At 37.7% G+C, this 57,671-nt stretch carries 51 protein-coding genes (1 of these 51 running past the window's edge); 1 reads left to right on the plus strand and 50 read right to left on the minus strand.

The window, feature by feature from the left end; all coding sequences use genetic code 11:
- Positions 1-100: 100 nt before the first annotated feature.
- Together AB1349_03090 and AB1349_03095 are read right to left on the minus strand one after the other, a co-directional pair.
- On the minus strand, positions 101-628 hold the full coding sequence (locus AB1349_03090) for a sigma-70 family RNA polymerase sigma factor (GenBank protein MEW6556319.1): 528 nt from the start codon (positions 626-628) through the stop codon (positions 101-103).
- 386 nt (positions 629-1,014) lie between these two features.
- Positions 1,015-1,488, minus strand: coding sequence for a flavodoxin (locus AB1349_03095; GenBank protein MEW6556320.1), 474 nt, complete (start codon positions 1,486-1,488; stop codon positions 1,015-1,017).
- 56 nt (positions 1,489-1,544) lie between these two features.
- Here AB1349_03095 and AB1349_03100 point away from each other — a divergent pair, with 56 nt between their 5' ends.
- Positions 1,545-1,808, plus strand: a complete 264-nt coding sequence (locus AB1349_03100; protein ID MEW6556321.1) for a hypothetical protein — start codon at positions 1,545-1,547, stop codon at positions 1,806-1,808.
- 32 nt (positions 1,809-1,840) lie between these two features.
- Here the strand turns inward: AB1349_03100 and AB1349_03105 are convergent, their stop codons facing one another.
- The 48 genes from AB1349_03105 to AB1349_03340 all read right to left on the minus strand — a co-directional run.
- The gene (locus AB1349_03105; GenBank protein MEW6556322.1) at positions 1,841-1,906 is read right to left on the minus strand and encodes a hypothetical protein; all 66 of its coding nucleotides are present in this window, start codon (positions 1,904-1,906) and stop codon (positions 1,841-1,843) included.
- On the minus strand, positions 1,906-2,109 hold the full coding sequence (locus tag AB1349_03110) for a hypothetical protein (GenBank protein ID MEW6556323.1): 204 nt from the start codon (positions 2,107-2,109) through the stop codon (positions 1,906-1,908). The genes AB1349_03105 and AB1349_03110 overlap by 1 nt, the downstream gene beginning before the upstream one ends.
- Positions 2,110-2,215: 106 nt before the next feature.
- Complete coding sequence (locus tag AB1349_03115) at positions 2,216-5,287, minus strand: efflux RND transporter permease subunit (GenBank protein MEW6556324.1); 3,072 nt, start codon at positions 5,285-5,287, stop codon at positions 2,216-2,218.
- A gap of 102 nt (positions 5,288-5,389) precedes the next feature.
- Complete coding sequence (locus tag AB1349_03120) at positions 5,390-6,292, minus strand: efflux RND transporter periplasmic adaptor subunit (GenBank protein ID MEW6556325.1); 903 nt, start codon at positions 6,290-6,292, stop codon at positions 5,390-5,392.
- A gap of 13 nt (positions 6,293-6,305) precedes the next feature.
- Positions 6,306-7,541, minus strand: a complete 1,236-nt coding sequence (locus tag AB1349_03125) for a TolC family protein (GenBank protein MEW6556326.1) — start codon at positions 7,539-7,541, stop codon at positions 6,306-6,308.
- 111 nt (positions 7,542-7,652) lie between these two features.
- Complete coding sequence (locus AB1349_03130) at positions 7,653-8,255, minus strand: TetR/AcrR family transcriptional regulator (protein ID MEW6556327.1); 603 nt, start codon at positions 8,253-8,255, stop codon at positions 7,653-7,655.
- 187 nt (positions 8,256-8,442) lie between these two features.
- The gene (locus tag AB1349_03135; protein ID MEW6556328.1) at positions 8,443-10,311 is read right to left on the minus strand and encodes an aldehyde ferredoxin oxidoreductase family protein; all 1,869 of its coding nucleotides are present in this window, start codon (positions 10,309-10,311) and stop codon (positions 8,443-8,445) included.
- A gap of 141 nt (positions 10,312-10,452) precedes the next feature.
- On the minus strand, positions 10,453-11,619 hold the full coding sequence (locus AB1349_03140; GenBank protein MEW6556329.1) for a four helix bundle protein: 1,167 nt from the start codon (positions 11,617-11,619) through the stop codon (positions 10,453-10,455).
- A gap of 26 nt (positions 11,620-11,645) precedes the next feature.
- Positions 11,646-12,416 (minus strand): OmpA family protein, encoded by a 771-nt coding sequence (locus tag AB1349_03145; protein ID MEW6556330.1) that lies wholly within the window; start codon positions 12,414-12,416, stop codon positions 11,646-11,648.
- Positions 12,417-12,525: 109 nt separating this feature from the next.
- Positions 12,526-13,182: a flagellar motor protein MotB gene (locus AB1349_03150; protein MEW6556331.1), complete on the minus strand. Its 657-nt coding sequence runs from the start codon at positions 13,180-13,182 to the stop codon at positions 12,526-12,528.
- A gap of 83 nt (positions 13,183-13,265) precedes the next feature.
- Complete coding sequence (locus AB1349_03155) at positions 13,266-14,039, minus strand: MotA/TolQ/ExbB proton channel family protein (GenBank protein MEW6556332.1); 774 nt, start codon at positions 14,037-14,039, stop codon at positions 13,266-13,268.
- 122 nt (positions 14,040-14,161) lie between these two features.
- Positions 14,162-15,610 carry a FliG C-terminal domain-containing protein gene (locus AB1349_03160; GenBank protein ID MEW6556333.1) on the minus strand — a complete coding sequence of 483 codons (1,449 nt, stop codon included), beginning with the start codon at positions 15,608-15,610 and terminating at the stop codon, positions 14,162-14,164.
- Positions 15,611-15,675: 65 nt separating this feature from the next.
- Positions 15,676-17,652, minus strand: coding sequence for a hypothetical protein (locus AB1349_03165; protein ID MEW6556334.1), 1,977 nt, complete (start codon positions 17,650-17,652; stop codon positions 15,676-15,678).
- 2 nt (positions 17,653-17,654) lie between these two features.
- Positions 17,655-17,966 carry a SpoVG family protein gene (locus AB1349_03170; protein ID MEW6556335.1) on the minus strand — a complete coding sequence of 104 codons (312 nt, stop codon included), beginning with the start codon at positions 17,964-17,966 and terminating at the stop codon, positions 17,655-17,657.
- An 85-nt stretch (positions 17,967-18,051) separates the two neighbouring features.
- Entirely contained in the window at positions 18,052-18,909 is an 858-nt protein-coding gene (gene ispE / locus AB1349_03175; GenBank protein ID MEW6556336.1) for a 4-(cytidine 5'-diphospho)-2-C-methyl-D-erythritol kinase, read from the minus strand.
- Between the two features lie 4 nt (positions 18,910-18,913).
- Positions 18,914-20,488 (minus strand): L-aspartate oxidase, encoded by a 1,575-nt coding sequence (nadB, locus tag AB1349_03180; protein MEW6556337.1) that lies wholly within the window; start codon positions 20,486-20,488, stop codon positions 18,914-18,916.
- Between the two features lie 128 nt (positions 20,489-20,616).
- Positions 20,617-22,479, minus strand: coding sequence for a translation elongation factor 4 (gene lepA, locus AB1349_03185; protein MEW6556338.1), 1,863 nt, complete (start codon positions 22,477-22,479; stop codon positions 20,617-20,619).
- Positions 22,479-24,218, minus strand: coding sequence for a phosphoenolpyruvate--protein phosphotransferase (gene ptsP / locus AB1349_03190; GenBank protein MEW6556339.1), 1,740 nt, complete (start codon positions 24,216-24,218; stop codon positions 22,479-22,481). The genes lepA and ptsP overlap by 1 nt, the downstream gene beginning before the upstream one ends.
- Positions 24,219-24,346: 128 nt before the next feature.
- On the minus strand, positions 24,347-24,613 hold the full coding sequence (locus AB1349_03195; protein MEW6556340.1) for an HPr family phosphocarrier protein: 267 nt from the start codon (positions 24,611-24,613) through the stop codon (positions 24,347-24,349).
- On the minus strand, positions 24,610-25,374 hold the full coding sequence (locus tag AB1349_03200) for a PTS system mannose/fructose/sorbose family transporter subunit IID (protein MEW6556341.1): 765 nt from the start codon (positions 25,372-25,374) through the stop codon (positions 24,610-24,612). Before AB1349_03200 ends, AB1349_03195 begins: the two co-directional genes overlap by 4 nt.
- A complete protein-coding gene (locus AB1349_03205; GenBank protein MEW6556342.1) occupies positions 25,371-25,985 on the minus strand; it encodes a PTS sugar transporter subunit IIC in 615 nt (204 codons plus the stop codon). Before AB1349_03205 ends, AB1349_03200 begins: the two co-directional genes overlap by 4 nt.
- Before the next feature lie 28 nt (positions 25,986-26,013).
- Positions 26,014-28,146: an alpha-amylase/4-alpha-glucanotransferase domain-containing protein gene (locus AB1349_03210; protein ID MEW6556343.1), complete on the minus strand. Its 2,133-nt coding sequence runs from the start codon at positions 28,144-28,146 to the stop codon at positions 26,014-26,016.
- 60 nt (positions 28,147-28,206) lie between these two features.
- Positions 28,207-29,922: a 1,4-alpha-glucan branching protein domain-containing protein gene (locus AB1349_03215; GenBank protein MEW6556344.1), complete on the minus strand. Its 1,716-nt coding sequence runs from the start codon at positions 29,920-29,922 to the stop codon at positions 28,207-28,209.
- Complete coding sequence (locus AB1349_03220) at positions 29,923-30,417, minus strand: PTS sugar transporter subunit IIB (GenBank protein ID MEW6556345.1); 495 nt, start codon at positions 30,415-30,417, stop codon at positions 29,923-29,925.
- A gap of 81 nt (positions 30,418-30,498) precedes the next feature.
- Complete coding sequence (locus AB1349_03225; protein MEW6556346.1) at positions 30,499-30,927, minus strand: hypothetical protein; 429 nt, start codon at positions 30,925-30,927, stop codon at positions 30,499-30,501.
- Between the two features lie 88 nt (positions 30,928-31,015).
- A complete protein-coding gene (locus AB1349_03230; GenBank protein MEW6556347.1) occupies positions 31,016-32,608 on the minus strand; it encodes a 1,4-alpha-glucan branching protein domain-containing protein in 1,593 nt (530 codons plus the stop codon).
- A gap of 81 nt (positions 32,609-32,689) precedes the next feature.
- The gene (locus AB1349_03235; GenBank protein MEW6556348.1) at positions 32,690-33,547 is read right to left on the minus strand and encodes a DUF4912 domain-containing protein; all 858 of its coding nucleotides are present in this window, start codon (positions 33,545-33,547) and stop codon (positions 32,690-32,692) included.
- 102 nt (positions 33,548-33,649) lie between these two features.
- Positions 33,650-34,501 (minus strand): RNase adapter RapZ, encoded by an 852-nt coding sequence (gene rapZ / locus AB1349_03240; GenBank protein MEW6556349.1) that lies wholly within the window; start codon positions 34,499-34,501, stop codon positions 33,650-33,652.
- A 107-nt stretch (positions 34,502-34,608) separates the two neighbouring features.
- Positions 34,609-35,547, minus strand: coding sequence for an HPr(Ser) kinase/phosphatase (hprK, locus tag AB1349_03245; GenBank protein ID MEW6556350.1), 939 nt, complete (start codon positions 35,545-35,547; stop codon positions 34,609-34,611).
- Between the two features lie 84 nt (positions 35,548-35,631).
- Complete coding sequence (locus tag AB1349_03250; GenBank protein ID MEW6556351.1) at positions 35,632-36,090, minus strand: PTS sugar transporter subunit IIA; 459 nt, start codon at positions 36,088-36,090, stop codon at positions 35,632-35,634.
- 5 nt (positions 36,091-36,095) lie between these two features.
- The gene (gene raiA / locus AB1349_03255; GenBank protein ID MEW6556352.1) at positions 36,096-36,620 is read right to left on the minus strand and encodes a ribosome-associated translation inhibitor RaiA; all 525 of its coding nucleotides are present in this window, start codon (positions 36,618-36,620) and stop codon (positions 36,096-36,098) included.
- Between the two features lie 14 nt (positions 36,621-36,634).
- A complete protein-coding gene (gene lptB / locus AB1349_03260) occupies positions 36,635-37,354 on the minus strand; it encodes an LPS export ABC transporter ATP-binding protein (protein ID MEW6556353.1) in 720 nt (239 codons plus the stop codon).
- Between the two features lie 376 nt (positions 37,355-37,730).
- Positions 37,731-38,090 carry an alcohol dehydrogenase catalytic domain-containing protein gene (locus AB1349_03265; protein MEW6556354.1) on the minus strand — a complete coding sequence of 120 codons (360 nt, stop codon included), beginning with the start codon at positions 38,088-38,090 and terminating at the stop codon, positions 37,731-37,733.
- A 171-nt stretch (positions 38,091-38,261) separates the two neighbouring features.
- Positions 38,262-38,768 carry a hypothetical protein gene (locus tag AB1349_03270; protein MEW6556355.1) on the minus strand — a complete coding sequence of 169 codons (507 nt, stop codon included), beginning with the start codon at positions 38,766-38,768 and terminating at the stop codon, positions 38,262-38,264.
- 9 nt (positions 38,769-38,777) lie between these two features.
- A complete protein-coding gene (clpB, locus tag AB1349_03275; GenBank protein ID MEW6556356.1) occupies positions 38,778-41,372 on the minus strand; it encodes an ATP-dependent chaperone ClpB in 2,595 nt (864 codons plus the stop codon).
- An 8-nt stretch (positions 41,373-41,380) separates the two neighbouring features.
- Positions 41,381-44,284 (minus strand): ComEC/Rec2 family competence protein, encoded by a 2,904-nt coding sequence (locus AB1349_03280; protein MEW6556357.1) that lies wholly within the window; start codon positions 44,282-44,284, stop codon positions 41,381-41,383.
- Positions 44,281-44,472, minus strand: coding sequence for a hypothetical protein (locus AB1349_03285; GenBank protein MEW6556358.1), 192 nt, complete (start codon positions 44,470-44,472; stop codon positions 44,281-44,283). Before AB1349_03285 ends, AB1349_03280 begins: the two co-directional genes overlap by 4 nt.
- A gap of 87 nt (positions 44,473-44,559) precedes the next feature.
- Positions 44,560-45,654: a PorV/PorQ family protein gene (locus AB1349_03290; GenBank protein MEW6556359.1), complete on the minus strand. Its 1,095-nt coding sequence runs from the start codon at positions 45,652-45,654 to the stop codon at positions 44,560-44,562.
- Complete coding sequence (locus tag AB1349_03295) at positions 45,651-47,390, minus strand: S8 family serine peptidase (protein MEW6556360.1); 1,740 nt, start codon at positions 47,388-47,390, stop codon at positions 45,651-45,653. The genes AB1349_03290 and AB1349_03295 overlap by 4 nt, the downstream gene beginning before the upstream one ends.
- Complete coding sequence (locus AB1349_03300; protein ID MEW6556361.1) at positions 47,384-48,601, minus strand: hypothetical protein; 1,218 nt, start codon at positions 48,599-48,601, stop codon at positions 47,384-47,386. Before AB1349_03300 ends, AB1349_03295 begins: the two co-directional genes overlap by 7 nt.
- A complete protein-coding gene (locus AB1349_03305) occupies positions 48,595-49,866 on the minus strand; it encodes a hypothetical protein (GenBank protein MEW6556362.1) in 1,272 nt (423 codons plus the stop codon). Before AB1349_03305 ends, AB1349_03300 begins: the two co-directional genes overlap by 7 nt.
- On the minus strand, positions 49,860-51,419 hold the full coding sequence (locus AB1349_03310) for a four helix bundle protein (GenBank protein ID MEW6556363.1): 1,560 nt from the start codon (positions 51,417-51,419) through the stop codon (positions 49,860-49,862). Before AB1349_03310 ends, AB1349_03305 begins: the two co-directional genes overlap by 7 nt.
- A gap of 134 nt (positions 51,420-51,553) precedes the next feature.
- Positions 51,554-53,584, minus strand: coding sequence for a helix-hairpin-helix domain-containing protein (locus AB1349_03315; protein MEW6556364.1), 2,031 nt, complete (start codon positions 53,582-53,584; stop codon positions 51,554-51,556).
- Between the two features lie 66 nt (positions 53,585-53,650).
- Positions 53,651-54,097, minus strand: a complete 447-nt coding sequence (locus AB1349_03320) for a hypothetical protein (GenBank protein MEW6556365.1) — start codon at positions 54,095-54,097, stop codon at positions 53,651-53,653.
- An 80-nt stretch (positions 54,098-54,177) separates the two neighbouring features.
- Positions 54,178-55,401 (minus strand): helix-hairpin-helix domain-containing protein, encoded by a 1,224-nt coding sequence (locus AB1349_03325; protein ID MEW6556366.1) that lies wholly within the window; start codon positions 55,399-55,401, stop codon positions 54,178-54,180.
- 50 nt (positions 55,402-55,451) lie between these two features.
- The gene (locus tag AB1349_03330; GenBank protein MEW6556367.1) at positions 55,452-56,036 is read right to left on the minus strand and encodes a hypothetical protein; all 585 of its coding nucleotides are present in this window, start codon (positions 56,034-56,036) and stop codon (positions 55,452-55,454) included.
- A gap of 42 nt (positions 56,037-56,078) precedes the next feature.
- Positions 56,079-57,005 carry a hypothetical protein gene (locus tag AB1349_03335; protein MEW6556368.1) on the minus strand — a complete coding sequence of 309 codons (927 nt, stop codon included), beginning with the start codon at positions 57,003-57,005 and terminating at the stop codon, positions 56,079-56,081.
- Positions 57,002-57,671: the end of a lamin tail domain-containing protein gene (locus AB1349_03340; protein ID MEW6556369.1), read on the minus strand. It continues 1,034 nt past the right edge of the window; 670 of the gene's 1,704 nt are visible here — the last part of the coding sequence; its start codon lies beyond the right edge, outside the window; it ends in the stop codon at positions 57,002-57,004. The genes AB1349_03335 and AB1349_03340 overlap by 4 nt, the downstream gene beginning before the upstream one ends.

Below are 57,671 nucleotides of genomic sequence, written 5' to 3' on the forward strand. Positions count from 1 at the left end.
GCATCCCAGCATCAGTTAGTTCGTTGCCTTATTAACTGTGGGATTTGGTGTTGGACTGGTCGCTACCCTTTATCCAGTTCGGACTTCCACCGACAAGAATTCAAGGAACTTTCTTGGCACACTCATCAAAATCCTCCAGATATTTTTTTAGGTTTTTTAGTGCCTTAAAAAGATTCGCTTTGACACTGCCTTCAGCGATACCAAGCGTTTGTGAAATCTCGGTTATTGAAAAATTATTCAGATGTTTCATCACAAAAACCTCTTTTTGACGGAAAGGCAACTTTTTTATCGCTTTATCAACCGTTTTTTTTAGGACATCCTGCTCGGCATCCTTTTCTGTATTTTGCTTTTCATCTTTAATATCAGCGGTTTTTCCGTCAGCATCATAAAAAAACGACAGAAATTTTCGTTTTCTGAAATACAACTTTGTATTATTCAGCGCAATTCTAACAAGCCAGGTTTCTATTGACGAATTACCGCGAAATTTCTTTAGTCCTCTGAATGCATTCACGAATGTCTGCTGAACAATTTCATCTGTATCTGCTTCATTTCTGACTATTGCAAAAACAACTGCATAAACTTTCTGTTGATGTTTTTTTATAATCTCGTCAAAATTATCCGCTTCCATTCCCATGTAATTAGACGCTTCAATCAAAAAAAGGTTTACCCGACGTTGACAGATATTGAATACCTGAAAAGTTCCAATTCGTACTTTTTAGGATTTTTAAATTTTCTGCTCATTAACTTGAAAAATTGAGTATTATGAGGTTGTTGAAAAACCCCAACAATCTTGATTACGGAGATGAAAACACCGATTACAGCGATAAATTCTTGTCGGTAAATCGCTGACATCGTTGTTCATAATCGCTGTAATCAATACCGTTGAGGACTTTTTCAACGGTATTATTATATCATAAAATTGGTATTTTGTTAAGTGTTTTTTGTATTGAAAAAACAAGAGCTATGCGGAATATAAACGGGGGGATATGGAAATTTTTCATATTCCAACTACGGTTACAAATTGGTCTTGAATAGGATTTCGGTTTCTTTGATAATTTTTTCTCTGGATTTGCCAGCTGTTTTGATTAAGATTATACCTACTATTTGTCCGCCAAGCGATATGATTTTTTCGGCGAGTATTTTTACTGCTTTTCCAAATGTTCCACCAGCAGTTAAGAAAAGAATAATTTTTTTGTTTGTAAGATTACAATTGTTTATAAATGTTGAAATTGCAGGGGTTGGTTTGAAAGCCCAGACAGGTGTGCCAATATAAATCAAATCATAAAGCGAAAAATTAAAACTTTCAGGTTCTGTTTCCGTCGGTTTCTGAAAAGTTGCATCTCTGCCTGCTTTGAGCCATCTAATAATTCCTGAACGGTTTTTTTTGTCTTTTATTTCAACGATTTCACAATTCAACTTTTTAGCAATAGTTTCAGCAACAAGTTTTGTTTTACCTGTCCTAGAATAACAAATTATTATTTTTTTCATTTTTCCCTTGACAAATTGTTTTATTTTTGTTATAATTATTTTTGGGAGGTAATTCTATGCCTAATGTATACGAACAAGTAAAACAAGCATTACAAGATATCGTTGCACCGGAAATTAGAGAACTGAAGACCGAGATTAAACGGCTGGATGAAAAGATTGATTCCAAGCATAATGAATTACTTTCAGAAATCAAACGATTGGATGAAAAAATTGATTCAGGTTTAACCCGTCTGGATGAAAAGATAGAACTAACACTTGAATTCCGTGAAAGATTTTCTGCTTTAGAAGTCAAAGTTGCTGCATTAACAGCTTCACGATAATTTTTCATTCGGAAAGCGGTTTTTATTACGTTTCACCTGTTCCCTAAAAGTTGAATCGGCTTCACACCATATAAACAAGCAATATCTTTATCCAACATTACCTTCTGACCCCGAATATTGTAAATCTTATTGCCTGCGCTGCATAGTCAGGTTTTTGCAGGTTTGCTTTCAAAGGTTTTGCTTCAACAAAGAATTTGACAATACCAGAAATTTTGAATGAATAATCTACTCTACCGCTGGAGATATTCGTCTCAAGTCCAACTTCATCTCTGTTTTGTAATTTTGTAGTTTCTTTATTCATAATAATTATTATGAGACTGTTGAAAAAGCTTTTTACGGTGATTAAAAATCACCGACTACATTTCTCTTTAAACAGCGAATAAATTTTATATGTTTTATATGCTATATTATCCTTGAGATTTCACTAAATCATCAAGTATAGAATACACAACAGGAAGGACTAATAAAGTCAACATTGTGCCAACAAAGAGTCCACCTACAATAGCAGATGCAGCTACTGATCTTGCTTCTGAGCCTTCCGCACGGCTAAATACCATTGGCATCATACCAAGCATTGTAGTAATCGCAGTCATTAAGACAGGCCTTAATCGTGTAGTAGCGCCTTCAATAATAGCGGCTATTTTTTCTTTCCCACGCCGTCTTAACTTATTTATGTAATCAATCATTACTATACCATTATTTACGATTATACCTGCTAAAATAAGTATTCCCATACCTGCAGGTAGACATATATTTTTACCCAGCATTACCAGACCTAATACTACACCTATAATTGAAAATGGCACAGTAAACATAATTACTAATGGATGAATAAACGATTCAAATTCTGATGCCATAACCATATATATCAAAAGCAGTGCTAACAGAAATATGTAGCCCAAGTCAGTAAATGTTTCTCGCATTTGTTCCGCTTCACCTGCATAGTCAATAAAATATCCTTCTGGGAATTGTATCTTTTTAACTACTTTTTTTATCTCATTTATTATTTTACCTAAATCTTTACCGGTAATGTTAGCAGTGATAGTAACGATTCGTTTCTGATTCTCGCGTTCAAGTCGGATTGGACCATATGAAAATACCAATTTTGCTACTTCGCCTAATGGTATTATCAAACCCTGTGGTGTGATGATACTGAGATTCTCTATATCTTTTAACGATTTTCTATCTTCAGGTCTCAATTTCACACGGATATCTATTTCTTCGCCTGCTTGATGGATACGTGTAGCAATCTTACCTTGCACAGCAGTTTGAACTGTAGATGCAATCTGTTTTGCGGTTAGTTGTAACCGTGCTGATTTCTCACGGTTAATTTTTATTTGTAACTCCGGTTTGCCTTTTACAAGTGTTGTATCTATATCTTTCATACCTTTTATCGTTTTTATTTTGCTGATTATCTGCTCGGCAAGTTGTTCTAATTTATTTATATCCTTACCAAAAAGTTTCAACTGGACTGGTTTCTGGCTTCTACCGCCACCAGCCATCATTGCTGATGACATATCCATAAATTCAAGTTTCACATTTTGTAGTTGTGGCATTTTATTACGGATACTATTCAGTATCTGTTCTGCAGACCGTTTTCGGTCTAATTTATCGTGCAATCTAATGAATAACTGTGCTTCATTCACACCTGCAGAACCTGTGCCCCATGCAACATCCTGTTTCTGTCCTTCCATGATACCAACAGAAACAAGCACTGTCTGGACACCATCTTCATTCAGCACGATATTTTCTAATTCCTGTGTTACTCGGTCGGTTTCTTGTAAGGTTGTACCGACAGGCATTTTAAGTGAAACTAAAACCATATTGAAATCAACTTTAGGAAAAAACTCTTTACCCATGACAAAAACAGCTAATAGCAAACATATTATCAAAATACCAAATACTGATAGTATAACTGCACCTTTATTGCCAAGCGTCCATTGTAATAGACGGCTATATTTATCTTTCAGGAAATCTGTCGCTTTTTTTTCCCAGCTGGTAGCAGTACCCGGCTTGAATATCCTGGAAATAATTATAGGAACAATCGTTAAACTAACAAAAAGTGATGCTAACAAACTGAACGAGACAGCCATCGCTAAACTCAAAAATAATTTGCCTGTAATCCCTTTAGCAAATACAAGCGGTAAAAAAACAACTATTGTAGTCAGTGTAGAGGCTGTTATCGCCATACCAACTTCACTTGCACCTGTTACAGCTGCGGCATCGCTTTCCTCTCCTAAGGCAAAATGCCGAAAAGTATTTTCTATAACCACGATAGCATTATCTACCAGCATACCGACACCAAGTGCGATACCTATCATAGTAATAAAATTCAATGTCCGCCCTAAAAAATATAAGGGCACAAAAGTAACTAAAATAGATAGCGGGATACTCAACGCAATAGTCAGAGTAGACCGCCAGTCAGATAAAAACAGAAAAAGTATCAATATCGCAAGTATCGCACCACCCATAGCGTTGGAACCTGTTACTTTTATGATTCGTTTAACCATACGCGATTGGTCAAATACAGTATAGAGTTGTATATCTGCAGGTAGTAGTTTAGTAATATCTTTCATTACTTTTTTGATTTTATCGCTAACAATAACTGTATTTGAACCTGATTCTTTATTCACGATTAACATAACAGATTCTTTATTGTTTGTTCTAGATACTGCTCTTACTTCTTTGTAACCATCTATAACCTCTGCAATATCTTTAAGATATATCGGTACATTCTGCCTCACTGTTACAGGTAGATTCTCTAACTCTTTTAATGTATTGATTTCGCCAGTTGTCCTTAACAGATATTCTTTATAGCCATCTTCAACATATCCACCAGGCAGATTGAGATTCTCTGAATGCAGTTTTGCAACAAGTTCACCTAACAGTATTCTGTAACCATCTAATTTAGTTTTATCTGTCTCTATCAGTATCTCTTTTTGTTTCCCACCAAAAACCATTGCTGACGCAACACCATCAATCTGTTCTAATCTGTCTTTGATTATATCCTTTGTCAAACTTCTTAAACTTTCCATATCTCTGTTGCCTGTAACACCATATACTATTATTGGCATCATTGATGGGTCAAACTTGAACACGACTGGTTTTTCTATATCCTCCGGCAAAAAATCTTTTATCATATCTATTCTATCACGGATATCCTGTGCGGCAGAATCAAGATTGGTTCCCCATTCTAATTCTACTAATATAGATGCTAATCCTTCCTGTGAAAATGATTTCAATTTTTTCACATTTTTTACTGTTGCAACTATTTCTTCTACTGGTTTCGTAAGTATGTTTTCTACATCTTCAGACGATACACCCGGATAACCAATAGAAACCGCTAACACAGGATATGTTATATCAGGCATCATATCCAATCCTAACCGAGTAAAACATATAATACCTAAAACTACAAGTATCAAAATCAGCATTGTACCAGTAACAGGATGCTTTACAGAAAATTCCGGTATTTTCATTTTTTTTCTTCGCTTCGCTTACCGAGAATGAATTCTCGGCTATATTATGGTTTGATGCTTCAGGCATAACCATCCCGAATAAATTCGGGATATGCCTTCGCATCATTTTTCTTCTACTTTTGTGCCATCAATTAGCCCGTAATTACCGACAATAATTATTGTATCACCTGCTGAAATATTTTTCGTTATCTCTATTTTTTCATCACTTGCGATACCTGTTACTACAGAAGTCATTTTTGCAAAACCATTTTCTACTTTGAATACCACATTCTTACCATCTCGCACAATAACCGCTTTTTTTGGTACTACTACAACTTTTGAATGAACAACAGTTATAACCTCTACCTGTACAAACATACCAGGTTTGAGTTTATGGGCTTGATTATTAACCGCGATTTCTATTTTCAATTTTCTACTTACCGGACTAACAGACGGGCTTACTTCTGAAACATAACCTAAAAAAATTTCATCTGGATATGCATCCGTATATATTCTTGCCGATTGACTTTTTTTTACCTTTGGTATATCCTTTTCGCTTATATATACTTCTATTTTTACTTTATCAATATCAGCGATACTTAATACAGGGTCTCGTGGCATCGGTTGTGCAGGAAATACTGATTCACCTAAATCAACAAAATACTTCATAACAACACCATCTATCGGCGATTTCACTTCTGCTTCTGCGAATTTGAACGCTTCTTCATCACGGTCAATCAATGCTATAACTTCATCTTTTTTAATATAGTCACCTTCGGTTTTTATCTTCTGGCTTAATTTACCTGATACTTTAGCATATACTTTGACTTCTTTATTACCATAAATATCACCAGTAAGCGAAATTGTCTCTTCAATATCACCGATTTTAACGGTGGTTGTTTCAACTACTGGTTTTTGTTCTTGTTCAGTATGCTTATTTTTTTGACCAATTTTCTTACAACCAACAACTAAACTGATTACACTGTAAACAGATATAAACAACAGCAATCTTTTTTTAAGTAACATTTTATTCCCTCCTCTATTCCCTCCCCCTCCCAACTGCTTTTTCTATTGCTGCAATTGCTAAGTTGTAATCGTATAATGCTTGGATATAATTTGTCTCTGCCTGAGTTAAAGCAAGTTGTGCATCTCTTACTTCAATATCAGACATAAGACCGAGTTGAAATCTTTTCTGTGCTGTTTCTAAGTTTTCTTTTGCCGTTTGAACATTTTCGTTGTTTGCTTCAATTGAGTCTTTTGCCTGTTTGTAGGATAAATAAGCAGCACGAACTTCTAATTTTATTCCCTCTTCAAGCGATTCCGTCAATAATTCAACCTGTAGAAGTTGTGATTTCGCTTGTTTTGTTTTCTGATATGTTGAAAACCCGTCAAATAACGGCATAGATAAAACAGCTATTGCTGTCCATGTGTTATACCAGTTGTTTGTCTCAAATTCGGTATTCTGCCAGTCGGCAGATGCGGTAATTGCTATGCTGGGCTTGTTACCAGCAGAAACTAATTTCACAACTGATTTAGAAATATCTTTCTGTATATTTGTTTGTTTTAATTCAGGTCTATTTGTGAGTGCTTCATTTATTAGTTCATCAAGTTTGTATTCTGCTTTCCCGGGTAGATTGTATTCCAACTCGCCGGTGAAATTGACATCTCCTTTTATATTAAGAATATTTATAAGTGATTGCTTTGTGAGTTCTAATCCGTTTTCGGCACGAATGAGATTGGTTTTTGAATTTGCAACCTGTACTTTTGCTCTTGAAACATCGTATGCGGATGCTCTGCCTTCATTATAAAACTTTTCTGTTGATTTAAGATGCGACTCTGTTACATCTAACGCTTCTTTTGAAATAGAAACAATCTGTTGGGCAAGTATGTATTTGTAAAATGCTTCTTTGGTTTTGTAAATAATTTCCTGTTTTGTTTTACGGTATTCTTCATTGGTGTATTTGTAATTCAATGATGCCTGGCGGTTTGATTGATAAATTTTGCCCCACATAAAAATCGGCTGGGTTAAAGAAAGTTTGAAGTCATACATCTCATCTGCAAGAAAAAACCTGAATGTAGGCGATGTTGTTGTAAGCATAGAAAGTCCAGACGCACCTTCTGTTTCGTTTCTTTTAATATAACTTAAACTTCCTGATATGTAAGGCAGATAACCTGCGAATGCTTCTCTTTTTTTTGCTTTTGCAGAGATAGATTTCTGCTCGGCAATTTTTATCTGCGGGTTTTGTTTCATCGCAATTTCAAGACATTGACTCAAATCAAGCGATTGAGCATAAATAACAGGTAGAAGGTAGAAGGTAGAAGGTAGAAGGTAGAAGGAAAATCAAAAACCACTTTCTACTCACTATTTTCCATTCCCGAATTGTTTTCATTTTCTAATTCCTTCCATAAAAACTTTAAATAAAAATTCAGGCGAAATATCTATTTTCTGGACTTTATGTTTTTCAATCTCTATTTTTTGATGTGCGATAATAGAAGTTAATGAAAGAAAAACCATAGCAACTGCGATGCAGGGATATGATTTTAATTCTTTGGTTTTTATACCTCTTTCAATAATTGCAGATATAACTTTTATCAGTTCGCCGATTTTTTTATGAAACCGGTCATGTAATTTTCCTTTTAGCGGAGGTTTTGCTTCCTGACGAATGGACAGAAAAAGATATCTGTAGGTACCAATGAAATCAGAAATTCTTTGAAGCAAAAGAAATAACTGTCTTTTTGCTGACAAATTATTTTTTTGAACATTTTCGGCGATATCTATTGTTTTATCAATCAAGTTTACAAGCACAGAAAAATACAGGTCATCTTTATCCTTAAAATAAAGATAAACGGTACCCTTGGCAACACCGGCGTTTTTTGCAATTTCATCAATCGGACATTTGTAATACTCTTTTTGATTTAATACCTGAACCGCAGCACTTAAAATTTTCTGTCTTTTTATTTCCGGATTCCAGCCCCTTATTTTTGCCATATTATTTCACCCCTTGTGCATATTTTAACTGACTGACTGGTCAGTCAATATAACTATAACATAAAATATGAATTTTGTCAAGTACTTTTTTTGTTTTTTAAATTTTTTAGTTTGCGGTAATGGGGGTAAGTAATGATTCCCTATAGGAAGTCAGTACGCTATAACTAAGAGATAATGCCTAATACCTCTATATTAAATCTAATTCCTTCAATTTTTTTTCTGTAGGCTTGCCAGTTTTTTTGTCCCATCCGCGGTACTGATAATACTGGTCAAGCATCTCGTCAAGTTTTACAACATTGCCTTTCGGAAGTCCTTCAGGCGCAGGTTCTTTTAAGAGCCGTTCAGGTAGTGTATCATCTTTTCTTGACATGCCTTCACGGATATTAAACAGGCGGTTGATATTTACTATGCGTTCACCAATTTTTTTCAGTTCTTTTTCTGTAATTTTCCAACCCATCGTTATATCCATCGCCTCAATTATATCTTCGTAGTAAAGTGCCGGCGGAACCATCGTGCCATATTTGCAAATGCCTAATGATTCAATCACAACAGAATAATTTTCATTATGGAAAACCATATAGCCTTTGTTTTTTTCAGAGAGCCGAATGCCTATTTCAGGCAGAAACTTTGTCCCATACCACTGTTTAATTTCTTTATCAAAAATCGTGCCTTCGTCTAAAACAGGAAACGCATATAAATGGTCAGCGCCCCGTGCAGCAGTCACATCTGCAAGCCCCATTGATTTCTGTGCTCTCGGTTCCTGCGAAGCCATTTCCTGCCCTTTTACATGCATCACATATTTTTCAGCGCCTTTACCGATTTTTTGGGCAGCACGATAAGAGCCTTCGGCTAAAAGATTCCCGAACTTGCCTTGGCGATTGGCAATTCTTTCAGTCAGTTCCGCAATTACATCTGGCTCACCCCAGTTTAGTTCTAATCCGTCAGTATCTTTTTTTGTTAAAATCCCTTTTTCATAACATTCCATTGCCCACGAGATTGTGCCACCTGTCTCAATTGAATCCATTCCGTACTCATCACAAAGATGATGGATGAACATTATTGATTCTAAATCGGAATTACCACACCGTGGACCGAGTGCATCAAGGCATTCGTATTCAGGACCTTTACCTGTGGTATTGTATTTACCTGATGAGACACAGATAAATCTGCCGCATCGCTGGATACAGGCATAGTCAGCCCGGGGTCTTAAAAGATATTTTCTGTATTCATCACATTTAATTTTATCCGCTTCTGAAAAAACGCCACTCTGGAAATTTCTCGTTGGTAATCGGCCTATTGACTGCATCAAATCAACCAGTTCTGTTGTCCCGTATTTTACTCTGCCTTCAGTATAGGGATGAGCAAGCACTTTATCATACCATTTTTTTACACAGTTGAGATATTTTTCCGGCTTTGTGATATTTATACTGCCTGTACCACGAACGGCAATCAGTTTCAGTTTTTTTGAACCCATCACACAGCCCATCGCACTTCTGGCAGCGACACGACCATTCCTTGTGATTATTGCTGATTGCCGACAAAGATTTTCGCCCGCAGGACCTATTGCAACGGATTCTATTTGTTCATCATTATGTATCTTTTTTATTTCATCCATTGCTTCGTATGTTTTTCTACCCCATAGATTCTTCGCTTCTCGTATCTCACATCTCTCATCTTCTACATAGATATAAACTGGCTTTTTGGATTTACCACTAATAATTATTCCGTCATAACCGGCAAGTTTTAATTCAGGACCCCAGAAGCCGCCGGAATGTGCTTCACCCCAACCATCAGTTAACGGATTTTTCGCAGCAACTGTATATCTTGAAGCTTGTGGAAACATTGTTCCTGTTAAAGGTCCAACTGAAAAAAATAAAACATTTTTTTTAGAAAGCGGGTCAATACCTTTAGGAATCATATCGTAAAGCATTTTTGAAGCAAACCCTGAGCCGCCTATATACTTTTCTACCAAATTCCACGGAAGCGGTTTTTTCTCAATTTTTCCTTTTGTTAAATCAACATATAACAACTGCCCGGCATATCCGCCTTTGAACATAGTCAAATTCTCATTGTAACACAGAAGTCACTGGATACACAGAGAGACACCAGAGATTAAGATTGAGATTAAGATTCCAAAAACTATTCAGTGATTTCAGTGTCCTCAGTGGCGTATAATTTCCTTGTGATATTTTTGAGTTCATTTTACTTTCTGGTAAAACTTTGCGATATCTTTATCGGATGGATCAAGTTTCAGCGCTTTTTCCCAGGCCAGTTTAGCATCTACCCGTTTTCCGAGCGCATAGTATGCAGAACCGAGCCGTTTCCATACGAGTATGTTGTCGGGTTCTATTGCGATAACAATCTCGCATTCTAAAATAGCGTGTTCGTATTTACCATCGTAAATATCTTCAAGTATTGTCGCAAGTTTCTGCTCTATAACATTTTTTCTTCCTTCCATTACTTCCAGTCGGGCGATTGTCGTATATTCTTTTTCCATAAAAATAAGTGTTTTTTCAGTAAGTTTGGCGTTAGGTGCGAGTTGCCATGCATATCTGCTTGAGAGCACAGGCAGCCGTTCATCTTTACTGCCAAGAATATAAGCGGTTATACTTTTTCTGATAAGTTCGTTTATCTTACCTGCATCAGTAAGCGCTGGTGTCAGTGTTGAAACAAGTTTGCCTAATTTCTCAGCATGTTTCTGATATGTCGGATTTGATGGGTCTATTTCCAATAGTTGCTTAACTTTTTCCAGCGCATATGTATAACTACCTTTTTCTACCTGGAACTGGAATTCGTTAAGCAATGGTTTTACATTTTCTAACATTTTTGAGCGTGCCATTTCTATCAGTTTCGGCGGGTTTTTCTGTTTCGGGTCTATTTTTAATATCTCTTCCCATACTGCTATCGCTTTTTTATAATCCTTTTTGTAAAATGATTCCATTGCATTTTGGTAGAGCGTAAGGATATCCTGTGCATAAAGGCAGGAAAAAAATAAAAAGTTAAAAGCTAAAATTAAAATAACGGAAGAACGTGTTTTTTTAACAATTGATGTAAAGATACTAATTAATTCGTCAGTTTCTTTGAATAAATTATCTACTTCGTTTTTTTGTATCAAACCGGAATTAAGCAATAATCTTAACCAATATCTTGTTTCATTCGCTTCTTTTCTTGCGATATTTATACTGTGTGAAAAATCTTTTTTTGTCAGTCCAGAATACGCTTCTTCAGTATTAGCACCAACTGATGTTGCAGAACGGGTTATTTGACCACCCAAAATTTTAGAAACTTGATTCAGCGGCAAATTTTGTACCAATTTAATTATCATTAGTGAAAATTTATATGTTCTTTCTTTCAAACCTAACATTTTTTATTTTTATTTTAACTTTTATTTTAACTTTTTCTTATTATGTTTATTTCAATTCGTCTGTTTTTTGCCTTATTTTCTTCGGTATCGTTTGGTGCAACAGGTTTATATTCACCGTAGCCGAATGTAGAGAATCTTTCGGGCACTATTTTTTCGGTATTGATAAAATAATTGATTACACTGAATGCTCTTGCGGCAGAAAGTTCAAAGTTAGACCGGTATTTTTTTGATGAAATCGGAACATTATCAGTATGTCCTTCAACGATAATCGGGTTTCCCATTGAACTGATAAGTTGTGCGATTTCTTTTAATGCAGGTAGCGCGGCATTTTTGAGTTCTGCAGAGCCACTATCAAACAGTATCGGATTGGCAAGCGAGATTTTTATCCGCTGTGCGTTTGTTTCAACTTTTGCGTATTCAGATAGATTCTTCTCTTTGATAAAATCTTCTATCTGTGTTCCGGCATTTGCCTCTTTTTCAAGTATTTCTATTCTTTTTAATTGTTCGGCACTACCACCAACACCTTTCTGAACCGCTGCCATCATTTTTTCGTAGCGGGCACCACCACTGTATAAAACTGAATAGGCATAAAGTATCATAAAGAAAATCATCAGGATAGTCATAAGATTCGCATATGGTATTACCCAAGCACCTTCAGAAATAAAATGTTCACGAAGGTGAGGCTCGGTTTTTTCTTCTTCTGGTAAAGATTTTTCCTGCATTCCTAACTCGCCTTCAATCGCAGAAATTATATCCGCATCTTTTTCTTCAAAATAATCTTTGTCAAACTCGTCCATAATAAAACCTTAACTGCGTAAAACGAGAGACGATAAAAGTAAGACGGTGGACGAAAAATCATTTACCGTTTACCTTCTACCGTCTACCTTCTTGCGCCTTTGCCGCTAATTACCGCACCATCACGATTTCTATCCGTCTGTTTCGCGCCCTGCCTTCTTCGGTCTCGTTTGATGCAACTGACTTAAATTCTCCATAGCCAGCAGCAACAAATCTACTTTCAGGTATCCCAAATACTACCGAGAAGAATTCTATAACACTGTAAGCTCTTGCAACAGACAGTTCCCAGTTGGTTGCATACTGTCCTCTGGTAATCGGTCTGTTGTCGGTATGTCCTTCTATAATTATAGTGTTGGGTACAGGCTTGATAATTCTTGCAACATCCTTCATTGCGATTTTTGTTGCAGCAGGCAGTTCGGCACTACCGGGATTAAAAAGGACAGGCGAGTTAAGTATGATTTTGATTTGTTTTTCGGTAACTTCTACTGATGTATATTCCAACTTTTCGTTTTGAACAAGTTCGCTAACTTTTGTTGCGGTTTCTTCTTCGGTAAATTTTTTTACTACTTTTTCAGCACGGAATTCGGCTGATGTAGCACCCCGAAACTTTTTTTCAAGCCCTTTTGTAATATCAGCCCGCATATCCGCTGACATTCGGGTTAAACCGTACAGCATCAGGAAGAACAGCATCAGGTTTGTAACCATATCTGAATATACCGTTGTCCAGATATTGCCTTCCTGTGAATCGGTTTCTCGTCGGTCAGCCATAATAACACCAGCAAATAGGAAGTGGGAAGTAAAGTCATTTACTACTAACCACTAACAACTAACCACTTACCACTTACTACTTACTACTTTTTTTCGGTTTCTTTTCCGCGGAGTTTATACGCCAGAAACGCTTCAAGTTTCGTCTGAACAACAACCGGCACATCACCTTTCTGGATTGACAACACACCGCGTGCTAAAAGTTCTTTTAATGTGATTTCATCTTCGGAATAAATTGTAAGTTTGCCTGCTATCGGTAAAAATATAAAATTTGCGCCAAAAATCCCATAAAATGTCGTGGTGACCGCTATCGCCATCGCCGCACCCATTGATTGTGCATCTTGCAAATTTCGTAAAACCTGAACAACGCCGATAAGTGTGCCTAACAATCCAAAAATAGGTGCATATGCGCCCATTGAACGAAAAATAGATGCAACCTGATGGTGTCGCTGACGGATTAGTGAAAGTTCCTTCTCAAGTTTTTCTTTGATGAGTTCCGTTTCTAAACCATCAACTACCATTTGCAGTGCCTCTTTTAAAAATGGCGTTTCTAATTTTGGAATATCTTCCTGTAATTTTTCAATCCCTTCCCGTTTTGATTTCTCAGCAAGTGAAACAATCGTTTTTATCGCGATATCATTGCCAATTCTTTTAGGCGGAAAAATCATCATTGTTATTGCTTTTGGGATAATTTTTACTATTTTCCAAGGATATGTAAGCAATGCCGCACCAAATGTTCCACCGAATACAAGTATCGCAGCATTGATGTCTAAAAGAAGATTAACGATATTACCTTGAACCATAACATAATAGACAGCACCACCGCCAACAAGTATCCCACATAAAGTCATTAAGTCCATAGTTACCTCACAAAAAACAATTAAAAATGTAAAATGTAAAATTAAAAATTTATGTCAAAGATTTTAATAAAACAATCTGCCACAATTTTTAATTTTGAATTTTTAATTTTTAATTGCCTTTATTATATCAGTCCTCTATCTTTCAGCCGACGAACAATATCTATAATCCGCTTTTTTTCTATTTCAAGCCGCTGCGGTGTTAGTGGTTTTCCTAATTCCATCTCCTGTTTCAGCCTGGTGGCAGCACCTGATGGCAAAACAGAAACTATTTTTTCTTGTTGATTGGCTGGCAGTATTTTTATTACCTGACTGAATACAGCAGTCCCCACCTGCTTGATTACAAGTTGAACCCCTGCAACATCCAGCATCGCCAGAATATCCAGCCGGATAATTTGTCGCTCCACTTTCTGTGCAAGTTGCGGGTTTTTTGTCTTGAGTTCATTGATAATTTCTATCTGTGTTTTTTCGTCTGCATTATTCACAATCTGCTGTATCTTCTCTTCGCCACCAACCAGATAGTCAATCCTTGTTCTTAACTGTCGCTCTATTTTTTCAACATCAGTTGCATCAAACTCTTCCGTCTTAGAAAGCAGTGTTATCACCTCTTTCTTTTTGTCAACTGCAAGTTCACTCAAAACTTTTGATGATAATTCTGGCGCAAGATAATTAACAACTGTCGCTATATTTTTGGAGGTCTCATTTTTAATAAGAAAAATAAGTTCTTTAAGATTCTCAGTGCTGATAAACGAAAAAAGCGGCTCTTTACCTTCGGATGTTAATCCTTTTTTTACTTCTGCTGGCTGAGCAATCTCAGGGATTACAGCGCCGGCGGAAAAACCAGCGGTTGCTTCTGCTGTTTTTTCCTTAAATGATGATGCGGAACTGACTGCGGCTGAAACAAGGTCTTTTGCAAATTTCTGAAACGGTCCGAACAGAAATAGTGAAACTGTTAGCGTAAAACCGACTGCTGCAAGAATACCAAAAATCCAATAGATATTCGGCGGATAAATAAGCGAACCCCACGAAAACACATTCTTCTGAAAACTCATCTGCTGAATATTCAGTTCATCACCGCGTTCAGGAACAATACCTAAAAGCCCTGTAGAAACTTTTTTTACAATCTCAACTACTGCTGATGAGACAGATTTATCCAGAATGATTGTTACTGAAAGTTTCTTTATTAGCGTTCGGGTGTCTTCGCCAAGTGCAGACATCATTACTGATTCTACTCTTTTTTCAGCAAGCGTTTCTTTGATTGGCACACCTGGTAAAATCATCTCATCTTCTTTTTTAGCAGGTGCTTTCTCTTTTTTCTCGCTGATTAGTTCTACATTGACGATAATAACTATCTTTTCGGTACCTGTAATCTCGGTAAGCACCTTTTTTAGCCGACTTTCAAGATTCGTCTCAATCGCAATTTTCGTCTCAATCGGACTTTTTACTTCTTTTTGTGAAAACGCAGATGAACACAGATAAGCAACGCAGATACCCGCAGATAAAACAAACCTTACCAAATTTTTAACCTTCCCCCGATTAAAATCGGGGGCTACATTATCTTTAACCTGTTTCACGTTTTCCTCCAAAATCTTTGTTTCGCGTTTTGTTTCGCGTTTTTTTCGCGTCAGTTTGGCGCGTTTCAAAAACTCATAGAAAACCGTATGTTGCCTGAGTTCTCTTTATATGTATTTGTTTCTGTAAATTTATCGCTGTAATCGGTTCGGGTATAGCCAACTGTTGCAGCAAGATTCTGACGAATATTATAGGTGAACTCTATGGTCCCGGTCATACTTGAGTTGTCAGTGGATTGTCTGGGTTTATCTGCAGAACCTGTGTAAGAACCCCACATCGCAGCGGACAGTTTTGATGGGATGATATTCAGCCAGTTGAGGTTTAGCGAATATGATGTAGTTGTCGTATCGGTTGATGTAGCTAAATTATATGTTTTTGAAAATGTGGTGCCTGTTGCAACTGTTATTTTTTCTTTCAACCGTGTAGAAATTGAGAGATTGCCTGAATCCGTTTTCAGATTACTTGAGATACCTGTTTTATCGTTAAAATTGGACCGCTGGGCAGAGATAGAAAGTGTTGTTAATTTTATACTATGTGAAACTGCTACGGATGGTGTTTGGGTCTCATTATTCAGTGCGGCGATTGGGTCGCCTTTTGCGATATTCATAGAATAACCAAGTGTTAATGTCGGATATTTAGTCCGACAGAATGTCAGTGATACACTACCTATATTCTGGGTTGATGTTTGTTTGCTCGGGTCTTTATTAATATTATCGTGATAGTTGTTGAAATATAATGATACATTACCAATATCTGTTCGTGAAAAGCCGGTTGATATTTCATATGATTCTTTATCTTTTGTTGACGATGGTGCACCGAGCGAATTAAAATCTGGCGAGATTCTGGAATATATACTCGTGAATGAAAAGTTTTTGATATTGAGTATTGAGACCGTAGATTTCAGTCCGGTATCTTTTACAGCTTGTGACGAAATATCCTGCCAGTATTGTGCTTGTGCATATTCACTTTTTATACTGAGATTCTTAAAAAGTTCAAAATAACCATCAAGCCCGGCAACATTATTTTTGGTAGGTTTTGTCGTGCCAGGTATATCAATTGAATTTTTGTCATCTAGGCTCGCTATGTATGAAACGCCGATACTAGAGTTCAGTATATCCAAGCCCTGACTTGCTCGTCCACCGAATGTGTATCTTTCATAAACGCCATTAGTTTTAGTTGTAGCACTGCCTTCCTGTTTTTTTTGTGATTCGGCTGCTACAACCGATGTTGAGAACCGCTGTTTCATACCAGCTAAATTTAACCCACGCACACCTGCACCATATAATACTAACGAGTTATACGACGGCTGAATATCACCGAACGCAACCTGAACTGATTTTCCGTAATAACTGAACAGAAAATTGTCTAAATCAAAGTGGTTATCTTTAGTATAAAGCGCATAAACATTTAACGAGACCGGTGTTTGGTATACGCTGCCAACTAAATTTAGATTCAGCGAGTTTGTATAGTTAACTGACGAGCCGTAGGTTTTATATTCTTTTACTGCAAGTTTAGAAGCTAGAATCGCATTCCCGTCAACACTAATTTTAGCCGGCAGTTTTTCTGGTGTAGGCGGTTTGGCAAGTTCAATTATTGTGAATGTTAAATACTCTGAAACTATTATTCGCTGCTCTTGCAGTGTCAGCGTAATTTTATAAAAATAATCGCCAGAATATGACGATGGCACATCAAACGGGATATACACAAGCACTGTCTCGCCAGTGTTGACATCTTTGCCTTTAACTCTTTCCGTTTTTTTGATATATATCTTCTGTGTATCGTAAATTTCGGCTTCTAAATAATACTCGTCAGCAGCCCATTTTTCACTGCCGGTATTTAACGCAATTACCTGAAATGTGATTTTTTCACCCGCAGTAGCAGGGTCAGGTGAGGCAATTGTAAGCTGGATATTGCCCGACGGCGCCGCATAAAGGCAGGGTATAGGGTATAGGGTATAGGCAATAGTAAAAAAAATACAGGCAATAGCAAATGACTTTATTCTACACCCTACACACTTCTCCATACACCCTGATTTTAGTTTCATTTTCATTCTTCTTTTGCTGGAAACTCGCTTTTTGTTTCCCGCAGTCTCAGCGGATGCGGATTTTTTAGTTCCTTTTCATATGCATCCATAACCGCTTTTTCTATCTTCTGTCTCATTTCGGCATTTATCGGATGCGCTATATCTTTATGTGTCCCATCTCTCATTTTCCGTGATGGCATAGATACAATCAGTTTGTCATTGACTTTGACAATTTTCATATTCCTAACTACAAATGCGTTGTCAAAAGTCACCGTCGCATATGCCCTTAACCGCTCTTCATCCCGCAGAAAAACCCGTACCTCTGTAATCTCCATTGTTGCACCCCCAATTAACGACAGGTTAAAATTAAAGGTATAAATTAAAATAAAATCCAGAATTTTAACCTTTAACCTTTAACCTTTAACCTTTAACTTGCCTTTTACCTGCCTTTACCGTGTGAACCAGCCAGACGGTATAGCCGTCTTTTTTTAGCTGATTTTTTATTTCGTTGCCTTCCTTCTTATTTCTTACAATACCAAAAACACCACTACCACTACCGGACATTAATGAAAATTCCGCACCGTATTTAATCAATTTTTCTTTAATTTTTTTTATTTCAGGATAATGACGAATTATTACATCTTCTAATCTATTACCCAATTTGTTAATTTTACTAATTTTTTGGGATTTTGTCAACAATGAATACGCAGATTTTGTAGAAATATCAAACTGTGGTTTAACCATTACATACCATTCTTTTTTTTTGATTTTGAGCGGGGTTAATTTATCACCGATACCTTCACCAAAACATCTACCACCAAGAACAAAAAACGGCACATCCGCACCAATTTGTTTCGCAATTTTGATGAATTGAGTTTTGGTAAGATTAAGTTCCCATAATCTGTTAAGTCCTTTTAAGACCGCCGCAGCATCCGACGAGCCACCACCTAAACCTGCTCCAACAGGGATTCTTTTTTTGATTTTTATCTCAACACCTTTTTTTATATTGAATTGTTTTTTTAGCAACATAGCAGCTTTATACACAAGATTTTTTTTGTCTGTCGGGATTTCAGGATTATCACAGCAAATTTTTATCATATTGTTGTTTCGTGTCTGTTTCGCGTGTTGTTTCGCGTCTGTTTCGCGTTTTTCTGTAATAAAAATATCATCTGCCAATGAAATCTCTTGAAAAACGGTTCTTATATTATGATATCCGTCTTTTCGTTTATTTAACACTTCTAAAAACAGATTTATTTTTGCGTTTGCTTTAAGTTTCATTTTCTTATAAAATTGTATTTTTCGGTTCTGGAAGTTTTTCAGGATAGTCAATATTGTAATGAAGCCCGCGTGATTCTTTGCGAGTGATTGCTGATTTTATTATCAGTTCTGCAACGGTAGCTATATTACGCAGTTCAATCAAATCCTGTGTAATGATAAAATCCCAATAGTACTGGTTGATTTCTTTTTTGAGATTTTTTATTCTTGACAGCGCTCTCTCCAATCGTTTATTAGACCGAACAATCCCAACATAGTTCCACATTAGCCGTCTGATTTCATCCCAGTTATGCGAAATGACTATCGCTTCATCAGGATGTGTTGCATAACCTGTTTTCCAGGTAGCGACTTTCGGCAATTTTTCTTTTTTCTGGTTGATAATTTTCTGCGCAGATAGGTAAGAAAACACAAGCCCTTCTAAAAGCGAATTAGACGCAAGCCGATTCGCACCATGAAAACCACTACAGGCAACCTCGCCAATCGCGTAAAGATTACGAATATTTGTTCGGCCGTAGATATCCGTCATCACACCGCCACAGATATAATGTGCAGCAGGCACCACAGGTATCGGCTTTTTTGTAATATCAATCCCAAAAGCGCGGCATTTTTTATAAATTGTTGGGAATCTGGTTTTAAGAAAACTTGATTGCTTGAATGAAATATCAAGATACACACAGTCATCACCTGATTTTTTTAACTCCGAATCAATCGCTCTGGCAACAATATCTCGCGGCGCTAACTCCTTTTTAGGATGATATTTTTTCATAAACCTTCTGTATTTTGAATCTACCAGAACTGCACCTTCACCACGGAGCGCCTCCGAGATTAAAAACGATTTCGCTTCCGGATGATAAAGACAGGTCGGATGAAATTGCATAAACTCTAAATTGGCAACACGACAGCCAGCACGATAAGCCATCGCAATTCCATCACCAGTCGCTACATCTGGATTTGATGTATAAAGATAAACCTTACCAGCACCACCTGTTGCTAAAATCGTTGTCTGCGCCAGAAATGTTTTTACTACACCTGCCCTCTTGTCCAAAACATACGCACCCCAACATCTATCAAACTTTTTCTTTCGCGTTTGTTTCGCGTTTTCTTTCGCGTCTGTTTCGCGTTTTTTTATCAGATTAACTGCAACAAAGTTCTCAAAAATTTTTATATTCGGCATTCTTTTAACCTGTCTGACAAGCACTGTCTCTATTGCTTTTCCTGTGTTATCTGTTGAATGTAAAACCCGTCTTCTTGAATGCCCACCCTCAAGCCCGATTGTTTTATCAAACTTCACACCCCATTCTTCAAGTTCGGCTAGCCGCTGCGGTGCCTGTTTTACAACAAGTTCTACAACCTCTTTTTTACATAGCCCTGCACCTGCAATAATTGTATCGTTAATATGTTGTTCAAAAGAATCAGCCTGCTGACAAACACAGGCAATCCCACCCTGTGCTTCAGTTGTATTAGTATCAAAAATGCCTCTTTTCGTTATAACAAAAACAGAGCCGTATTTGTAAAGCCGAAGTGCTAAAGAAAGCCCTGCAATACCAGACCCAATAATCAAAAAATCAGATTTATATTCCATTATGATTGATTATACAAAAAATGAAAAATTAAAAATTAAAAATGAACTTAATCCCCACTTTAGTGGGCTGACTGAAGTCAGATATAATAAACATCTTCCATCTCTGTATCTCTGCGGTTTATTTTTTCTTATTTTCCTCCGTCTCCATCAAGTTTGAGGACGGCGAGGAATGCATCTTGCGGGATTGAGACATTACCGAACTGTTTCATTTTTTTCTTGCCTTCTTTCTGTTTTTCAAGCAGTTTTCGTTTTCGGGTAATATCGCCACCGTAACATTTGGCAATCACATCCTTTCTTAACGAACGCACATTTTCGCGGGTAATAATTCTGCCTGAAATTGACGCCTGTATTGGCACCTCAAATAACTGTCTGGGTATCAGTTGTTTCAATTTTTCAGTTATTTTTCGGGCATAAAATTCTGCTTTCTGCCGGTGTATAATAAACGACAATGCGTCAATTGGTTCATCGTGCACGAGAATATCTACTTTAACCAGTTCAGATTCTTTATATTCGGCAAGTTCGTAATCAAACGAGCCATAGCCGCTAGATACAGATTTAAGTTTATCATAAAAATCTACAATCACCTCAGCAAGTGGCATCTTATAAACCAGTTTGACTTTATCTTCGGTGATATATGTCATATCCAAGAAATCAGCACGCCGATTTTCACAGAGTGCCATCACATTCCCAACGAATTGTTGAGGCAGGATAATCGTTGCAAGAATATACGGCTCATAAATTTTTTCTATAAACTGTTTTTCAGGAAATTTTGATGGATTATCAATTTCTATTATTGAGGCTGTTTTTCCCAAAAAGTCGTCGGTGGCTTGCAATGACGGACGAGATTCTATTGTCTTTATTCTGTATTTGACATTCGGTGCGGTTATGATAAGATTGAGATTGAACTCTCGCTGTAGCCGTTCTTTTACTATATCCATATGCAGAAGCCCCAGGAAGCCGCATCTATAGCCGAAACCAAGCGCAACGGATGTTTCCGGCTGATAAAAAAAAGACGAGTCCTCTAAATGCAGTTTCCCCATTGCTTTTGTGAGTGCATCATAATCACCGGGTTGAACCGGAAAAAGTCCGCAGAATACAAACGGCTTTAACTCTTTGAAACCCGGATGTGGCTGTTGTGTTGGCTTTTCAGATTCCGTAATAGTATCGCCGATTTTTATTTTATGTATATCTTTGATACCTAAAATTACATAACCAACCTCGCCAGTAGAAAGTTTATCTGTAATTTTTCGGGCTGCAGGGCTTGATGGGTTTTGGAGTTGAAAAAAACCGACTTCTTCTACATCAAATTTTTCGCTGTTTGAAAACAGCATCACTTTTTTATTAGCAAAAATCTCGCCATCAAAAACGCGAATATAAATGATTACGCCTCTGAATAAATCATAGTGTGAATCAAACACCAACGCTTTAAGTGGCTTTTTGGCTTCATTAACCGGTGCAGGTATTGTATGAATTATTGCATCTACAACTTCGGTTATACCGATATTTTGTTTGGCAGAAACAAGAATCGGTTTTTCGGTTATTTTTAGTACCTTTTCTATCTGTTTCTGTGTATTCACAACATCCGCTTGCTTTAAGTCAATTTTATTAATTACAGTGACAATTTTTAAGTTATGTTGTCGGGCAAGTTCGTAATTAGATAGCGTTTGTGCTTCAACACCTTGCGAGGCGTCAACCACCAACAGACAGCCCTCACAGGCAGCGAGTGCGCGGGAAACCTCATATGTAAAATCAACATGACCTGGTGTATCTATAAGATTTAGTTGCCATAACTGCCCGTCGGTAGCGGTATAGTTTAAGCGGACTGCTTTTGCTTTTATTGTGATACCGCGTTCTCGTTCTAAATCCATCGCATCTAAAACCTGTTCTTTATGTGAGATAGGAATTGCAGATGTGAACTCTAAAATTCGGTCGGCAAGTGTAGATTTACCATGGTCAATATGTGCAATAATAGAAAAATTGCGGATGTTCATTAATGTTGTTTTTTTTGTTTCACTTTTTTGATAAGCAGTTCGCGGCTGGCTTCAGTTAGAATCTTGTCAATTATTTTTTGGGCTTCTGAAAAATTGGTATGTCGTATCTCTTTTTTTATCTTTAAAACCGATGTAGATGCTACGCTGAAATGTTCAAGCCCTAAACCTAAAAGTATCTCGGTATACAATGAATCTGCTGCCATCTCGCCACACATAGAAACCCATTTTCCTGCTTTTTTACCAGCGTCTATTATATTTTTTAACAGTCGTAAAACAGACAGATGCAGTGGTTCGTAAAGATGTGTTACATGCTCATTAACTCTATCCACCGCAAGTGTGTATTGAATTAAATCATTTGTACCAATTGACAAGAAATCTGCTTCTTTTGCAAGCAGGTCTACCGTTAATGCCGCAGATGGTATCTCAATCATAATACCAACTTCCATATTCTCATCAAATGGGGGAGATTGAAGGGGAGATTGCATAGATTTATTTCTCAACTCCTGTTTTACTTCGTTTAGTATAACATTTGCAGCGCGGAGTTCATCAATCCCTGAAATCATCGGATACATCATTTTCACATTCCCGTATACAGATGCTCTTAAAATTGCTCTTAATTGTATCTTAAAAATCTCCGGATGTTTCAGACAGAACCGTATTGCCCGCAAACCCAGAAACGGATTCCGTTCTTCTGATACCTGAAGCTGCGGTAATAGTTTATCACCACCTAAATCTATTGTTCTAATAATCACAGGATTCGGGAATACTTTCTCTACAACAGTTCTGTAAGATGCTAATTGCTCTTCTTCTGATGGCAGTTCGTCCCGATTAATATACAGATATTCCGTTCTAAAAAGCCCGATACCTTCCGCACCGTGTGTAATTACTGACCTTATTTCTTCCGGGATTTCAATATTTGCGGCAACAACAATTTTTTTATCGTCTAAAGTGACAGCCGGCAGGTTCACAAACTGCGCTAATTCTTTTATTTCGGTATTATAGATCTCCTGCCTTCTTCTGTAATTAACAAGCGTATCTTTGTCAGGCTCAAGAATAACAACACCTTCTATGCCATCAACAATTACGATATTACCGTCTCTAACATAATGTGTAATATCTTTCATTCCGACAACTGCTGGGATTTCCATTGCTTGCGCCATAATCGCAGTATGCGAAGTTTTACCGCCAATATTTGTTGCAAACCCGATTACATTTTCTGCTTTGATTGCTATAGTGTCTGTTGGTGTCAGATTATTTGCAAAGACAATAGAGTTTTTATCAATCTCGCTGATAGTTTTTCGGTGAGTACCTGTTAAATGTTTCATAATTCGTCTGCCAACTTCAAAAATATCTTTACCACGTTCTCTGAAATACTCATCTTTTACCTGTTCAAAAACTTTTGAATACTTTTCTAAAATAACCTGCAGTGCATACTCGGCATTGACTTTTTGGGTGCTAATTTCAGCAACAACCTCTTCTTTAATAAGCGGGTCGTCTGCAATAAACAGGTATGCATCAAACAGTTTGATATGTTTTTTGCCGAGATGTTTTACCGCTTCGTGTTTCGTTTTCTCTATATCTGCTTTGGTATCAGTGATTGCTTTTTTGAACCTATCAACCTCTTTTTTTATATCCTCTTTGGCAACTGTCCGTTTAACTGCGTATAACACATCCTCACTAATAAGAACCGCTTTGCCAATCGCAATCCCCGGCGATGCTGCAATCCCTTTGTATAACATAGAATCTCCTTCAGAGAGGTTAAAATTAAAGGTGTAAATTAAAATAAAAATAAAATCCAAAAATTTTAACCTTTAACCTTTTACCTTTAACCTTTTACCTTTAACCTTTTACCTTTAACCTGCCTTTTTTATTCTTCATCAAATTTTCGGTCTATCAATTGTTCAAGTGCAGTTATTAACTCTGATTCGTCAGCCCCGTCTGCTAAAATATGGAGTTCAGAACCGAGCCCAGCTGCAAGCATCATCAAGCCCATGATAGATTTCCCGTCAATCTCCTGACCGTCTTTGATAACTTTTACAGTTGCGTTAAATCTTGCTGTTGTCTGGACAAACAGTGATGCAGGTCGCGCATGCAGTCCAAGTTTATTTTTTATTTTTAGCGTTTTATCTATCATAAAAATTGGCAATAAGCCAGAATTATACTTACAATAACCAACCCACAGAAAACTTTGGTTACAGAAATATTATTTCTTATCAAAATAAATGTAATACCAAATACAGTCAACCCTAACAAGTACTCTTCAGTCAGCATAAGATACCTGAGCAAAACAAAAACTCCTATAACAAGCCCGATAATCTGCAAAACTTTTGAGACTTTGTCGAACTTAAAACTACTAATAATTTTAACAAGTCCTGTTTTGTATTTTAATCCTATCCAGAACCCGAAAGTTCTGAAAAAAATATGCAGGATATTGTATAACACAAGAAAAATAACTGCCGGTATACAGGGGGGGAATGGGGTGGCAAAGTTAGTAAGCGATTCATCTTTACCAAAAAAACAGGCAATCGCTATTAGTGCACACAGCGGTCTGACTCGTGCCCAGAACAGTGTATCACCAACTGCGGCAAGTGGGCCGCCTAAATGTAGTTTTAGCGATTTGATATGTTGGGATTTTAGATTATCATCTATATTTTTTTCGTTTTCTAACGAAATTATAATAGCCATAATTGTATTCGCGATATACGGGTGTGTATTAAAAAACTCAAAATGTCTTAATACCGAATTTTTAAGCTGGTTCTTATCGGCTTTATAGATATCTTTCAGACACGGTAAAATTGAATACAGAAACCCGACATTTTGCATTCGTTCAAAATTCCAAACTGCCTGTAACAGCAGTGACCGAAAGAAAGTTTTTATAACACTACATTTTTTCATTTAACAAAACCTGCTAAAAACGAACTCAATCCTAACACAGGCAGCAGTAGCAAAAATATTTTTAATCCTGAAACGATTTCTATCTGTGAAATAACAACTGGCAGTATATAATTCAGAACAATCTGTAACAACAAAATTGAAATAATTAACGATAAAAAACCTTTTACAAAAGTAAAAAAAATACTCAACCATATAACCACAGTTAATAAATAATACTTTTCGTGATAAAGCCCGTTTTCTACAACAGGCAGGAAAACCCTGTTATATTTTCTATGCATAATATCCAGCCGTTTGAAAATTATCCCAAGCGGGACTGCCAGAATTATCGCTAATGCTAATTCTGTATCTGTTTTATTACACGAAAGCGCAGTTGCTACAATTGAGACAATAGTTGAATCCGGCGGGACGCCAACACCAACTGGCACTACGCCTATCCATAAAAGTTCTATTAAGACACCAACAAGCAGACCTGTTTTAATATCACCACAGAACCAGCCTATAACAGGTCCAGCAACTATCGGACGAGAAACCATAAACTGCCCGATGACAGTCGCATCTAAACTTAGTAATGAGCCAACAGCAGCAATTTTGAGAATCGGTATAAAATCCATTTCAATACTGCAAGTTAAAGGTTAAAGGTCAAAGGTTAAAATTTGAGACTGTAAGTTTGAAACTGGTCTGCAAGGTTGTTTTTGGCAACAGTGTAAATTTCCAATTTGGGAATATTGCAGTTTGCTGATACATTTTTTCAAACCCTGCTTCAGACAATGAGACGGTATAAACTGGGAAAGACCATATTTCACATTCGTCTGAAAATTCAAACAAAAGCATAAAATTATAGCCGTTATCTTTTACAACAAACTTTTTTGAGGGGGGGGATGGGGTGGATGGGGAAACTAAATTCTCTACTTCAGGTTCTGAGAATGAGATATTGAACTCCGAGCCAAACCAGAGCGATATGCTTTCATCAGCCAGATTTTTTATTTTATAATCAACCGATATAGTATTTTTTATAGATGGTTTTATTGTTTTTACAACACGAACAGGATATTTTTTGTTGTTACACCAGACACTACCGTTTCTTTCAAGTATTACAGCCACACCCCCCTTTTTTTTGAGTTCAAACTTATACGGCTCTATTATGAAATCGCCCTGCTCACCATATTCACATTTAGAAAACGCTTCAAGTGTGGTATCAGGATGCAGAAAATGGTCTAATAACGAATATCTATTGTACCAATCGTATTTCAGATAATTTTTCAAGCCCTCTTCTTTTGCAAAAACCATATCAGGCAATGGTATTGCATCCGTTTCACTATCTCCCACTTCCTCCACTTTTTTTACGACTGCGAGGTCTATTTTTTTATGATACGCTTCATATCGTCTTGTGAGTATATTGGTAAGATTTATAGGGGAGTTATGCAACGGCTTAAAATCTAACTCAAAAACTGCACCACCATATGAAGGTTTTACATAGATATTAAAATTTTTGGATGACATAATTATTTCATCATAACTATCCTTATCAAAATCAACAATTTCCACTTCTGACTTCTGACTTCTGACTTCTGACTTCTGTTCTGCTTCTATCAGGTTTTTGTAGACGGCGTAACGCAGATGTGGAAGATATAATCCACCGAAAATACCATGCCAGTATGCGCAGTTACACTGTGCTTTATACAGATGATTGAGCGGTTGAGCGGTTGAGCGGTTAAGCGAACTGCTGTTTTTATTACTTACCTGCTTATCCGCTATCCTGCTTATCTGCCGAATCTTTTCACTCACATACAGCATTTTTTTATGCATATTATTTGATTCCGGATATTTTGTTAAAAAGTTACGCCAGATACCGCCTTTTAGGAATCGTTTTAAGTTATTATCTGCATTTTTTGCTAACGCTTGAAAATCAACCTGCGATTTCGCTGGTAGCGACCATTCAGACATTTCAAAATAGGATGCGGTTGGCAGATAGATTCTATCTGCTGCTGGGAATTGATTTAGATATTCAGAGAAAGTCGTTGTTGTGAGCCAGTCAGCATTTTGTTCTAACATTGTAAAAAATTTTTCAAGCCATTTTTTTTCATAACAGGTTTTGTAGGTATCAGGCCAGAGCCCGAATTTTTCGCCATCATCTGCCATCACCAGCAGTGTTGAAGGGTCGTCAGTTATCTCATTTTGCAGATACTTTATTGACTCTTCAGGTAATGCGAATGGTGTCAGGTATCTTAATTTCTGATTGATTGGAAAGATTTTGAGTTGAACACCTTGTTCTTCGGTAACAAAATAGCCACGCAACTTTTTTTCGTCAATCCCACTTGCTAAAAAATGTGCATCATCCAGCACAACAAATTCAACACCTGCCTCGTTCAATATCTTTGCAAGTGATGGTTCCCAAACCCGTTCTGCCAGCCACAGTCCTTTGGGTGTAAATGCGAATTTATTTTTTATATAATCTGTAAGTTTTGCTATCTGCCCGAGTTTATCTCTATCAGGAATTACTGGTAGTATTGGTTCGTAGTAGCCACCAGTCAATATTTCTGCCTGTTTGTTTTCAATAAGTTTTTGTAATCGGACAAGAATTTCTGGTTTATGTTCTTCAAGCCAATCAATAAGGCAGCCGGTATAATGAAACACGATTTTTATTGTCGGATGTTTTTCTATAACATCCAGAAACGGCTGATATGCCTGTTTCACCGCATGTTCAAACACATTATCAAAATTCCCAATTGGCTGGTGATTGTGGACACCAAAAATAAAATTTATTTTTTTCATTTTTTGAGAACGCTGATTACCGCTGATTTTATCTGCGGTCATCTGCGTTTCTATCTGTGATCATCTGCGTCTTGCCGGTGGTTCACGACGAGCAAATTTTCTGTAATCAATTTCTGTGAATACACTATCTATTTCTTCAATCTCAGTTAAAAACCCGAGAAATTCTGCAGATTCAGTTCTACCCCCCATCCCTCCCCCTTCTTTCAAGCCAGAGACAAGTCGGCAGAACCGATTATAGTGTTGAAGGAACCGTTCTGCTGCGTATTCTTTTGCCTGTTTTGTAGTAATAAGAAACGGCCAGTCAGACGATTGTAACAGTAGCAACTCGCGTGCTGATTGATTGAGTGCTCGGGTTGTATTTGTTGAAACATCACCGTGTATAAATTTTTGGACTATATCTTCCATTTGAACTTCTGCATCGTGAATATAAGGCCACATCCATTTTGTCTCATCGTTAAACCATACATAATGCCCACCGCCATCACCCCATGAAGATTCCGGCAGTTCAGCAACCAATTTTGGTGGATATTTTTGGAGATATTCTGATGGTGTCATCAACGAGATTGTTGGATTTTTAGATGTCTTAATAAGTACCTGTTTCAGCCATTCTATCCCTTCAAACCACCAGTGCCCGAACAGTTCAGTATCATATGGTGAAATAACCATTCCAAACTCATTAGTAGATTTGTTGTAATCTGCAAGGATTCGTTCAACCACAGTATTAAAATGGTCTGCATTTTCGTTAATTCTGCAAACCGTATTTTGATACTGATAAATTTCTTTTAATCCTAAATCTATTTTTGTAGAGGTTATTTTCCAGTACTGTAACCCGGAATCATAATCCTTTTTATGAAACTCACGATAGTTGCCATCACCTGGATAACCGTATTCACCAGACCATACTAACAGCCCTGTTTCTCTGTTTCGGCCGAATGCGACAACACCTGATTTTGTAAGATACGGGATAGCTGTATTCCGGCCTGTTTTTTTAGTATAGTCAACTGCAGGTGCTTTTATCTCGCCATAAATCCCGCTTCGTTTCCCGCCCCAATACGCTTCACCACCTTCTATCGCATGACTATCCACAATAAAATATTCAATACCGAGTGAAGCGAGCAATTCGTCTATAGATGGTCTGTAATACGACTCGTTTTTTGTGATATGAACAATTTGCCCACCTCGGTAGGCGCATTCTGGTAGCCAGATTCCTTTTGGTTTTCTGCCAAAATGTTTTCGGTATGTATCAATCCCGATTTTTAACTGTGCATATACTGATGAATTTCTTGACAGAAGTGGCAGATAGCCGTGTGTGGCAGCTGATGTTATAATTTCTATATTGCCATCATCCTGCAGTTTCTTAAACGCTGTAATGATATTTCTATTATATTTATTATGAAAATTATCCAGTATTTTTACAAAATTATTTTTATAAAATTCTGATAGTTGCCTGTACTCAGGTTGATGTCTTGCTGAAAATTTGTCAATATCAAACGATGCACGCTGTATTTTAGCAGACATAAATTCTTCAAACCGTTTCAAGAAATATTCATCTGCTAACTGCTCCGCTAACACCGGTGTTATACCGATAACTATCCTGTATGGTATTTTTTGTTCTTTCAGTTCGTATAAAATATCTAAAAGCGGGATATATGTCTCCAGCATCCCTTCTAATAGCCACTCTTCACCAAACGGCCATACACCTGCTTTCTTAACAAAAGGCAAGTGGCTATGTAGCACAAAACAGAAACTTCCAGAACAGGCAATATTTTTGTTCATTTATTTTTTGCCGGATTGTTCTTCTATCAACTTTAATATATCTATCCGGTCGTCCATTGGCAATGCGCGAGCTTCTATTTCAATCCCTTTTTTTTTTATTTCTTCTAAATGCCCGATATCCTGTTCGTCAAGCGAGACCGATTTCAGATACTGCTTTTTACCTTCAGACCAATGAAGTCCGCCAAGATTCACAGATTCTATATCCACATTTTGTTCTGCCATTCTTAATACACTCTGAATATCTGGCACAAGCACAAGTATTCGTTCTTTTGTACTATGTCCATCATTGATAATTTTTACTGAATCATCAATCCCTGTAATTGTCAGTTTTACATCTTCCGGGATTGCAATTGCCATAAGTTGTTTCTGCAGCTCATCTTTAGCAACCTCATCGCTTGCTACAAGTATTCTATCCACACGAATCGTTTTAAGCCAGCCTTCTATCACCTGACCGTGTATGAGTCGGTCATCAATTCTAATAAGGACTATTGACATTGTCCGCTTCGCTTACTACCCAAATTAAAACCGAATGATACCGAATACAACCGAATAATTTGGTATAGTTATTCGGTGTCTCTATTCGGTGCACTTATTCGGGTGTAGTTTAAGAAACTTCTCTTTTACATCCATTATTGATGCCTGTGCATCTTCTATAACTTTGTTTTTGAGTTCAGTCAGGTTCAGCATTTCACGATGTGTGAATACGGATAGCAGCATATACATATTCACACCACTTATGACTGCCAATTTATCCTTTAATTTTTCAACAAATGTCATACATACATTACAAGGTGTCCCGCCAACCATATCAGTCAAGACAAGCCAGCCATCAGCAAGATTTGATGACATAAGTTGTTTCTCAAGTTTTTCTTTAACAACTGCAGGGCTTTCAGCATATGAGATTGATATTGCAGCCACAAGCCGTTGCGTGCCTATTATATTCTGTGCAGATTCAAGCAATTTCTCGCCAAAATCGCCATGCGTGATAATAATTACGCCAACCATAATAGAATCAATTAAAAATGTAAAATGCAAAATGTAAAATTGTGGTAGAAAGCATTTTTAATTTTTAATTTTTAATTTTTAATTGCCTTTACAGATATGCTTTGTAATCTATATTCGGGAATATATTGTTTTTATTCTCAAGCCAGACTAAAAACTGTTCATCAATTTGGTTCTTTTTTATCTGCTCATATAATTTTGTGAAGTTATATATATGGTCTTTTGTTCGTTTAAGCGCATATGGAATCATTGTGCCGGTAGTCATAATAAACGCCCAGTCAGAAGATTGCGCAAGCACAAGTTCTCTTGCTGATTGGTTCAATGCCCGTTTTGTTAAGCCCGTAGCAGCCGGATTCGCTTGAGCAAGTTCAATCATTCTTTCGGCTGCTTTATGCAGATGCCGGTAAATCCAGTCATTTGAGCCATTGAGCCAGACTTCGTTGTAGCCCTTATCACCCCAACTGGACATAGAAGGTTGAATCACTTGATTATCTGGATAGCGTTTCAGGTATTCTGACGGTGTGATTGTTTTTATTGTTTTCTGGTCGTAATAGATTTTCTTGAACAAAAATTCAAGAAACTCCGGACCTTCATACCACCAGTGTCCGAACAGCTCGGCATCATACATAGAAACAACAATCGGTTTCCTTTTGATTATGTCAATCAAATACTCAACCTGTTTTTCGCGGTTAAACATAAAATTGCCCGCATGGGTTGCTGCGGCTTCTTTTGCATCATCATAACTATACGGCTGTTTATTTGAGAGTGGCACATTCCCGGTGATTTTGTAATACTTGATACCGATATTTCGTCTGATACCGTCGGAATGTAGATACGGGCTAATATAATCGTAGTTAAGGTCATAGCCGATATCTCTATAAAACTCGCGATACCGGTAATCGCCTGGATAGCCAATTTCAGCAGACCAGACCTGATGTGCTGATTCCATATCTCGTGCAAATGCGGCAACACCTGACGGGCAGTAAACCGGTGCAAACACACCGCAGCGTGGTCTCGGTGTGCCAAACAGTACACCGTGTGTTTCTACAAAAAAATAGCGGATACCGTTTTCTTTTAAGATTTTATCATCACCAGGATAGTAGGCGCATTCTGCAAGCCATATCCCATTCGGTTTCTTTTTGAACTTTTCTGTATAGTCGCTGACTGCGATTTTTATCTGTGCGCTTTTAGATTTCCAACCACTGTCATCGCCCATCAGTGGTAAGAAGCCGTGAGTAGCACAGCAGGTGATGATTTCCAGTTTGCCAGCATCTTGTATTTTCTTGAAACCTGAAAGCAGATTTTTTTTATATCTGCTGAAAACTTCACGACATTTTTTAAATTTTCGGTTATACATCAATGCCGTGTTGTAAAATATCCGATGGTGGTTCCGGCATCTTGATAATTCGCGTTCTGAAAGTTCAACAAGTTTATCCAAATGTTTAAGGTATCTGTTCTGTAAAAGTTCGTCTGCAAACATCCCGCATAATGTAGGTGTTAATGACATTGTGATTCGGAAATCAACACCATCTAAAATCAGCCGTTCAAACATATCCAAAAGCGGAATATATGTTTCTGTGAGCGCCTCAAACAGCCAGTCCTCTTCTAAAAAATCGTCATATTCCGGATGCCGAATATACGGCAGGTGTGCATGTAACACCAAACAAAGATACCCTTTTTCCATAAACATTGATTACCGCTGATTCTTAAACGCTGATTACCGCTGATAACATCTGCGGTCATCTGCGTTTTCTATCTGCGTTCCTTATTTTGTCTTTCGGTCTGCGGTGATTGTAATTTTTTTCGTATCTATTTTATCAGCAGAAACCGCTTTTATTACAAACTCTTTTTTACCATCAGGAAAATCAACCCGTATAGAAAATGTTCCATCTGGATTGAGTTTTATCGGCTTGTTATTCACGGATATATTCGCAGTTGGCTCTGTCGCACCGTAAACAATCAACTCGGCATCTGCAAGAAGCCAAAATTTTCGTAAACCAACCTGTGGAATTTTGAAACCACGTGATGAGATACCTGAAAACGCACCGGATGAAACCATCCCTAAAAATTCCCAGCGTTTTGCTAAAAACTTCGCCATCTCTAACGAGCCGATACCTATTCTATCAACACCTGAAAGTTTTAGCAGTTTCTCAAAATCTTCACGGATAAGCATCCACTGCTCATCTGTGATATCGGAAACTCTGCCAACGGGTAGCGAGATGGTATTTGATCTCAACAGCATAATATATTTCCCATCTTTTGTTTTTAAGCCGAGTTCAACATACCAGCTTTTACCCGGAGAATCCACTTTGATATACCAGTTCCGAGTATCAACTGCTGCAGGAATATCTTTGCTGATAACCGATTTTTGTCCCAAAACTTCATACACACGCAAAACCGTTTGGGATTGTCCAAAAATATCCCGCCCGTATTTTTTTCTGACTTTTGCTTTTGTCTTATCTGCTATATCCCAATAAGCAAACATCCAGTACGGGTCTCTTGGTAAAACCACAAGCCGGTCCTCATCATATCTTTCCGGTATTGCATAGCCGGTATCAATATACAACTGCCCTGTTCCCTCTTCTTTTTTTCTGCCCATCGGTGATGATGGATTTTTTGCCATAAAACCCCCTATGAAGGCAGGTAAAAAGTATAAATAAAAGGTTAAAATTAAAGGTATAAATTAAAATAAAATCCAGAAATTTTACCCTTTACCCTTTAACCTTTAACCTGTCTTTTCAATGTCTCTGTGTTTTAATATCACAGCGAACTTTTTTTTCACAAGATATTCTTTGAGTTGGTTTGCTATTACTACTGAACGATGCCGCCCTCCTGTACAGCCAATCGCGATTGTAAGATATGATTTTCCTTCTTTGATATATTTCGGGATAATTTCTGAAATCATACTAAAAAATTGTTTGATAAACTTCTTGGTATCGCTAAAATGCAGCAGATAGTTTCTTACTTTATTCTCGTTCCCTGTCCGATTCTTCAGTTCTGCCACATAATTTGGATTTGCTAAAAACCGCACATCCATAACTATATCTGCATCTGACGGGATGCCATACTTGTATCCAAACGAAATCACAGTAAGTCGCATCTCTTCTTTTTGTGAAATTTTTAACAACCCTGCGATTGTTTCTTTCAACCCTTGAAGTGTCAACTCCGTAGTATCTATTACCTTTGACGCCTGTGCTTTTATATTTGATAGTATCGCCCGTTCTGTTTTTATCGCTTCTGCCACCAGTCGGCCAAGTGGATGTTTTCTACGGGTTTCACTGAACCGCCTTAAAATCGTCTCATTTGATGCATCAATAAATACGATTTGAGGTCTTATCGCAAGGTCTGAAATAATTCTCGGGAAATCAGCAAGATTTTCACCTTCTCTAATATCTATTCCAAGTGCAATTTTTTTATATCTTGTTTCTTTTGAGGCAACAGTAAGTGATACAAACTTTTCAAGTAAAAATAGTGGTAGATTATCCACACAAAAAAAGCCTAAATCTTCAAAACATTTGATTGCCTGGCTTTTTCCAGCACCTGAGATGCCTGTGATTATAAAAAATTGTGTCTTCATTTTCGCTTCGCTCACTCCCAAATGTTTAGCAAATGTTTACCGAATGTTTACCAAATGTGACCGAATATTTATTATGGTTTATTCGGTGTTCCTATTCGGTGCCGTTATTAGGGATTATTTTTTTCTTTCATTGTCTCTATAAGCCGCTTGTTTAATTCCTGTGCTGCATGATAACCTCTGAGTTTTAACCGCTGATTCATCGCAGCAATCTCTATCAGTGCAGCAAGATTCCGTCCGGGTTTGACAGGTATTGTTATCTCAGGCACACGAACACCTAAAATATCTGTGAACTTGTCTTCTAACCCTAACCGTTCGTATTCTTTCTCACCTTTCCAGTGTTCAAGTTGAACCACTAAATCAATCTGTATAGAGTCCATAACTGCAAAAATACCAAACAGATTCCGTATATCAATAATTCCAATACCTCTTATTTCCATATGATGTCTGATAAGCTCTTCTCCGCAACCGATGAGAATATCGCCAGGCCGCCTTTTAATTTCTACAACATCATCTGCAACAAGCACATGGCCTCTTTTTATAAGTTCCAGTGCGCATTCTGATTTCCCAATTGATGAGTCGCCAAAAATCAGAACACCCATACCTGAAACACTGATAAGCACGCCGTGTTTCACAACTGACGGCGCAAGCACATCTTCAAGAAACAAAGTTAGTTCTGTTATAAACCGCCCGGTTTCTAACGCACTTTTCAGTAATGGAATATTATGTTCTTTTGAGAGCCGGATAAACTCATTTGGTACATCTAAATTTCTCGTTATCACTATTGCTGGAATCTCATATGAAAAAATCCTGTCAAAAACCTGTTTAGAAATTTCGTGTGATTTCAAATATGTCATCTCACTCAACCCCAGAACCTGAATACGCTGATATGGAAAATAATCAAAAAAACCGGTTAATACAAGTCCCATCCGATTCATATCAGCAACGGTAATTTTTTTATGAAAACCGTCTGCACCGGCAACGATTTCAAGCAAAAATTCTGTTTCTTTCTTTTCAAATAGTTCCTTGATAGTGATACTTTTGTCCATCATAAAATCAGGTTAAAATTAAAGGTATAAATTAAAATAATATCCAGAAATTTTACCCTTTAACCTTTGCCCTTTAACTTGCCTTTATAGTTCATCCTCTTCTTTTATTATCTTGATTACTTCCTGTGGTGTTTGAGCATCTCTGAGTGATTGTCGGAAAAATTTATCTTTCAACAGACGCGAAATTTTTGCAATTGCCTGAAGATGCTCACTGATAGATTCCGGCGGGGCAACCATCAGAAATATTATATATACAGGTTCGCCATCAAGCGAATCAAAATCAATTCCTGTTTTAGACAGCCCAAGTGAAGCAACTATTTTTGTAATGTCCTCGCTTTTTGCATGTGGTATTGCGACACCCTGTCCTATACCAGTAGAGCCGGTACTCTCGCGTTTCATAATCGCTTCTACTGTTTTATCAATGTTTTTTACCAGTTTCTTCTTTGCAAGTATCTCTACGAGTTCAGTTACTACCTCTTTTTTTGTTTTCCCTGTTAACTCCGTTATCACGCAACTTTCAGACAGAAAATCTAAAATTTTCATACTGCTCAACCTCCTATAATTTCTATCAATTCGTAATTAGAATCCGATTTTTTATATATTACGGATAGTTTTTTGGTATCTTTATTTACAAAAACCCAGCATGTATAATAGTTGTTGCTTTCCAGAATTTCTATCGCCTCGTCAACACTTGAACTGCTTGGCTTAATTTTTCTTTTATTCAAGTCAATCGAGATTTGTTCTGATTGAAGATACTTATTGTCTGCTAAAAAGTTGGCAGATTGCCTATGTGATTTCATTTTTTCTTTTTCTTTTTTAACCCGTTGTTCAATTTTATCAGATATTATATCGGCTGCTGAATAGAAATCAGCTGCCTGTTGTTTTATTTTTATTGTCCGTCCTGTAATACTAATGATTACTTCCATTGTATACAGGTATCTCTGTTTACTCAAAAAAACTTCTACTTTATTTATTCCTGAAAAGTATTTCTCAGATTTTGATATTTTTGTTTTGATATAGTCAGCCAGTACTGCGGAAACTTTCAGTTTTTTTGCTCTGATGTTAACCAGCATTTGTCCTCCGAAATTTACATTCTGAATTTTTCGCCAAGATATATTTTTCGTGCTTCTTCACTTTCTAAAAGTTGCTGTGATGTTCCTTCTATTAAAATTTTACCATCGTAAATTATGTATGCTCTATCAATAATTTCTAATGCCTCACGAACATTGTGGTCAGTTAAGACAATCCCTATCCCTGATTTTTTAAGTTCTTTTATTATATTCTGGATATCAGTAACTGTAATAGGGTCAATACCGACAAATGGTTCGTCAAGCAATATAAATTTTGGATTTATCGCTAATGCTCGTGCGATTTCAGTTCGCCGTCGTTCACCGCCCGAAAGCGTATGTGGATATCTATCTTTCAAATGATATATGCTGAGCTGGTTTAGCAATGTTTCACAGCGGTCTTGGCGTTCCTCGTCAGTTAAATCAAACATTTCAAGTACTGATAGAATATTCCCTTGAACTGTTAAACCTCTGAAAACTGACGATTCTTGCGCTAGATAGACAAGCCCCCGACGGGCACGCTGATGAACTGCGAGATTAGTAATATTCTCAGAATTAAAAAAAATATCGCCTGAATCCGCTTTTATTAAACCGACAATGATATGAAATGTGGTAGTTTTACCAGCACCATTAGGACCCAACAGACCGACGATTTCAGCGTTATGCATATTTAACGAGAGCCCGTTTATGACTCTATGCCGACCATATGATTTTTCAATATTTTCAATAGTTATTTGCATGTGTGCCTTTGACAGGATTAACAGGATTTTTGATTCTTTTATCCTGTGAATCCTGTCAGAATCTTTTTTTTGCCGACTGTCATGCCACAGGCGTATCCGTCTCCGGCGGAAAGTCGGGTATAAAGTTCACGCCTACAAATTTCAGCAAAACTTACCTATTACCATAATAGATTATATTTAAAAATTAAGGATTGTCAAGTTGTTGTTCTGTTCCTTCTACTCCACTTTCAATTTGTTTTTGTCTTTCTTGGGCTTCAGTGTTAAACTCATTTATCTGCTGTTGTACATCTTTTATCATCCCTGGATAACTGCTGGTACTTATATTCTGTTCTGTCAGTGTTTGTTCCGCCTGTTTATCAAGTGACGGCTTTTTGAACTAAATCCTGGAAACAAAATAGTATAAAACTACCACAATAACTGCGGCTAATAGTATTTCCAGCAGTGCAAACCCGTCTACTCGTTTTCCAATTCTTAAAACTTTAAATCTTTCTGCTATATTACTCATTTGTGTAATATTACACATTTGCTCTATATTACCGACAACCTGATGACCTAAAACAATCGGGAATTTAAGTGGCGGTGTTCTGCCTTCAATCTCATCTAATTCTGTATGACAAACCCCACATACTGAAACCTTTACTAAAATTTCATTCTCTTTAGGAACAGGTTTTGGCAATTTCATTAGTTCCAGTGGTTTCTTGTTTTTGTTGAGATCACAGCATTGTTTTAATACCATCGCTTTCATAGTATTTTTTTAAAAGACTCTGACAGGATTTACAGGATAAAAAGACAGCCACAGAAATACACAGAATAACACTGAAAGCAAAAAACTTAATAGAATACTCTGTGAGTTTCTGTGAAATTCAGTGCAAAAAATAAAATCCTGTTAATCCCGTCAAAAGAAAGTTCAATGATTTTCCTCCGGCCCCATTTTTTTCAGGAACTGGCGAACTTTGGTAACTAAACTGTTTGCTATTTTGCCGGAATTATCTATCTGCTTTCCTACACTGTCACCGCCGCCACCACTACCCTTCCAGTAGTCATTCCCAACTGCATTAAGCAGTATAATTTTTTTTTGTTCCTGCTGACTCAAAAATACTTTTACTCGCCGGCTTTTCTGTTTTGGTTTCACTTCATTAACTAAAATTACAGCACCGAATTCCTGGGTTTTAGCATCAGTAAGTTTTTTGGTGTTACTTAATAGAATATAGCAACCGTCTTTCAGCAGCATACCTATAACTTTGGAAATCACCGGGTCGCTAAACCGGCTTTTCTCAGATACAATAAGTACTCGTTTTGAAGATGTTTTATTGCCGAATTCATTGTTTTGCGGGAAAATGCAAGATAACGAATTAGAAAAGATAAAAATTAATAACAGCAAGTATCGTATTTTTTTCAAAATTTTTTTTACCATTACTTTTTTTTATTTTACTTTGAATTCAACTCTCTCAGATTTCGCAGGTTTATCAACGACTATTTTACTGTCTTCTTTTATCTCGTTAGATAACACTTTCTGGCTCAATATATCAACTATCTCTCGCTGTATGGTTCTTTTTAACGGACGGGCACCATACACAGGGTCAAACCCGATACTCGCTAAAAACTCTTTCGCTTTGTTGGTGAGTTCAACTGTAATTTTTTTATCAGCAAGCCGTTTATTCACGAGTTCTATCTGCAAGTCAACAATTTTTTTGATATGCTCAATTGTAAGATAATGAAATATAATAACTTCATCTATCCGGTTCAAAAACTCAGGCCGAAAGTATTGTTTCAAAACAGCGAGTAGTTTCTCTTTGATTTCTTTTTCCATAAACTCCAGAACCTGTGAGACTGTTTTTTGATAAAACTCTGTGCCTAAATTAGATGTCATAATAATTACAGTATTTCTGAAGTCAACGGTTCTACCATGACCATCTGTAAGCCGACCATCTTCAAGTATCTGTAATAGCAGATTGAACACATCAGGGTGTGCTTTCTCTATCTCGTCAAAAAGTATCACTGAATACGGTTTCCGCCGGATTGTTTCTGTTAACTGCCCGCCTTCTTCATAGCCGACATATCCTGGTGGCGCACCAACAAGCCGCGCAACCGTATGCTTTTCCATATATTCAGACATATCAATACGAACCATATTTTTTTCGTCGTTGAATAGGAATTCGGCAAGTGCACGAGCGAGTTCCGTTTTGCCTACACCTGTAGGACCTAAAAATATAAACGAGCCGATTGGTCTATTTGGCTCTGAAAGACCGCTTCTTGAACGTCTGATTGCGTTTGAAATAGCAACAATCGCATCGTCCTGTCCGATAACCCGTCTCTTGAGCGCTTCTTCCATTCTTAAAAGTTTCTGTGTTTCTGTTTCAAGCATTTTTGAGACGGGGATACCGGTCCACTTTGAAACAACCTCTGCGATATCTTCTTCGTCAACTTCTTCTTTTAGCAGTTTTTGATTTTTCTGGATTTCTTGCAGTTTTTTGTTTTCATCATCTAACTGTTTCTGTAATTCGCGTATCTTACCATACCGCAATTCCGCCACCTTCCCTAAATCGCCAACTCGTTCTGCTTGTTGTTCTTCTATTTTTGTTTTTTCTATTCCCTGCTTGAGTTCACGAATTTTTGTGATTACTTCTTTTTCTTTCTGCCATTGTTTAGAAAATTGGTCTCGTTCTTCTTTTAATTCGTCAAGTTTTTTATTTACCACACCTACTTCTTCCGTCTTTGATTTTTCTTTCAGAAGCCCCTGCCGTTCAATTTCTAACTGCCTGATTTTTCGTTCTAAATCGTCAAGTTCCGACGGCATTGAATCAATTTCAATCCGCAACCGCGAGGATGCTTCATCCATCAAGTCAATCGCTTTGTCTGGTAAGAATCTATCTGAAACATATCTGTTTGATAAGACCGCTGCGGAAACAAGTGCAGCGTCCTTGATTTTAACACCATGATGGACCTCATATCTTTCCTTGAGCCCTCTTAAAATCGCAATTGTATCATCTACCGTTGGTGGCTGAACTATTATTGGTTGAAATCTTCGTTCTAATGCTGCGTCTTTTTCAATATGTTTTCTGTATTCGTCTAATGTTGTCACACCAATACAACGGAGTTCGCCTCTGGCAAGAAGCGGCTTCATAATATTCGCAGCATCAATTGCGCCTTCAGCCGCACCGGCACCTACAAGCGTATGAATTTCGTCAATAAAAAGCACTATCTCGCCTTCTCGGGCAACAATTTCTTTTAGTACCGCTTTAAGCCGGTCTTCAAACTCGCCACGAAATTTAGCACCTGCAATTAATGCACCCATATCTAACGCAAGCACTCGCCTGTTTTTTAACATCTCAGGCACATCGCTTGCAACAATCCGACGAGCAAGCCCTTCTGCAATCGCGGTTTTGCCAACACCGGGCTCACCAATTAAAACAGGATTGTTTTTTGTCCTGCGTGATAAAACCTGCATTACCCGACGGATTTCGTCATCCCTGCCTATTACAGGGTCAAGTTTCTCTTTTCTCGCCAGTTCAGTCAAATTTCTTGTGTACTTTTCTAACGCTTGATATTTATCTTCCGGATTCTGGTCAGTAACTTTCATATTTCCTCTCATTTCAGCAAGTGTTTTAAGTATCTTTTCTTTTGTTATGCCGTATCTGAAAATTATCTCTTTTGATTTCGTATTTGATTCTGAAATCGCAAGAAAAAGATGCTCGGTTGATATGAACTCGTCTTTTAATGCATCTGCTTCTAATTTTGCTTCAGAAATTATTCTGGCAAGTTCATTAGACAAATAATAATTCTGACCGCAGCCATTTACTCTTGCCAGTTTTTCAATTTCTTTTTCAACCTCTTTTTTTAGATGCAAAATGTCAACTGAAAGTTTTTGTAAAATTTCTGGAACTATTCCGTCGCTTTGTTCAATCAATGCAAAAAGTAGATGCAAATCAGTAAGTTGCTGGTTGTGATGTTCCTCTGCAACCGCCTGCGCTTCTGCAAGTGCTTCCTGTGATTTAACTGTGAATTTATTAAGGTTCACATTTTAATTTATTGGAGTTCTATGTTCAAACTTTCACCATTACTTGTTTCACTTTCTATAGATGCGACACCGAAACCAGTAATACCGAGTTTAGTTGTAAAATTATATTTTTCACCATCAGTAATAGCAACCACGCTACCTGATGTATCCGTCCGACAGAAATTACTGCTACTGATACAAACTGCGTATCGTTTGAGTGTTGGGGTTAGTTCAGATTCATAGAAACTGCTGCCTTTCAGATAGCCGAACTGCAATATCACAAGTTCAGGCGAGACCGCTCTTATGAACTCATTTGTTGATGCGTATTTATCACCGTGTGAAGGCACCAGCAAAACTGTTGATTTTAATGTATCGGATGCGGCATCAATCAAAGCCCATTCTGCATCCCGTTTTATATTTGATGTGAACAGAAACGAGATTTTGCCGTATACAAGTCGTAGCACAACTGAATTGTTACTAGTAATATCATCTGCTGATTGAAATCCAGTAGCAGGTGGCCATAATGCAAAAAGTTTTAGGTTTTGTTCCTGATAGATTATTTTACCAGCGGAAGCATGAAAATGTTTTTGTGGCAGGTTTTTGTTTGAATTTTTACAAATTGTTTTTAAGAACTCGTAATAATCTGTGTAGAACTGGCTGGTTTTTTTATTAAATGGTGCAAGTTGCAGTTTCCAATCACCGACTGCTGATAAAAATTCCGAATATGTGTTTTCAAGTGAACTTTTTTGGGGGTCTAATACACTCCAGATTTCAGCTATCGGTGTTTTTTCAATAACTGCGGGGAGCCCGCCGATATGGCCGGTTTCAAGCGATGTCAGAATCAATCGGTCAAGTTTTCTGATTTTATATTTAGAAAAAGTAGGCAGAATTGTTGAAGTGCCAAAATTCCAGTTACCACCACCTGTGCCACCATCAATCAGTATATTTTTGCCTTGTGGTGTCTGAATAATCACAGATGAGCCGAATGTAGCATCAAAGAATGTAACCTGTAATTTTTCAATTAGTCCAATTGGACTAATTGAAAAATTAAAATATATTACCAGCCCGATAACAGCAGATACAACAAGCCCGTAACATATTTTTTTTCTTAATTCTGGTACAGAAAGGATATCTTTTAGTTGATAATACGCACCTTCTAACAGATAAAAAACCGGCTTATACATCACAAAAATCAAGACAGCGATATAATACAAAACAAGTTCTATTGGTGTTGGTATTTCAACAAACGGGTATGGGAATCGGACGGCAAAAAAATGCGCCATATCCATAAACAGTTTAGAACAAAGGTAGTTTGTAGAGTTTATCAAGAATGCTATTTTTAAGCCGAGCGCTGATAGCCCAACTGCTGAAAATACGAGTTCAAACAAATCGGCAATCAGTCCTAACTGAACTATGTAGCCAATTAATGGTATAGCGATATAATTTGCATAGACACCTGCGATTGGGAACTGTTTAAAATATACAGCTGAAAGCGGCCACATCATCCCAATCTGTATAGCAATTTGAGAATATGTGAATACAACAAACGGTTTCGGCAGAGATTGGAAATCAAAATTTTTGAGTGGATATTTGTTGTTCAAAATTTTTGTTCCGACTACTGATAAACCTAATAGAATCAGGAATCCTGACAGAAAATTTTTATTCACAAAAATATCCGGGTTGGTTACTGCGAGCCCTGTAGAGAGCAAAATCCACAACAGTATTACCAGAAACGACCAGCCACGCATTAAAAATCTGCATACATCTTCTACAGGACGAGATATATGTGCCAGAGACCATACAGCCATAAATGACAACACAAACGAGCCATCAGGCAGCATCAGCGGGTCAAAAAACAAAATGATAAATGCAGCGACTGGTATTGTAATCACGGTTGACATTCGCATTCCGAACCCGCCGAAAGTATACGCGAACTGACCTATTGATGACATCAATGCGGCACGGCGTGTTGCGGGTGATGCGCCGGTAATTATTGTAAAAATTAACAATCCGAAAACGACTACAAACCAGGTAGGTTTTTTAGGCACCTTAAAAACCCGGCATAGCATCAACAGCAAAATATGGACGAACCCAACATGGAGTCCGCTAACTGCGAGCACATGTGCGACGCCAGTTGCGCGGAATTCGTATTTTACTTTATCAGGCACACCACCACGGGAACCGAGCGAAACACCACCTAAAAATGCCGAGTAAGGATACGGCATTGTTTTTCTTATAGTTAATAGGAATCTTCGTTTCAATTTTAGCGCAAATTGGGTTAGCCAGCCGCTTTCACCTTTACCAAGATATTGAATATATTCTGGATTTTTGACATACATCACTGCATAAACATTTCTGGCTTTAAGATATCTTCCGTAATCAAACCCAGCTGGATTTTTTAATACTGATGGCGGTAGCAACGCAGCATCTACTTTTATTCTGTCGCCATATTCAACATTATAATAGAAGTCACCAACTGCAGGATAGATGGATACAAGCACATAACCGGTTTTACCTGTGAATGTGGTGCTACTTTTTATAATGCCCCAGCCGGATTTAGATGGTTTTTCAATCAGTTCCGGCTTTACTGTAAGTTTAGTATGAAAATCGCGTGCATCCGGTTCTCTGACAACTGTGCCGGTTAAAATGGTTCGGTCAAAAAAATTGGTATCAACAAACTGTGAAATATGGTTTCTACCTGAGATATCTATTTTTTTGTAGTAATTGGCAGCGGCAAAAAATGCAGGTGTTAGAATCAAAAATAGAGTAGTATATTTTGTTTTCTTGAAAAGTATGTAAAGTACACCGCAAACACCTGAAAATGTCCAGAGTATCGTTTGGGTTGTTATTGGAATCGTTGCTGGATGAAGTATCATCGCTGCGGCAACACCTGCTACAAAAGCATAACAAAAAATAGTGAGTTTTTTGGTCATTGGTTGGTAATTATTTTAGGTTTTTGCGGTTTTTTTAGAACTGTCTCGTCGGTAATATGTGGATAGTATCGCGCATTTGATTTATAGACCGTCTCAAGATTATGCTGTGTTTTGAACTTTATAACCAACGCACCTATAATCAGCGCCAGCAGAATCATAAAAATAAACAGTTTAGAAGTAGCATCCATAGATAAAAATCAAATTCCAAATTCCAAATCCCAAAAATTCCGAACCCGCATTGGAATACTTCAGTAGACTACCCCTTAAGGGGTAGTCTACTCTGTTTCGGGTTTTTTATCTGCATCTATTAATTCTTTTGGTAATTTTTCTTCCTGTGGCTGTTCTTTTGCTTCTTTTTCTTCTTCCTCTGGTATTTCGGGTTTTATTTTATGTTTAGGCAGTGGTAGTGATTTACCAAATCGTAGCCCTGTTGTTATATAATGCGAGACACCTAAATCAGAATGCGGGACAAACGCATAATCCAGATAGAACCTATTTATTCGCAGACCGAACCCGCTTGTAAACCCTGTGTAATCGGCAAACTTCCGTTGGTTAATTTTCCAGCCGAACCTTAGCCACAACGGTTCTGTTAAATGGTATTCTACTGCGAGCCGCTGTTTTAATCCGCTATCGTTGGGCTGAATAACTTCAACAAGCAAAGTTGCTCTATGTGAGAAACCCCACGAGCCACCGAGTTTTAATGTAAGTGTTAGCGGGTCGTTTTCTTTATCAAACTTGATATTATTACCGATATTAACGACTGCAGCACCGAGTGAAATGCGTTGTTTAGGTTGAGCAATAAAGATACCGATATTAACTGCGAAACCATCGGCTGATTTATCGTTCAATTTTTCTGCGATATTTCGGACACCTAACCCAACTGAAAACTCATTAGTAATTTTGTAGGCGCCACTCAAAAGAACCGACCAATCAATTATGTCAAAACTACCTTTATCATTCCCGTAAATATCCCGTTCTGTATCTTTACTATTCAGATATTTTCCATTCAGCCCGACTACATATTTCTTTAACGGCTTTACAAAAGTTAGCGATTGCACCGATGTCTGTTCAAAATATGCCAGATACGATAGATATATTTCGTTATTATAGATATTACCAACCCCTGCGGGATTATATTCAATAATCCCGGCATCTTTTGCATAGCCGGTATACGCTTCTGCGAGTGATGAAGCCCGTGCAGCGACAGGGATATTCAGGAACTGCCCTGATGTTGTCCCGTTGGTATAGGTAAAGATAGCGGAATAAAGGCAATGAAAAATGAAAAATGAAAAATGAAAAATGAAAGTCAAAAACAATCCACAATTTTTAATTTTTAATTGATAATTTTTAATTGCTTTTAGAATTGTCATTTTATCAATGTTATTTTTCCACGAACTTTTTTGCTACCGATATCAACTACATAATAGTAAAGCCCTGAGGCAACCAAATCGCCGTTATCATTTTTACCATCCCAGACCGCGAGACCATTATCAACTGATATTTCGTTTGTGATATGTTTCAAGTATCTTACTGGCATTGCGGCTAGATTGTAAATTGTTACATTGAACTCACTGCCTCTGTATTTTTCAGGTAATCGTATAGTAACAAACTCATGTTTTCGTGGATAGAACGGGTTGGGATAATTTTTTACTTTTAGCGGTGCAGTCCATGCAGTAGCCAGATTGCCACTTAATGCCTTATAGACATTTAGCCGACCCCAGCCGGTATATTTATCCCAGCCGGGCACATCAAGGTTATCACAGGACGCTTCTAATATTTTTTTTATATCTGCTGGTGTCCGTGCAGGATTTTGCGAAATCAACAGCCCACAAACTCCGGCAACATATGGTGATGCCATAGAAGTGCCGTCCTCAAACTCATAATAAGATGAATTCCGTTTCCAGTCATTCTCCGAATCAGACCAACTATATTCTGCATATGTACTGTAAACAGATGCACCCGGTGCTAACAGGTCAAGTTTTATCCCATAATTTGAGCCCCACGAATAGCCATTGACTTCAGAAACTCTTTCATCATAAATATCAGACGCACCGACTGAAATCACACCATCATAACCCGCAGGATAACTGATAGAATTTATACCATCATTCCCAGCCGACGCAACAATAACGACATTTTTGTCTACTGTATAATCAACCGCATCTTTTACAAACCTTGATTGAATATAACCGCCTAAAGACAGATTTAGAACATCCGCACCATTATCAACAGCATATTTTATCCCCGCTGCGATATTTGATGCAGTAGCACCTGTACGGAAAGCATTAGCATCAAAAATCTTTACAATCATTATCTTTGATGTCCAGGAAACACCGGCAATACCGGTTGAATTATTCACAACTGCGGCGGCAATCCCTGCAACATGCGTTCCATGCCCGACAGTATCAATCGGCCGCGGGTCGCCATATTCTTCTTCCAGATTTGAATTGGGAGCATCCTGTCCATAAAGGATATTCACACCATAATAGTCCTCAATATAGCCGTTGTTATCATCGTCAATTTTATTACCATATGTATCTTTTGTATTGAGATAGATATTGGCTTCCAAATCCGGATGCCGCCAATCAACCCCGCTATCAATCACTGCGATAATAGAGGTTGTTACACCTTTAGAAAAAAGTGTGTTACTGCTTGTCCAGGCATCATACCAGTCAAGATATTTATCATCTGGTAACGCCCACTGTGCTGAATAAGAAGAATCATTGACCTGATAAGCCTTCATCAAATAATTCGGCTCTGCGTAAACAACATCAGGGTCGGCTGATAACATGGATACCATATCCTGAATACTGCTTCCATCAGGTATAGATACACGGAATACATTATTGAACTTCATATCCTGTATTGTTTTTGTATCGTATTTCGTGTTTATTATATTGATATCTACACTTTCTTTTACACGAACAATTATCTCACCACCTGCGACATCCACAGATTTAGAAATTGACGGAATGAATATGGATGCTTTTTGATAGCAGTAGAGGCAATGAAAAATGAAAAATGAAAAATGAAAAATGAAAGTCAAAAACAATCCACAATTTTTAATTTTTAATTTATAATTTTTAATTGCTTTTAGAATTACCATCTATACCTCGCGGTTATAATTATTCGCTGTATTGTTTCATCAACTCTGCGGTCATCAACACTTTTAATAGACCCGTCAGTTTTATAATTAACATTTACATTTTCTGCAGATGACCTTTTTCCGAATTCATAGCCAAAATCTAAATCAAACAGTGGTAACTTAAAACCACTCCCAACAGTAAATGTATAGAATCGCGGTATAATTTTTTGTTGTTCAAATCCGCCGTGTTCCCAGTTTTTTTCATATTTATCCCAAGTATAATAAAAACTGCTGGTATAGAAACCATATCGGATTGCGAGGTAATCATAAAGCCATTGCTCAAAACCAACTCTGTAATCGGTTGTGTTGTAAAGTTTCACATTTTTCCAATTCATGCGATTAGTCTCAACTGTAAAAAGCGGTGCAAGTTTCCCTCGGAATTGATATGAAAAACCAAACCCAAATCCTTCTGGGATTTTAATTGTTTCGGTTGACTTCTGCAAATTGAGTGTCGCTTTTGCTCTGTAATATCCGCCGAATTTTAACTGCCCGGTTTCGTAAAGGTATCCGACCAGAATTGAATTACCGTCAATAGATATTTTTTCATTACTGGATTCCCTTTCGCCGTTTAACATATTGTAAGTAAGTCCAACCGAAAAACGGTCTGTCGCTTTCCAACCAATCGCAGCTGAATTAGTCCACAGGTCCCCTGATGAGTCAATTTTATTTTCGTATTCCAGCGTAGTTCTATCATAAATTGTTTCTGAATACCTGTATGAATAATTTACAACAGGCGCTCTCCCACCAGCAATATAAAAACCTAACGGCAGTTTGGCAGAAATAGAGCCTTCGTTAAACTGGTAATATGCTGGATTATTTTTTACCGTTGGCAGTCCGTAATTATTTGTGTATCTATCTGAAACAAGCACTGCGGCATTTGAAACTGATACTTGACAGTATTTCATTGAAGTAGCGGTAAGTGCAGCAGGGTTTGTAAAAATTGCAGAACTATCGTTAGAAACAGTGATAGAATTACAGCCCATAGCGAGCGAGCGGGCAGAATAGCCACAGACAACATCACCGAGATAGTTATAGCCAAGCGAAGTGTAGCCGTAGAGGCAGGGTGTAGGCAGTAGGGTATAGGCAGTAGTGAAAAGAAAAAGATAGCCAATAGCCAAAATGATTTTGCTACACCCTACATCCTTCACCCTATACCCTGCTTTTTTTACCATTTTACTGTTCCTGTTAGTGTTAGCCGTTTTGTATAGTCGTCAACAGTTTCTAAATTGATTAACGGGTATGCGGCGTTTTCTTCAACTGGGAACAGCCGTGTTTCGGATGTTATTCGTCTCATAAAATACTGGAGTGCTATATCCCACTGAATAATCCATAATTTTAACCCACTACCGATAGAGACCACTGATGTTTGTACACCTTTTCGTGTCTGGTCTTGAACAACCGCCAAGCCGTATCTGAATGGAATATCGTGTTTAAGCCAGTGTTCTGCACCGAAATGCCATGAAAGTGTATTACAGTATCCGATATCAGTCCATTTACTATTGGCAACTTTTTGCTCGGCACTACCCCACCAAGTATAATCAAGTTGTATAAGAAATGTTGGTCTTGTGATACCTCGGAATTTGAATGCGAACCCTGCCGAAAGTGTAGCCGGAAATCTATATTCATATCTGGACATTTGTCCATTTATAGAATAATCATTTTTAACTGACAACAGATTATTCAACGCTATACCGAGTTTAAGTTCTTCTGATTGTAAAACGGTACCTATTCTGAACCCGCTGCCTGAAAACGAGTTATTAACAATACTGGTTGTTCGGCTGGTTTCTGAGCCCGTTTGAGGACTGAATAAAATTTCTGTAATTTTTCGGTCTGGTTTGCCGGTGATTAAAAAACCAGCTACACCTAATTTTAGCCATTCAACTGGGATATAACTTGCACCACCGCCGTAGATATAGATTTCGCCGTCAGCTGAGATACTATTCTTTTCAACTACTCGGATTTCACCATATACATTTTCGGTATAATGGTAATTAGAATCCAAAATTTTGATTGCGCCTATTGCTACAGCCAGTTTCTGTTTTATCGGGCAGACTGAAACTGCGCCCGAGGTTGGCAAAAGATACAGATTAGAGTTTGATATAGTTGTCTGTTCTGCATCATTATGGAGTCGGCGTTCATATCCATTTATAAGTTCGTTAGTTTGAGATATACTAACGCGGCTGTCTACTGAAAGTTCTGACGGATTAGCGAAGATTGATGTCGGCTCACCGCCTGACAGAACAGACACCTCGCCAACTGCGGCATTTCGGGCTGTGAACCCACCAACAGAGTCGCCCAAACCCAGCACCGCACCGCGGTAGGTGTAGCCGTAAAGGCAATGAAAAATGAAAAATGAAAAATGAAAAATGAAAGTCAAAAACAATCCACAATTTTTAATTTTTAATTTATAATTTTTAATTGCTTTTAGAATCACCATCTATACCTCACTGTTGTAATAAGCCGCGTGGTTGTATCATACACGGTATCACGCTGGTCTGAAAAAAACAATCTTTCCTGGGTTGATTCCTGCCAGGCATAACTTCCTGCTATATCTATTTCAACCAGCAGTGTTGGGATAGCGAACCCGCAACCAATAGAGAGTGCTGAATTTACACCACCATTTTTTATATATGATGGCAGATATGAAAACCCGTATCTTACTGTCATCCCTTCAAGTGGCAGATGCTCAAACCCGAGCGAGAATGCTAATACATCGCGGAATAACGGGTTTGTGGTTGACCAGTCAGCGAAACTCGCATCTATAAAAACAGCACAGTTGTTTTTATCTCTAAAATTATACTTTATACCAGCGGAAATTGAATTCGGATATTTATATTCTATTGTATAAGTTGAACTTGAGTTTAAGATATTGCCGGTTGTATCTATTTGTTTGACTTCTCGTTTAATTTCAGCCGAGTACTTATAAGCCAATCCGAGAGACATAATATCTTCAACCGAACACAACACTCCGATATTGAATCCGTTTCCTGACAATTTAGATATTTCGTTGATTTTCCTGATGATATCAGGTGCGCCAGAAGTACCGAAAGTATTCAATTCCTGTTCTGATTTTATATCACCGTTTTTCAGCAACCCAGCAACACCTAAATTGAGCGATGTAAGTAACTGGTAGTTCACTGCAAGCCCGTAATCAAACAGATTCCCATGCTGGTCAATTGTATCCTGCCCGTTAGAATTCCCGTAGCCTCTATCCCGGACAGATTTTTCTTGAAACACATAATTAAAGTCAATTGCTTGTGCAGCACCAAGCCCGAATACAAACTCGCGAATTGACGACCACAGCATCCCTATAGATGTCGGCTGAAAAAAAATGTTCCGATTAGTTGTATACGATGTTGCTATATAAGAATGGTTTCGTTTATCAGAAGTCCATACAACTGCGGGTGAGAAACTGAATACACCGTGATTATCACTACCAAGTTCCATACAAGCTGGATTAGTAAAAACGGCTGCGACATCCTGAGATACTGTAGTTGATACGCTACCGAGCCCGACGGATTCTGCGGATAGCCCGCGTGTGATACCTCCGATTCCGTAGTAGGACTCAAGTGAAGTATAGCTGTAAAGACAGGTTAAAGGGATAAATGACAGGTTAAAATTAAAGGTTAAAATTAAAATTAAAATTAAGGTAGAACGAACTTTTTTGACGGTTGAAGTAAAAATTTTTATGAGTTCATCACATTCTTTAAATAGATTTGCTACCTCTTCTTTTTTAACTAATTCAGCACCAAGTAATAATCTGAGCCAGTATCTTGTTTCTAATGTCTCTTTCCGAGAAATATTTATACTATGGGAGAAATCCTTTTTTGTTAACCCTGCATATGCTTCCTCAGTATTAGCACCAACTGATGTCCCAGAGCGCAACATCTGTTCTGCAATAATTCGGGCTATTTGGTTTTGGGGTAATTTCTGTACCAGTTTGATTATTTGCAAGGCAAATTTATATGTTCGTTCTTTTAGGTCCTGCATATTTTAACCATAAAGTCAGGTTAAAGGTTTAAATGACAGGTTAAAATTAAAATAAAATCCAGAATTTTACCCTTTAACCTTAAACCTTTAACCTCTTATTTATACCTTTTATTTTTACCTTTAACCTGCCTTTTTTACCATTTATACTCCAGACGGGCTTCCCAGGAATTGGCATAGCCGGGCTCTGTATACGAGAACACATCTTCGCCTTCGTATTCTTCAGACGACCACGCGTATTTATTGTTATATCGGATACGGAATTTTGTATTTTTGGATAATTTATCTTCAAGTTGTAGCCAGTATGAGCGTGATTCTTTACCGCTTTTTCGTAAATCAGTATCTGAAAACTTTAACTCGCCTGATAGTTTTAAGTTGCCTGAAAGCTGGTATCCAGTTCTTGTAGAGATTGAGTCCTTTGGTGTATATTTTGATGGTGTATCGTAATAGTCCTGCGTATAGGTATATTTTAGCACGAAATCGGTTCGTTTTGATGGTTTAAATTTTAGTTGGGCATTTGTTTTGACACTCATTTTTTCGCTATAATCGTCATTTTGATAGATATCTTTATCAGCCCATTTCCTATCCAGTTGAAACTTGACACCTCGTGGTAGGTTCCAGTTATATCTGAAGTACATTGTTCTGTCGGTAGTTGGTGTTTCCCAGACGGTATAGTATTCGCCGGTAATATCATCTTTTTCGGTTTTGGCAGAATGTTTGAACTGGTCTATATAAAATTTGATTTTCATTGATTTTATCGGTTTGTAGTCCAGTTCAGAATAATAGCCCTGTTCATCGCGGCATGGGAACTTTGATGAATCGCTATGTTTTGAGTATGCGTTTGCGTACGGGTTATAGTGCTCCTTATCATAATTCCGGTATGAGACAATCACATCTAATGCACCCATTTTTTTGGCTGTTTTTACAAACAGCCCGTCACCCCAGTTAATCACGTGTGAAAGTTCACCAACTACCAGAAACCCTTTAATACCGGTCTTAAAATCGCAACCATACCCGGAGAATGCCTCTTCAGGCGGATACCCGTCTATATTTATAAACCCACCGAGCCGTTTTTCTCGTTTTGAGGTATAAAAAGTAGTACCGAAATACGAGGTCTCAAAAATATCTGTTCTATTAAAAAGTTTATAATTCAAGTTGCCACCAAGCAGTTCTTCTTCATACATATTTTCAAGTGTCCATTGTCTGACTTCACCATCAGGATGACGGATACATACTCGGAGTGGTTTTTTGGCTTTAGAATAGAAGCCGGAAATATCAAACGGATTATTAGTTCCACCTTTTATTTTCATACCGAACCCTTTCAGTTTTACAGAAGTGGTTGCGTGTGGATATTTTGACTTAATTTTAGAAGTCCAGTAATAAGTGATAGTGCTTTGTGATGATGCGGTATCGTTTGGATAGAAACCGTTTGGTGACGATTTACCGGAAGTATCAAAAGTGAGACGCTGACCGAACCCTGCGCGGAAATCGCCGAGATATGCGGTATCAACTATTGGTCCATTCTCATAGCCGATATACGACCTGTTCAGTCGGTATGCTCTTGAAAAATTACTGCCTGTAATACTGCCCATCTGGTCTACAAAATAGTCCTCGTATCTGGTATCACCTTCTACAATCGCACCGAATCTCAAGTATTTACCGAATTTAGCCAATTTGAACCGAACCAGTTCTGTCGTTTGTGCTTCCTCTGTAGTATCTTGTTCAATATTTGATTTTGTTTTGAACAGGATATCGCCTTTTGTTCTGACTTTTTCAGGCAGTATTGCAGTAATAAAAATTTTGATTCTATCAAAAGTAGGCTCATCCAGTATTTCAGGATTGATCAGTTCGTTGATATTTTTGTAATAGCCGTGCTGGAGTCGGTAGTTGATGATTCGGCTAGCATGAAGTTGGGAGATACCTGGCAGTGTCTGGAGTAGAAAAATATCCGCAGTATTGATATCTATTTTATCTTCATAAATAGCAAGGAGTTGCTCGTAGGTATTATAATCAATCTCATTATTCTGGTATGCCTGCTCAATATCCGCATCAGTTTCCCAGAGGTCTGTGCCTTCTATATCGCTACTTTCGTCGGCATAAAGAAAGTGTGAAGTGTAAGGTGTAAAGTGTAAGGTAAAAACCAAAATAAGAAATACAATTTTTTTCATCAGACATCTTTTAAGTTTACGGTGCTTAAAAATCACCGGCTTGTAGGCTACCCCTTAAGGGGTAGCCTACTTTCCAGTTTTATATTCTTCTTTTTTATCACGAATATATGCGGTTTCTTTATCTCGGGAACTCACCTGAATCAATTCAGCAATTTTGGCTGTTCGTTGGTCTATTAGTTCCCAAATCCTGGCTGCTCGTTCATCTATTTTAGCTGTTTGTTGACGTGTTTTAGCTATTTCATCATCTATTTTAGCTATTCGTTCATCTATCTTAGCTATTCGTTCATCTATCTTAGCTGTTCGTTCATCCATCTTAGCTGTTCGTTCATCCATCTTAGCTGTTCGTTCATCCATCTTAGCGAGCAACTCATTGGTTTCTCGCCTGCCTTCTTCTATCATTCTCTTTGCACGTTCATCTTCTTTTTCTATCATTTTGTTTGTTTGCCGAGAAAGAATAGAATTTTGGAGTAGCGCAAATAAGCCTAAAATTAAGCCAAAAGCTATTATCTCCATACAGCCCCCCTGTTTGTATTATTACAGTGCTTTATTAAGATTATCCGAACAAGTTCGGGACTCCATCTATAATCGTGAACTTACGGCTTTACTTCACCTACGGTTATCAGTGCTTCTATTTTTAGATATATTCGTCTTGACATTCTAGGTACATTCTGTAAATCTTCTATAGTTTTGAATAGCCCTTTTTCGCTACGGTAGTCCACAATACGTTTTGCCATAATACTGCCTATACCTGGTAATGTGGTCAGTTCTTCTTCAGATGCAGTATTGATATTGATTTTAGGCGGTAGAGCCGGTTTAAGCGGTTGAGCCGGTTGAACCGGTTGAGCCGGTTGAGCCGGTTCTTTTCGTTTCCTGGAAACACGTGGTTTTTTTGCTTTTTTCTCTTTGGGCTTGTATTCAATTACTGCTTCTTTTTCTAACGATGTCTTGATAGAGAGCGAGAATATATGGTCTGCAGCGAGTGTTGGATGAGTAAAATACGCATAATCAATATAAACTGCCCGGCGGTTAAATCCACAGCCAAACGAGAACCTGTTCGGGTTGGTTTGTATTCCGCTTCTGAAACAGAGAAACTGGAATACTCTGAATTCAGTCCCGAAATGGAGCGAGATGGTTTGGTCTTGTATTTTTTCTATATCCCAGCCGAAACTGACGCCTTTAAGCGGTCTTAAAAACAAGCCAGCAGAAAACGATTCCGGTATTTTATCAACGCCTATTTTAGGCTCGTTAACATTTTTGGCAGCCGAGCCGATTGCAAAATTTTCAGAAACTCGTGCTAACAAGCCTAAATCCAATCCGATTGAACTATCACTACCGTAATCGGCTATTTTTAACATGTTACCTTTCAAGTTGTAGCCAAACATCAGCCCTTCTGATAATGCGAATGCATTTGATACAACAAGTGTTTGTTCTTTGAATTCAGACGGCCCGAATTGTGCAAACGAGAGCCCTGCAATACCGAATTTTCTGACTGGCATAACGGCTGAAAAAACATTGTATTGCAGACCTTCAACTGCAAAGAGTTGGTTATATGTAGTTGAGAACTCAAATGCTGAAACAAGCCGTAACCCAGCAGGGTTATAGAATACCGCATTAGTATCGTTTGCAAGCCCAACAAACGCAGCAGACATACCAAGCGGTCTGGCACCAGGCGGTCGGGATTCAAATGCGCCATAGAGGCGAGTGGTTAAGTGAATAAGTGAATAAGTGATTAGTAAAAATCTACATAGCCACATAGCCACATAGCCACTTAGCCACTTAATCACTGTTTTTAATATCTGGTTAAGTATTTTAACCATTTTTTTACTTAATCTTTTAATTTTTAATTTTTAATTTTTAATTGCCGTTATCATACCTTCAGTGGTTTCTCAGGCAGTATCAATTTATCAATCTCTTTATAGATGAACTCAATTTTCTGGCAATCTTCGGCATTCAGGTTTTTTGTATCTATAGAGTTCAGTATTTCTTTTATTTCCTGAACGGTTTCAGCACGCAGTTCATCGTATTTAGCAATCCTGTTTCTTAAGTCAGCAACAAAATTATTCAAGGCTACTGCCATATCAGTTAGTTCATCACCTTTTCTTAATCGGAAATGTCCTGTTAAATCGCCACCTTGTATTATATTTTTTATTTCTTTCTGGAATTTGTAGATGGGTCCTGCGATTTTATGTGAAACAAAAACCGATATCACACAGACAGCTGCAAGATAGAGCAGCCCGTTGACAACCAGCCAGAAATGGATTGTTTTTAATAGTTTGCCAACTGTCGCAGACAGAATATTCGGCAGGATGGATTTGATAGTCAGATATGTATGAAATTCTATCAAAACCAGCATTACAACCAACACAATTGCAATCATTACTGCAAATTTTAGTTGCAGTTTTTTATTAATCAGATACTGTTTCCTTGTCGGTATTGTTTCTTTTTTATCCATTTTTTCGCTCCTTATCTATTTTAACCTTTAACCTTTGACCTTTTACCTGTCTTTTGTCAGGTTTGCTAATCTCGTTTTGGCTTCTGTATCATACTCGGTACCTAATAATTCCTGCCATTGCTGAACCGCTTTTTGTTTGTAATTTACTATTGAGAATATACCGGTAGATTTAGCCATTTTCTCATAACAGATAGCCAGTTTCCGTTTAATCGCGGCTGATACTGTATTTTTTTCGGTATATGCTAAATATACATCTAATTCCAGCCCAGGCTGGTTCAGTGCAGAATACAAAGTTGCTAATGTCTCATAAAGTTCAAGATGATTCGTGAATTTTTTTATGCCATCTTGTAAGAGTTGGACCGCATCATAATCAAATCTTTCCTGTGAACTCAACTCTGCAAGTGTTATGTAATCGTTAACATTTTTTAGTAGCGCTATTTTAGAAAGTTGTTCCCAATCCTGCTCAATACAGAGATAGTTCTGTGATGAGATTTGGACTGCTGCAAACCCTTTTTTTATTAACTCCCAGTTATGGCATCTGATTTTATTCTCAATATCTTTGTAAAATACAAGCCCGTATTTTCCTCCGTCCCCATTTTCATAGACCAAAGCGACATCTCTGCCTTCAAGCCGTTGGGCGGTATACTTTTTTGCGTCGTCAGTAGTAGTTTTTACACCAAGCAACTTGATTTGCTCACCAGTTGAGGCAAGCACAATATCACCGCTATACACATAACTGATATGAAACTCTTCTGTTTTATGCGGGATATTCCAATCAACATACAAAAAATTATCCGGGTTGATTTCTATAGAGGCAGCGAATAGCAAATAGCAAATAGCAAATAGCAAATAGCAAATAGCAGTGAGCAGGCGAATAGGCGAGCAGGCGAAATGGCGAATAGAAAACCAACCTCTAACTTCTCTACGCTCTACGCTATTTCTTAATCGCTTAATCACTGACTTGCTCATATTTTTCGTGCGACTACAACTCGTTTTGCGGCAGTTTTTATATTGCCTGTTTTTTTGTTCTGAACTTCTATATGGACGATATACACACCAATAGATACTGTAGCGCCGTCTTCATCTTTACCATCCCAGTTGACTGTATTTGCGCCGCCTGCAGGCACATCTATTTGGTCAAGCAAAATTTTTACCAGCCGACCGTTAGTATCAAACACTCGGACTGTTACCTGGCTATTTGCCTCTACATTGTACGCAATCACACAATACGAGTACTTACCATCTCTTGCAGGTGAGAATGGCGACTGGAATACTTCCAAAATTTTTGTAGTTTCTTTCGCAGCAGTCCCGTAAGGTCCCTGCCCTTTTGTCGCACTGCCTTCATACCAATCGGTTTTGGTATTCGTATCTAACGGCTGACCTGTTTGAGATGACGGGTCTATTTTTCGGGTAATTGAGCCGGTAGTAGATTCAGACCAACTGACTGAGCCATGAATATAATAGTCCTCCGTTCCAACTGCATCTGTTACATCAGAAGGATGAGCCCACTGACCGGTTGAAACTGCGGTATCATACACAGATTGTTCGCCGGTATAAGACGAACTATCTTCTGCAAAACTGACAAAGTCAACCATAGTCCCGTCGGCATTTTTGAGTGTAAGATTATTATCAGTC

This window comes from Elusimicrobiota bacterium (assembly GCA_040757695.1).
In the GTDB taxonomy this organism is placed as follows: domain Bacteria; phylum Elusimicrobiota; class UBA8919; order UBA8919; family UBA8919; genus JBFLWK01.

Coding starts and splice junctions, on each gene's coding strand:
- AB1349_03090 (MEW6556319.1), bottom strand. CDS start 628: ATGGAAGCGGATAATTTTGACGAGATTATAAAAAAACATCAACAGAAA.
- AB1349_03095 (MEW6556320.1), bottom strand. CDS start 1,488: ATGAAAAAAATAATAATTTGTTATTCTAGGACAGGTAAAACAAAACTT.
- AB1349_03100 (MEW6556321.1), top strand. CDS start 1,545: ATGCCTAATGTATACGAACAAGTAAAACAAGCATTACAAGATATCGTT.
- AB1349_03110 (MEW6556323.1), bottom strand. CDS start 2,109: ATGAATAAAGAAACTACAAAATTACAAAACAGAGATGAAGTTGGACTT.
- AB1349_03115 (MEW6556324.1), bottom strand. CDS start 5,287: ATGAAAATACCGGAATTTTCTGTAAAGCATCCTGTTACTGGTACAATG.
- AB1349_03120 (MEW6556325.1), bottom strand. CDS start 6,292: ATGTTACTTAAAAAAAGATTGCTGTTGTTTATATCTGTTTACAGTGTA.
- AB1349_03130 (MEW6556327.1), bottom strand. CDS start 8,255: ATGGCAAAAATAAGGGGCTGGAATCCGGAAATAAAAAGACAGAAAATT.
- AB1349_03135 (MEW6556328.1), bottom strand. CDS start 10,311: ATGTTCAAAGGCGGATATGCCGGGCAGTTGTTATATGTTGATTTAACA.
- AB1349_03140 (MEW6556329.1), bottom strand. CDS start 11,619: ATGTTAGGTTTGAAAGAAAGAACATATAAATTTTCACTAATGATAATT.
- AB1349_03145 (MEW6556330.1), bottom strand. CDS start 12,416: ATGGACGAGTTTGACAAAGATTATTTTGAAGAAAAAGATGCGGATATA.
- AB1349_03150 (MEW6556331.1), bottom strand. CDS start 13,182: ATGGCTGACCGACGAGAAACCGATTCACAGGAAGGCAATATCTGGACA.
- AB1349_03155 (MEW6556332.1), bottom strand. CDS start 14,039: ATGGACTTAATGACTTTATGTGGGATACTTGTTGGCGGTGGTGCTGTC.
- AB1349_03165 (MEW6556334.1), bottom strand. CDS start 17,652: ATGAAACTAAAATCAGGGTGTATGGAGAAGTGTGTAGGGTGTAGAATA.
- AB1349_03170 (MEW6556335.1), bottom strand. CDS start 17,966: ATGGAGATTACAGAGGTACGGGTTTTTCTGCGGGATGAAGAGCGGTTA.
- ispE (MEW6556336.1), bottom strand. CDS start 18,909: ATGAAACTTAAAGCAAACGCAAAAATAAATCTGTTTTTAGAAGTGTTA.
- nadB (MEW6556337.1), bottom strand. CDS start 20,488: ATGGAATATAAATCTGATTTTTTGATTATTGGGTCTGGTATTGCAGGG.
- lepA (MEW6556338.1), bottom strand. CDS start 22,479: ATGAACATCCGCAATTTTTCTATTATTGCACATATTGACCATGGTAAA.
- ptsP (MEW6556339.1), bottom strand. CDS start 24,218: ATGTTATACAAAGGGATTGCAGCATCGCCGGGGATTGCGATTGGCAAA.
- AB1349_03195 (MEW6556340.1), bottom strand. CDS start 24,613: ATGATAGATAAAACGCTAAAAATAAAAAATAAACTTGGACTGCATGCG.
- AB1349_03200 (MEW6556341.1), bottom strand. CDS start 25,374: ATGAAAAAATGTAGTGTTATAAAAACTTTCTTTCGGTCACTGCTGTTA.
- AB1349_03205 (MEW6556342.1), bottom strand. CDS start 25,985: ATGGATTTTATACCGATTCTCAAAATTGCTGCTGTTGGCTCATTACTA.
- AB1349_03210 (MEW6556343.1), bottom strand. CDS start 28,146: ATGAAAAAAATAAATTTTATTTTTGGTGTCCACAATCACCAGCCAATT.
- AB1349_03215 (MEW6556344.1), bottom strand. CDS start 29,922: ATGAACAAAAATATTGCCTGTTCTGGAAGTTTCTGTTTTGTGCTACAT.
- AB1349_03220 (MEW6556345.1), bottom strand. CDS start 30,417: ATGTCAATAGTCCTTATTAGAATTGATGACCGACTCATACACGGTCAG.
- AB1349_03225 (MEW6556346.1), bottom strand. CDS start 30,927: ATGGTTGGCGTAATTATTATCACGCATGGCGATTTTGGCGAGAAATTG.
- AB1349_03230 (MEW6556347.1), bottom strand. CDS start 32,608: ATGGAAAAAGGGTATCTTTGTTTGGTGTTACATGCACACCTGCCGTAT.
- AB1349_03235 (MEW6556348.1), bottom strand. CDS start 33,547: ATGGCAAAAAATCCATCATCACCGATGGGCAGAAAAAAAGAAGAGGGA.
- rapZ (MEW6556349.1), bottom strand. CDS start 34,501: ATGAAGACACAATTTTTTATAATCACAGGCATCTCAGGTGCTGGAAAA.
- hprK (MEW6556350.1), bottom strand. CDS start 35,547: ATGGACAAAAGTATCACTATCAAGGAACTATTTGAAAAGAAAGAAACA.
- AB1349_03250 (MEW6556351.1), bottom strand. CDS start 36,090: ATGAAAATTTTAGATTTTCTGTCTGAAAGTTGCGTGATAACGGAGTTA.
- raiA (MEW6556352.1), bottom strand. CDS start 36,620: ATGCTGGTTAACATCAGAGCAAAAAAACTGAAAGTTTCCGCAGTACTG.
- lptB (MEW6556353.1), bottom strand. CDS start 37,354: ATGCAAATAACTATTGAAAATATTGAAAAATCATATGGTCGGCATAGA.
- AB1349_03265 (MEW6556354.1), bottom strand. CDS start 38,090: ATGGTATTAAAACAATGCTGTGATCTCAACAAAAACAAGAAACCACTG.
- AB1349_03270 (MEW6556355.1), bottom strand. CDS start 38,768: ATGGTAAAAAAAATTTTGAAAAAAATACGATACTTGCTGTTATTAATT.
- AB1349_03280 (MEW6556357.1), bottom strand. CDS start 44,284: ATGACCAAAAAACTCACTATTTTTTGTTATGCTTTTGTAGCAGGTGTT.
- AB1349_03285 (MEW6556358.1), bottom strand. CDS start 44,472: ATGGATGCTACTTCTAAACTGTTTATTTTTATGATTCTGCTGGCGCTG.
- AB1349_03290 (MEW6556359.1), bottom strand. CDS start 45,654: ATGACAATTCTAAAAGCAATTAAAAATTATCAATTAAAAATTAAAAAT.
- AB1349_03295 (MEW6556360.1), bottom strand. CDS start 47,390: ATGGTAATTCTAAAAGCAATTAAAAATTATAAATTAAAAATTAAAAAT.
- AB1349_03300 (MEW6556361.1), bottom strand. CDS start 48,601: ATGGTAAAAAAAGCAGGGTATAGGGTGAAGGATGTAGGGTGTAGCAAA.
- AB1349_03305 (MEW6556362.1), bottom strand. CDS start 49,866: ATGGTGATTCTAAAAGCAATTAAAAATTATAAATTAAAAATTAAAAAT.
- AB1349_03310 (MEW6556363.1), bottom strand. CDS start 51,419: ATGCAGGACCTAAAAGAACGAACATATAAATTTGCCTTGCAAATAATC.
- AB1349_03315 (MEW6556364.1), bottom strand. CDS start 53,584: ATGAAAAAAATTGTATTTCTTATTTTGGTTTTTACCTTACACTTTACA.
- AB1349_03320 (MEW6556365.1), bottom strand. CDS start 54,097: ATGGAGATAATAGCTTTTGGCTTAATTTTAGGCTTATTTGCGCTACTC.
- AB1349_03325 (MEW6556366.1), bottom strand. CDS start 55,401: ATGGTTAAAATACTTAACCAGATATTAAAAACAGTGATTAAGTGGCTA.
- AB1349_03330 (MEW6556367.1), bottom strand. CDS start 56,036: ATGGATAAAAAAGAAACAATACCGACAAGGAAACAGTATCTGATTAAT.
- AB1349_03335 (MEW6556368.1), bottom strand. CDS start 57,005: ATGAGCAAGTCAGTGATTAAGCGATTAAGAAATAGCGTAGAGCGTAGA.